The sequence below is a fragment of the Brevibacillus sp. 1238 genome (assembly GCF_029892995.1).
Classification (GTDB): Bacteria; Bacillota; Bacilli; order Brevibacillales; family Brevibacillaceae; genus Brevibacillus; species Brevibacillus parabrevis.
Genome location: NZ_JARXWC010000020.1, coordinates 1 through 55,081, shown reverse-complemented (window position 1 = coordinate 55,081; position 55,081 = coordinate 1). Strand labels below are relative to the sequence as shown.

Genomic DNA, 55,081 nt, shown 5'->3' with positions numbered 1-55,081 from the left:
CAACGATCTCAAGAGCTTCCCGCACCCTGGCATCCACCATCGCTTCCGGCAATTCAAAGTTTGAAGGCCCAAAGGCAACATCCTTCGCTACCGTTTCCTCAAACAATTGATGTTCCGGGTACTGGAAAACAAGACCGATATCCCGCCTTTGCTCATGCGGCAATCGCTGCTTCGCGGTGATTACCGTATCACCCAAGGTTATTTTCCCGGCGCTTGGCAAAAGCAAGCCGTTCAAATGCTGGATCAATGTCGACTTGCCGGAGCCTGTTTGCCCGATAATCCCTACAAAAGACCCCGATGGAATCATAAACGAGATGTCGTGCAAGGCTATACGCTCAAACGGTGTTCCTTTTCCGTAAACATGGCTTACCTGGTCAAAAGTAATCTGCATACGTGCTCCACCAGCTCCTCTTGGTGCAGTACAAACGGGAGATCAATTCCTTTGGAAGCCAGCACATGCCGAACCCGGACAGCGAATGGAACATCCAGTCCGACTTTCTTCAAACGCTCGACCTGATTAAACACCTCTTCAGGCGTTCCTTCCATCAGAACTTCTCCGGCATTCATCACGACGACCCGGTCTGAGTAGATCGCTTCATCCGGGAAATGCGTAATATTGATGATGGTAATCCCTTCGTCACGATTCAAGGTCTTCACCAGTTGCAGCACTTCCTGTCTGCCCTGGGGGTCCAGCATAGCTGTCGCTTCATCCAAAATGATGACCGATGGCCGCATTGCCATGATTCCGGCAATCGCCACGCGCTGCTTTTGTCCCCCTGACAAGCGGTGCGGCTGTGCCAGCAAGTACGCTGCCATCCCTACCGAAGCCAATGCCTCATCAATACGCTGCCGCATCTGCTCGGGATCAACCCCCATGTTTTCAAGCCCGAAGGCGACATCATCCTCCACAGTAGCTCCGACAATCTGATTGTCAGGGTTTTGGAAGACCATGCCTACATGACGGCGTATCTCCCAGACCATCTCTCCCTTGGCAGTATCCATGCCAGCGACAAGTACCCTCCCGCCTTCAGGAAGCAATAAGGCGTTCATCAGCTTCGCCATCGTAGACTTGCCGGACCCGTTATGGCCCAGTACGGACACAAAGGAACCTTTTTGAATGGTCAGATCGACATCCTTCAATACAAGAACGTGACTGCCATTCTCTCCATCGTAGGAATACGAAACATCTTGCAGTGCCAGCAGGCTCTCTTCATTCATGAGGTGTTTCCTCCCCAGCCTTCAACAGACCAGCAGGATTTCTCCAGACAGAAAGAAAAAAAGGGTTGAATCAGAGTCCAGCCTATGACCAGATCTGCCCCCACCCTTTTCACGGTCAATTACCACCGGTGCCGAGGTTGTGTCTCGCTCCCAATGTCAAACGACCAATTTCTATCCACTATTAAACGAATTCGATGTACGCCATTGGAGCAGCGTCGCCGCGGCGAGGGCCGGCTTTCAGGATACGAGTGTATCCACCGTTGCGCTCTTTGAAGCGTGGCGCGATTTCATCGAACAGTTTTTGTACAGCATCGCGACCTTCTGCGTTCGCAACTTCTTTACGAACGTAAGCAGCCACTTGACGACGAGCATGCAGATCGCCGCGTTTCGCGAGCGTGATCATTTTCTCAGCGATTGGGCGCAGTTCTTTCGCCTTCATCTCTGTAGTTTCGATACGCTCGTTGATGATCAGGTCAGTTACCAAGTCGCGGAACAACGCTTTACGAGCTGAACTACGACGACCCAATTTACGGTATGCCATTGTCTTTACCTCCCTTTTCAAGCTGGCAACACTACGTAGAAACCTCTACTGTCGGGAAGCCAGATCTGTAATCCCCCTAAAGGGACTGACTTGAGAGAACAAAAGCTTGCCTTTTGGAATTGCTACTCTAGTCGTCGCTACGCAGGGAAAGTCCCAGCTCAGCCAGCTTTTCCTGCACTTCTTCCAGAGATTTGCGACCCAAGTTGCGCACTTTCATCATGTCCTCTTCGGTCTTCTGCGTCAGCTCTTGCACGGTGTTGATACCGGCACGCTTCAAGCAGTTGTAGGAACGAACAGAAAGATCCAGCTCTTCGATAGTCATCTCCAAAACTTTTTCCTTTTTGTCTTCCTCTTTTTCAACCATGATTTCAGCATCTTTCGCCTCATCGGTCAGACCGACAAACAGGTTCAAGTGCTCCGTCATGATTTTGGCGCCGAGACTTACGGCTTCTTCCGGACTGATACTGCCGTTTGTCCAAACCTCAAGTGTCAATTTATCATAGTTGGTCATTTGCCCTACGCGGGTATTTTCCACTTGATAGTTAACGCGCTTGATCGGCGTGTAGATCGAATCAATCGGAATCACACCAATAGGCAGATCCTCGGATTTGTTTCCATCTGATTGAACATAACCACGACCACGTCCAGCTGTCATGCGGATATGCAGACGACCGCCATTGGCCAACGTTGCAATATGAAGATCAGGGTTTAAGACCTCCACATCACTGTCAGCACGGATATCTCCCGCTTTGACAACGCCTTCGCCTTCTGCATCGATCTCGATTACTTTTTCTTCATCGGAATGGATCTTCAGCGCCAAGCCTTTGATGTTCAGGATGATCTCGGTTACATCTTCAACGACGCCTTCCACTGTCGAGAACTCGTGAAGAACCCCATCGATTTGAACAGTACGAACTGCCGCGCCTGGCAAGGACGAAAGAAGAATTCGTCTCAGCGAGTTGCCAAGGGTAGTTCCGTATCCGCGCTCCAGAGGTTCTACAACAAATTTCCCATACGAGTTGTCGTCGCTTACTTCCACAACCTCGATTTTTGGTTTTTCTATTTCTATCATTAAACAAACCCTCCTTCAAAACGTCGAAATCCTTGGGTGGGCCGCATACGTGCCCACTCAGGAATTTCCCCGGCGGTTTACCGTTTGCGTGCATGACAAGCTATAAATCAGAATTTACCATTCTAGTATGGACATGTTCTGAACAATATAAACCAGTTACACGCGGCGACGTTTTGGTGGACGGCAACCGTTGTGCGGAATTGGCGTCACGTCTTTAATCATGTTCACTTCAAGACCAGTTGCTTGCAGGGAACGGATCGCTGCTTCACGACCAGCACCTGGGCCTTTTACCGATACTTCAAGGGAACGCATGCCATGTTCCATAGCAACACGTGCAGCCGCTTCAGCAGCCATTTGTGCAGCAAATGGAGTGCTTTTACGGGAGCCTTTGAAGCCGAGGGAACCAGCGCTGGACCAAGAGATCGCGTTACCGTGTGGATCTGTAATGGTTACGATCGTGTTGTTGAAAGTAGAGCGGATATGTGCTACGCCGACTTCAACATTTTTACGATCACGACGACGGGTACGAGTTGCTGTAGCCTGTTTTCTTTTCGCCATGTCAGTTTACCCTCCTTTACTTCTTCTTGTTTGCTACCGTACGACGTGGACCTTTACGTGTACGAGCATTTGTTTTAGAGCGTTGACCACGAACTGGCAGTCCACGACGGTGACGGATTCCACGGAAGCATCCGATTTCCATCAAACGTTTGATGTTCAGGGAAATCTCACGACGGAGATCGCCTTCCACCTTAACGGTTTTGTCGATGTACTCACGCAGTTTGCTAACTTCATCTTCTGTCAGATCGCGAACACGAGTGTTCACGTCTACGCCAGTGGCAGACAGAATTTTTTTAGACGTGGGGCGGCCAATACCAAAAATGTAGGTAAGAGCAACTTCAACGCGTTTTTCGCGCGGCAAGTCTACGCCTGCAATACGTGCCATGTGTCAGAAGCACCTCCTTGTTTACCCTTGTTTTTGCTTATGCTTAGGATTTTCACAAATAACCATTACGTTACCTTTACGACGGATAACCTTGCATTTCTCGCAGATCGGTTTAACCGAAGGTCTCACTTTCATGGTTCTTGCCTCCCTTTTCTAGGGGTTTTGCTTACTATTTATAGCGGTACGTAATACGTCCGCGGGTCAAGTCGTACGGCGACAGTTCAACAGTTACTTTATCCCCCGGCAGGATACGGATAAAGTGCATGCGGATTTTTCCGGACACGTGAGCAAGGACTTTGTGTCCATTCTCCAATTCTACTCGAAACATAGCATTCGGCAAAGGCTCAATTACTGTGCCTTCTACCTCAATTACATCATCTTTTGCCATGGTAAACTCTCCTTTCTTCTGCTCTTCAGTCGGACCATGAGTTTTGCGAAATGATCACACAACGAACTTATCGTCGACACGTTGGACGACAATCCCGAATCACTCGGAACTCCCGCTTTATGTTCGTGTAAAAATCTCATAGCCATCTTCCGTAATCGCGATGGTGTGTTCAAAATGAGCACATGTTTTCCGATCCAATGTTACTACCGTCCAATTGTCCTCCAATGTGCGGACATAACGTTCGCCGGCATTTACCATTGGCTCAATTGCCAACACCATGCCTGGTTTTAACCTCGGCCCCCGATCAGGAGGACCGTAGTTAGGAACCTGCGGATCTTCGTGCAAGTTTTGCCCAATCCCATGCCCCACATACTCGCGGACGAGTGTGAAGCCGGCAGCTTCTGCATGAACTTGAATCGCATGTGAGATATCAGACAATCGTCCACCAGGAACAGCTTTTTCAAGCCCCTTGAAGAGCGATTCTTCCGTTACCCGCAACAGCTTTTCATTCTCTGCTGAAATCTTGCCGACCGGATACGTCCAAGCGGAGTCTCCATGGTACCCTTGGAACTGAGCACCGATGTCGATACTGATGATGTCTCCCTCTTGCAACGCCCGTTTCCCTGGGATCCCGTGTACGAGTTCTTCATTGACTGAAGCACAGATACTACCTGGAAAGCCACCGTAGCCTTTAAATGATGGAACTGCTCCCATGCTGCGAATAAATGTCTCGGCAATTTCGTCTAGCTGCTTTGTCGTGACACCAGGCTTAATTGCCTTGGCCAGTTCTTGATGGGTGAGTGCGACGATACGACCAGCTTCGCGCATAACCTCAAGTTCTGCTTTCGACTTCAGGATAATCATTCGGCAATTACCCTCTTAGCAATGACTTAATTTCCGCAAACACTACCTGGATATCTTGTTCCCCATTGATATCTCGCAGGAGTTCCTGTGCGGAGTAGTAGTCGATGAGTGGCTGAGTCTGCGCGATGTTGACGTCAAGACGTTGTGTTACCACTTCGATCTTGTCATCTTCACGCTGATACAGCTTACCACCATCTTTGTCACACACGCCAGCCTCTTTTGGAGGATTGAACATCGTGTGATAGCTAGCTCCACATACAGGGCAGATCCAGCGACCGGTCAGACGTTCAATCAATTGCTCGCGATGAACGTTGATATTAATCACATGATCAATTTCGCGTCCCAGCTCTTTTACGGTAGCTGTCAACGCTTCCGCCTGTGGAACTGTGCGCGGAAATCCATCCAACAGGAAACCCTTTGCGCAGTCTTCCATCGAGAGGCGCTCCCGCACAATTCCGATGACTACTTCATCGGGAACAAGCAAACCTTTATCCATAAAGGATTTGGCTTGCAGTCCGAGCGGCGTTTCGTTTTTAACCGCAGCCCGGAACATGTCGCCAGTCGAAATGTGCGGGATATCAAACTCTTTTACGATACGTTCTGCCTGTGTTCCTTTACCGGCACCAGGCAGCCCCATCAGAATTATATTCACGTCCATTCCCTCCGTCCCATAAAGAAAAGCTACAGAGGCTTTTCTGTAAACATCTAAGTCATTACTTGATAAACCCTTGGTAGTGGCGTTTGATCATCTGGCTTTCGATCTGCTTCATTGTATCAAGGGCTACCCCGATCACAATCAAGAGTGAAGTGCCGCCGATGTAAATCTGCTGCGGCAAGTTAGCCAGCTTACTGAAGAAGAATGGCAAGATAGCAATTGCCATCAAGAACAAAGCGCCAGCCAATGTAAGGCGGTTTAGTGTACGAGTAATGTAAACCTCAGTGTTTTTACCGGGTCGGATACCAGGAATGTAACCGCCATTTTTTCTCATGTTCTCTGCCATTTGCACAGGATTGATCTGAACAAATGTGTAGAAATAGGTGAACCCGAGAATCAAGATAGCGTACAACGTCATTCCCAACGGTTCATTGACTTGGAAGTTGCGATAGATCCAGTTGGCGAACCCTGTACCGGATGAATCCACCCAGAACTGTGCGATTGTCGAAGGGAACAGTACGAGCGAGACCGCAAAGATTACAGGAATAACACCCGCAGAGTTGATTTTCAGTGGAATGTGTGTGGATTGACCACCGTACATTTTACGTCCAACCACTCGCTTCGCGTATTGCACTGGAATTTTACGAATCCCTTGCTGCATAAAGATAACCCCGACGATAATAGCGAGGATCACCAGCAGAATGATCACAACTTTGACGATGCTGAAGAATACGTTTTGAGAAGGGTCAGCGAATTGCGTAGTGTAAATCGTCGTGATTCCGTGTGGAATGTTCGCGACGATACCAGCAACGATCAGAATCGAAATCCCGTTACCGATACCCTTTTCCGTAATCTGTTCCCCCATCCACATCATGAATGCGGTCCCAGCCGTCAGTGTCAACGCAATGAGTGCATAGCTGCCAACGGAAGTGTCCTTGAGCAAGCCAGGCGCCATATTATTAAAACCGATCGTCATACCAACAGACTGAATCAAGCCGAGGATGATCGTAGCGTAACGGGTAACAGTAGCAATCTTGCGACGGCCAACTTCCCCTTCGCGTGCCCATTGCGTCAGCTTAGGCACTACATCCATCGACATCAGCTGCATGATAATCGAGGCCGTAATGTATGGCATGATACCCATGGCAAAAATCGAGAAGTTTTGCAGTGCTCCACCAGAGAAGGTGTTCAACAAGCCCAACAAGTGGTTTGTGTTCTGCTGAAACAGCTCGACGTTTACGTTAGGAACGGGTACAAAGCTTCCGATCCGGAAGACGACCAACATCATGAGAGTAAAAAGGATCTTACGACGTAAGTCGCCAATCTTAAAAATGTTAGTTAAGGACGCTAACATTAGATCACCTCGGTTGTTCCACCGACTTGAGCGATCTTCTCAGCAGCAGCTCCGGAGAACTTGTGAGCTTTAACGGTCAGCTTCACAGTCAGTTCACCGTTAGCAAGAACCTTAACACCGTCGCGCAGCGCGCTGATAACACCTGTTTCTTTCAACAGTTCAGGCGTTACTACAGTACCCTCTTCGAAACGGTTCAGCGCGTCCAGGCTAACAATCGCAAATTCTTTGCGGCTGATGTTAGTGAAACCACGCTTAGGCAGACGACGGTACAATGGGTTTTGACCACCCTCGAAACCTGGGCGTACACCGCCACCGGAACGAGCGTTTTGACCTTTGTGACCTTTACCAGCAGTTTTGCCAGTACCGCTACCGATACCGCGACCGATGCGCTTACGAGTGTGACGGGATCCTTCTGCAGGTTGCAGTTCATGCAATTTCATACGTTGCACCTCCTAACTGATTGAGATGTTCAATTATGCTTCTACTTCTTTCACTTCAACCAAGTGCTTCACTTTGAAAACCATTCCACGAATTGCAGCGTTGTCTTCCTTCACTACAGTGGAGTTGATTTTGCGAAGACCAAGAGCTTTTACAGTATCTTGTTGGTCTACAGTGCGACCGATCAGGCTACGTTTGAGGGTGATTTGCAATTTTGCCATGTTCATTCCCTCCTTATTAACCCAACAACTCGTCAACAGTCTTACCGCGCAATTTCGCGACATCTTCCGCTGTTTTCAGGCGACCAAGGCCTTCCAGCGTAGCGTTGACCATGTTGATAGGATTGTTGGAACCAAGAGACTTACTCAAGATATCGCCTACACCAGCCAGTTCGAGTACGGCACGAACAGGTCCGCCGGCGATAACACCTGTACCAGGGGCAGCAGGTTTGATGAGAACTTTACCAGCACCGAATTGGCACATAACTTCGTGTGGAACAGTTGTTCCTCTCATCGGTACACGGATCAATTTTTTCTTAGCGTCGTCAATCGCTTTGCGAATGGCGTCTGGAACTTCTTGAGCTTTACCCATACCAGCACCTACGTGGCCGTTACGGTCTCCCACAACAACCAGGGCGCTGAAGCTCATACGACGTCCACCTTTAACCGTTTTAGCTACGCGGTTAACAGCGACTACTTTTTCTTCGAGCTCTAATTTGCTAGGGTCGATACGCATTCCTTACCCTCCTTGTTGTTAGAATTGCAGACCAGCTTCACGAGCTGCTTCTGCCAGTGCTTTAATACGTCCATGATAGATGTAACCACCGCGGTCAAAAATCACTTCAGTCGCACCTTTTTCTTGTGCACGCTTAGCGATCAGTGTGCCAACAGCTGTAGCAGCTTCCACGTTAGCGCCATTTTTCAGGCCCAGCTCTTTATCCAAAGAAGATGCAGATGCCAGTGTTACGCCAGTTGCATCATCAATCAGTTGAGCGTAGATGTGCTTAGAAGAACGGAATACGTTCAGACGTGGGCGAATGGCAGTACCAATCACACGTTTGCGGATACGCAGGTGACGTTTTTTCCGAGCTTTGTTTTTATCAGCTTTCGTAAACATTAAGCGGCCTCCTTTCTCATGAAGCTAGAAGCTTATTTACCTTTTTTACCTTCTTTACGACGAACCACTTCATCACTGTACTTAATACCTTTACCTTTGTAAGGCTCAGGTTTACGCAGCGAACGAATTTCAGCAGCAACTTGACCTACGCGCTCTTTGTTGATGCCTTTAACCACCAGAGTGGTTTGGTTTGGTACATCGATTTCGATACCCGCTTCTGGAGTAACTTCCACTGGGTGGGAGAAACCAAGAGAAAGAGTAACGCCGTTGCCAGTTTTGGCAGCACGGTAACCTACACCGACTAGTTCCAAGGTACGAGTGAAGCCTTCGGATACGCCTTTTACCATGTTGGCAACAAGCGCACGAGTTGTACCGTGCAGGGAACGGTGAAGTTTGTTATCGCTTGGACGCTCTACTACTACTTCGTTTTCAGCGATGTTGATTTTAATATCTTCATGGAAGTTACGAACGAGTTGACCCTTAGGGCCCTTTACCGTCAGCTCAGTTCCGTTCAGAGTGAGGGTAACGCCTGCAGGTACCACGATCGGTTTTCTACCGACACGAGACATGTGGTGCACCTCCTGTGCTTTTTACATTCTGTTGATTACCAAACGTATGCAAGAACTTCTCCACCAACATGAGCTTGACGAGCTTGCTTGTCAGTCATAACGCCAGTGGATGTAGAGATGATCGCGCAACCGAGGCCACCCAAAACCTTAGGTACTTCATTGTTTTTTGCATAAACACGAAGTCCTGGTTTGGAGATACGTTTCAGACCTGTGATGACGCGCTCGTTGTTCGCACCATATTTCAGGAATACGCGGATGATTCCTTGTTTGTTGTCTTCAACAAACTCCGCATCGCGGATGAAGCCTTCTTCTTTCAGAATGCGCGCGATTTCCTTCTTGATGGTGGACGCCGGGATTTCCACTTTCTCGTGGCGAACCATGTTGGCGTTACGAATACGTGTCAACATATCTGCGATTGGATCAGTCATAACCATGAGAGAAAACCTCCTTCCCGTTTCAAATTACCAGCTTGCTTTTTTCACGCCTGGAATTTGACCTTTATAAGCAAGTTCACGGAAGCAAATACGGCAGAGTTTGAATTTGCGCAATACGGAGTGAGGACGTCCGCAACGCTCGCAACGAGTGTACGCGCGTACTGCAAACTTCGGCTGCCGCTGTTGCTTGATGATCATAGATTTCTTTGCCACATTCTTCCCTCCTTACGAGTGGGTTTATTTACGGAATGGCATACCCATTTGAGTCAGCAACTCACGAGCTTCCTCATCCGTTTTCGCGGAAGTAACAATTACGATGTCCATACCGCGAACTTTGTCGATTTTATCGTACTCGATCTCAGGGAAGATCAGTTGTTCCTTCAGACCAAGTGTGTAGTTACCGCGACCGTCAAATGCCTTGGAAGAAATTCCACGGAAGTCACGAACACGCGGGAGAGATACGTTCATCAATTTGTCGAGGAAGTGGTACATACGCTCGCCGCGCAGGGTAACCTTCGCACCGATCGGCATACCTTCACGCAATTTGAAGCCAGCGATGGACTTCTTAGCGCGAGTTACTACAGGCTTTTGACCAGCGATAATTTGCAGGTCTTCAACCGCAGTATCCAAGGATTTAGCGTTGCCTACCGCTTCGCCAACACCCATATTGATGATGATCTTTTCTACTTTCGGCACTTGCATGATGGAAGTGTAGTTGAACTTGCTCATCAAACCAGGCACGATTTCGTTAGTGTACTTTTCTTTCAATCTTGTTGCCATCTAGGATATCCTCCTTTCCAACCTGACTACTTGTCGAGTACTTCGCCAGACTTTTTCGCATACCGTACTTTCTTACCGTTATCCAAAACTTTGTAACCGATGCGAGTAGCTTTTCCGGACTTCGGATCGATCAAAGATACGTTGGAAACGTGAATCGCTGCTTCTTGAGTCACAATGCCACCTTGCGGGTTAGCTTGGGACGGACGGCTGTGTTTCTTCACGAGGTTGATACCTTCAACCAGTACGCGTTCTTTCTTCGGATAAGCAGCGAGAACGCGACCTTTTTTGCCTTTATCTTTGCCCGCAATTACGATAACAGTGTCGCCTTTTTTAACGTGCATCGCTTGGTGCACCTCCTATCGAACAAACTGCCTGAGTTTTTCCGTTCAATTAGATAACCTCTGGAGCCAGAGAGATGATCTTCATGAAATCTTTGTCGCGGAGCTCACGAGCTACTGGTCCAAAGATACGAGTACCACGTGGGGACTTATCTTCTTTGATGACTACAGCTGCATTTTCATCAAAACGAATGTAAGAACCATCTTGACGACGAACGCCACTTACAGTACGAACTACAACTGCTTTAACTACTTGACCTTTCTTGACAACGCCGCCGGGTGTAGCGGATTTTACGGAGCACACGATAACATCACCGATGTTCGCCGTTTTGCGACCGGAACCACCCAGAACCTTGATGCACATGAGTTCCTTTGCACCGGAGTTGTCAGCAACAGCCAATCTCGTCTGAGTTTGGATCATTTACTGTTCCTCCTTTCGGATTTGATATCCGAAAATCTGACTTATACGATTACTGCCTCTTCGACGATACGTACCAAACGGAAACGTTTATCTTTGGACAAAGGACGAGTTTCCATCAATTCTACGATGTCGCCCACTTTTGCCGTGTTGTTCTCGTCGTGAGCCTTGAACTTTTTGGAGTATTTCACGCGTTTGCCGTACAACGGGTGTGTCTTGTAAGTTTCAACAAGCACAACAATGGTTTTATCCATTTTGTCGGAAACAACGCGACCTACAACGGATCGACGCATATTGCGTTCTGCGGTCATCGTTCAAACCTCCTTCCTTTAATTAGCCGATTCCCAATTCTCTCTGGCGCAGGATGGTTTTCGCACGAGCAATATCCTTACGCACTTGTTTAATGCGAGATGTGGTTTCGAGTTGACCCGTAGCCAACTGGAAACGAAGGTTGAACAACTCTTCTTTCAAAGAAGCGACGTTTTGTTCGATCTCGGCAGTGGTCAAATTACGGAACTCATTAGCCTTCATGTGCGTCACCACCCACTTCTTCACGCTTCACGAATTTGCACTTGATAGGCAGCTTGTGCATAGCAAGGCGCATAGCTTCGCGAGCGACTTCTTCAGGTACGCCAGCAAGTTCAAACATGATCTTGCCTGGCTTCACTACCGCTACCCATTTCTCAGGAGAACCTTTACCGGAACCCATCCGTACTTCGAGCGGTTTTTGTGTAATTGGCTTGTCAGGGAAGATTTTAATCCATACTTTACCGCCACGTTTGATGTAACGAGTCATCGCGATACGAGCAGCCTCGATCTGACGGTTAGTTACCCAAGATGGCTCCATTGCTTGCAATCCGTATTCACCGAACGCAACAGTAGTACCGCCTTTTGCGTTACCAGCCATTTTCCCGCGGTGTTGTTTACGGTGTTTCACGCGTTTTGGCGTCAACATGATTACTTGCCTCCTTCCTCAGTAGCGACGTTCTTTCTCGCTGGAAGGACTTCTCCACGATAGATCCATACTTTTACACCGATACGACCATAAGTGGTATGTGCTTCAGCAGTACCGTAGTCGATGTCAGCACGCAGCGTATGGAGCGGAACAGTACCTTCGCTGTAACCTTCAGAACGTGCGATGTCCGCGCCGCCAAGACGACCGCTTACCAAAGTTTTGATACCTTTTGCACCAGCGCGCAGCGTACGAGTGATCGATTGCTTTTGCGCACGGCGGAAGGAAATGCGGTTTTCCAGTTGACGTGCGATGTTTTCAGCTACCAGAGTAGCATCCAGATCCGGACGTTTTACTTCGTTGATATTGATATGAACGCGTTTGCCAGTCAGATCAGTCAAGGATTTGCGCAGAGTTTCAACCTCAGCTCCACCTTTACCAATTACCATACCAGGCTTAGCGGTGTGAATCGTAACGTTCACGCGATTAGCTGCGCGTTCGATTTCGATAGTGGATACAGCAGCGTCTTTCAGACGCCCTTTTACAAACTTGCGGATTTTCAAGTCTTCGTGCAACAGAGTTGCGAAGTCCTTGTCAGCGTACCATTTGGACTCCCAGTCACGAATGACACCGATCCGAAGTCCTACCGGGCTTACCTTTTGACCCACACGTAATCCCTCCTTATTTCTCGTTTAGTACCACTGTGATGTGGCTTGTGCGTTTATGGATGCGGCTTGCGCGACCCATAGCGCGCGGACGGAAACGCTTCAACGTAGGACCTTGGTCTACGAAGATTTTGCTCACTACGAGGCTGTTAGGATCCATTTCGTAGTTGTGCTCAGCGTTTGCAATAGCCGACTTCAGGAGCTTTTCAACAACTGGAGAAGCTGCTTTTGGCGTGTGTTTCAGGATCGCCAACGCTTCACCTACTTGCTTGCCTCTGATCAAGTCAACAACCAGGCGGACTTTACGAGACGCGATGCGAATATTGCGAGCAACTGCTTTAGCTTCCATCTTTGTACCTCCTCTCTGTCAAGAGAAATTTAGCGCTTCTTGGATTTCTTGTCGTTGTCGACGTGACCCTTGAAGGTACGAGTTGGTGCGAATTCACCCAATTTATGACCAACCATGTCTTCCGATACGTATACTGGTACATGTTTGCGGCCATCGTATACTGCAAACGTGTGTCCTACGAACTCAGGGAAGATGGTGGAACGGCGAGACCAAGTTTTGATCACGCGTTTCTCGTTCTTTTCATTTTGCTCGTCAACTTTTTTCATCAAGTGGTCATCCACGAAAGGACCCTTTTTTAAGCTACGTCCCATTAGTGAACCTCCCTTCGCCAAAGGCGTTCGGTATTATATCAGCCTACCTTATTTCTTGCGGCGGCGGATGATGTATTGGTCGGACTTGTTCTTCTTCTTGCGAGTCTTGAGACCCAGGGTTGGTTTACCCCAAGGAGTAACAGGTGCTTTACGACCGATTGGAGCGCGACCTTCACCACCACCGTGCGGGTGATCGTTAGGGTTCATTACGCTACCGCGTACAGTTGGACGGATACCCAACCAGCGGGAACGTCCTGCTTTACCGATGTTCAGCAGTTCGTGATCCAGGTTACCTACTTGACCGATGGTAGCGCGGCATACGTTATGGATGCGGCGAGTTTCACCGGAAGACAGGCGAACGATTACGAACTCACCATCACGACCGAGCAGTTGAGCAGAAGCACCAGCTGCACGCACCAGTTGTCCACCTTTACCAGGTTTCAACTCGATGTTGTGGATGGTAGTACCTACCGGGATTTTCTCCAGTGGCAGCGCGTTACCGATTTTGATGTCGGCATCTGCTCCGGATACGATCTCGTCGCCCACTTTCAGGTTGTGTGGAGCGAGGATGTAACGTTTTTCACCGTCAACATAGTTGATCAGCGCGATGTTAGCGGAACGGTTTGGATCGTACTCGATAGTAGCTACGCGACCTACGATACCATCTTTGTTACGCTTGAAGTCGATAATACGGTATTTACGTTTATGACCGCCACCTTGATGACGAACGGTAATTCTACCTTGGTTGTTGCGACCAGCTTTTTTGCTGAGAGGCGCCAACAAGGATTTTTCGGGAGTCGATGTGGTGATCTCCTCGAAAGTAGAAACCGTCATTTGGCGACGACCAGGAGAAGTCGGTTTAAACTTTTTGATACCCATGTTATTACCCTCCTTTTCGGTAGTCGTCGAGGTTATACTCCCTCGTAGAAGGCCAATTCTTTGCTGTCATCAGTCAGCTTAACGATTGCTTTCTTCCACTCGGATGTGTAACCGGAGTATTTTCCGTAGCGTTTTGGTTTCGCAGGAACACGAACAGTGTTTACTGCTTCTACTTTTACGCCAAATACTTTTTCAACAGCTTGCTTGATTTCTGTTTTGTTAGCTTTGAGAGGTACTTCGAAAACGTACTTCTTCTCAGCCATCATGTCAGTGGTGCGCTCGGTAATGACAGGGCGTTTAAGGACATCATGAAGGCTCTTCATTATGCGAGCACCTCCTCTACTTTCGCAACCGCTTCTTTCGTCACGATTACTTTGTCATGCGCTACCAGATCCAGAACGTTAATGCCTGCAGCATCTACGAATTTGGCACCTGGGATGTTACGGGAAGAGAGAGCTACGTTTTGATCGTACTCGGAAGTCACGATCAGAACTTTGCGATCTGCTTTCAAGCTGTTCAGAACAGCTGTCATTTCCTTGGTTTTAGGAGCTGCGAAGTTCAGAGCTTCCAGAACCAGGAGTTCGTTGTTTTGTACTTTCGCGGACAGTGCGGATTTCAGAGCCAAACGGCGAACTTTACGGTTCAGTTTGTAACCGTATTTGCGCGGAGTTGGACCGAATACAACACCGCCACCTTTCCATTGCGGAGAGCGAATGGAACCTTGGCGTGCGCGACCTGTACCTTTTTGGCGCCATGGCTTGCGGCCACCACCACGTACTTCAGAGCGGTTCTTTACATCGTGTGTTCCTTGACGTTGGGATGCTTGTTGCATCACGATCGCATCGTACAGAACAGCGTTGTTAGGCTCAATCCCGAACACGCTATCTGCCAATTCGATTTCGCCAACTTGAGAACCAGTTTGGTTATAAAGAGCTACTTTCGGCATGTCAGTTCCTCCTTTCCTTAGTGTTTCTTGACTGCCGTCGATACGAGCACGCAGCTGTTTTTCGGGCCAGGCACGGAGCCTTTAACGAGAATCAGGTTGCGAGCAGCATCTACTTTAACTACTTCCAGGTTTTGAATGGTTACGTTGTCGCCACCCATTTGACCTGGCAGGGTTTGACCTTTGAAAACGCGGTTTGGAGCGACAGCACCCATGGAACCAGGACCGCGATGGTAACGCGAACCGTGAGCCATAGGACCGCGGGATTGGTTGTGACGTTTGATCGCACCTTGGAAACCTTTACCCTTGGTTACGCCGGATACGTCAACGATTTCTCCCTCGGCAAAAATGTCTACTTTCAACTCTTGACCAACCTCGTAATCAGCGAGGTTAATTCCGCGAATTTCGCGAACGAAGCGCTTAGGAGCAGTGTTAGCTTTTGCTGCATGGCCTTTTTCCGGCTTGTTAGCGCGCTGTTCTTTTTTGTCTTCGAAGCCGATTTGGATCGCTTCGTAGCCGTCGTTCTCCACGTCTTTCTTTTGAAGAACCACGTTAGAACCTGCTTCGATAACCGTTACAGCGATCGCTGTTCCGTTTGGACCAAAAACTTGAGTCATTCCAAGTTTTTTCCCTAAGATTCCTTTGGTCATTTGTGCCACCTCCTGTGCTTATTTCAGTAAAACGTTTTTTATGTTGTATCAAGTCCCCATCGATGCGCAGGGGTGCCATTTTAAGGGTTTGTTGCTTGGTATAACACGCTTATCAAGACAACGTCTGCGCGTGTATCGCTTTTTGGGACCTTACAGTTTGATCTCGATATCTACACCAGACGGCAGATCCAGACGCATCAAAGCATCTACTGTTTGTGGTGTAGGGTTCAAGATGTCGATCAAACGTTTGTGAGTACGCATCTCGAATTGCTCACGAGAATCTTTGTACTTATGCACCGCACGCAGGATCGTATAAACTGCTTTCTCGGTAGGAAGCGGAATTGGACCGGATACGTTTGCACCGGAACGCTTCGCTGTGTCCACGATTTTCTCCGCGGATTGATCGAGGATTTTGTGATCATACGCCTTCAAACGAATACGAATCTTTTGCTTTGCCATTTTAGTCCCTCCTTTTTCGCCCATTTATTAAACAGACATTTCTCCGTGGAAATATCCTGCACCCCGGTCATGGCAAAGGGGCCGGGTGTGTCAGCAACCTCCCACATCATCGCAAGTCCATGACCAACATTCAATATTGTACTAAAAATATTTGGGCTACGCAAGTGATTTCTTAGTTTCCCGCACATTTTTTTGTACACGCGAGCCTACTGAAAGACTCACCTTGAACATCTTACTGATTTCTGAGCAGAAAGGCAAGCGGGATTCCCTGCCAACTCGCCACTGTTCTATCTATAATAGAAAGAACACGTTATACTTAAAGGGATTCGTCATTGCAAAGGAGGTTATTTGTATGTCTGAGACCATGCGCACTCCCTATGAGATGATCGGCGGGGCTGATACTTTGTCCCGTCTGGTTGATACATTTTACGACCTGGTTGCCCGGCACCCTGACCTTGCTCCGCTCTTCCCCGAAGACTTTACGGAAGTGAAAGAGCGCCAATATATGTTTCTTACCCAGTTTCTCGGTGGGCCTACCCTCTATTCAAACCGCCACGGACATCCGATGCTGCGTGCACGCCACATTCGGTTCCCCATTGGCCCTGTACAGGCAGAAGCCTGGTTGGCTTGTATGAAAACGGCGATGGACAAAACCGGACTTGAGGGCGAGATACGCGAGCAAATTTTTGAGCGTCTGCGTTTGACCGCTTATCATATGGTGAACAAGTGGGACCAAGAAGAAAAAGCGTAGGGATCTCCCTACGCTTTTGTTATTTTAGCCATCGTTTTTGCTGAGCTGGACTTCGTCTTGACGAGGTTTCTTGATCCGAGGTACACCCCGGCCACAATCATTAACAGCGCGAGCATGTGGACCAGCTTTAATTGTTCCCCCAGGAACAGCGCTGCAAAGAACAGGCTCGCCATTGGCATTCCGTTCAAGAACAAGGCAGTTCGGCTTGCTCCCAGTTGGCGAATACCATAATTCCAGCCTACCGAACCCAAGGCTGTAGAAAGCGCCCCGGAAATGAAGATCACCAGCCATTGGAACGCAGACACTTCAAGCGACAAGTAGTAGGATGCCGGTTGCAACGTGAGAGCTGTCGCCCACAAAAACGCGATTCCGAACATTTGCGACAAGGCTGTGATCAGCAGCACAGGAACTCCCCGGACGACAAGCTTGCGAATCAATAAGCCGCCAGTGACGTACATCAGCATGGAGAAAAACATGATCGCATCTCCCCAGCCGTTCATATGGATTCCGCCATGTTGCGAAATGACGACAATCAACACTCCCGCAAACCCTACGCCAATGCCGAGTCCTTTTTGCCACGACATGTGTTCTCCGAGGAAAAGCATAGCCAGCAGAGCTGTTGCCAGTGGGTTCAATCCGAGGATCAGCGACGCATTGCCTGCTGTAGTCGTCTGCACACCTGCTGCCAATGTGATCTGGTGCAACGCAATAGAGCTGGCCCCTACTCCGGCAATCAACAGCCAATCTGTTTTTTTCAGCCGCAAACTCGTTCTGTATTTATAAATGATTGGCGCCAAGCAAATTCCTGCGACCGTCATGCGAATAGCTGCTACATACAGCGGCGGAAACGACGTGAGATACTTTACCATTACCACGTTCAAGCCCCAAAGTATGACTACGCCAGCCAGCATGAAAAATAACAGCTTTTCATTGTTTTTCATTTCTCTATCCCCCATCCGCTGATCGTATTGTAGCACACGGTCATCTATTGGCTTATTGAATCATTTTGATGGGAGCCATGCAGAAAATCGATGAGAGTAAACAGGCAAAAAGAAAAACCCGACAACATATGCTGTCGGGTTTTTGTACGTATCAGTAAATCCTACGCGTCGATAGAAGCTACAACGCCAGCGCCTACTGTACGGCCACCTTCGCGGATCGCGAAGCGAGTACCTTGTTCCATCGCTACTGGAGCGATCAGTTCAACGGTGAACTCAGTGTTGTCGCCAGGCATGATCATTTCAACGCCTTCTGGCAGTTGGATGATACCTGTAACGTCAGTTGTACGGAAGTAGAATTGTGGACGGTAGTTAGCAAAGAAAGGAGTGTGACGTCCGCCCTCTTCTTTGGACAGAACGTAAACTTCTGCTTTGAACTTGGTGTAAGGCTTAACGGAACCTGGTTTCGCCAAGCATTGTCCACGCTCGATGTCTTTACGGTCTACACCGCGCAAGAGAGCACCGATGTTGTCACCAGCTTGAGCTTGATCCAGCAATTTGCGGAACATCTCAACACCAGTTACAGTGGAAGTTTTTGTTTCTTCAGCCAGACCGATGATCTCAACTGGGTCACCAACTTTAACGATACCGCGCTCTACACGACCAGTAGCAACTGTACCACGGCCAGTGATTGTGAACACGTCCTCAACTGGCATCAGGAAAGGCTTGTCAGTTGCGCGCTCAGGAGTTGGGATGTAGCTGTCAACAGCGTCCATCAGTTCAACGATTTTCTTAGCCCAGTCACCAGTTGGGTTGTCCAAAGCTTCTTTAGCAGAACCTTTGATTACTGGAGTGTCGTCACCTGGGAACTCGTATTGAGACAGCAGGTCACGGATTTCCATTTCAACCAGTTCGAGCAACTCTTCATCGTCTACCATGTCGCATTTGTTCATGAATACTACGATGTAAGGTACGCCTACTTGTTTGGAGAGCAGGATGTGCTCGCGAGTTTGTGGCATTGGGCCATCAGCTGCGGATACAACCAGGATAGCTCCGTCCATTTGAGCAGCACCAGTAATCATGTTTTTCACATAGTCCGCGTGACCAGGGCAGTCAACGTGTGCATAGTGACGGTTGTCAGTTTCGTACTCAACGTGTGCTGTGTTGATTGTGATACCGCGCTCTTTTTCTTCTGGAGCAGCGTCAATCGCAGCATAGTTCATTGCTTTTGCTTTACCTTGTGTTGCCAATACAGTAGTGATGGCAGCAGTCAGGGTAGTTTTACCGTGGTCAACGTGACCAATAGTACCGATGTTAACGTGTGGTTTATTACGCTCAAATTTTTCTTTTGCCATGAGAGCTAAAGCCTCCTTAAATGATAAGGGTTTTATAGGTAAGAAAGGTTTACCCTACCAAGGGTTGTACCTTAAATATTGTAAACCTTTCCTGATTCAAGATAAAGCGGAACCGTAAATTATTCGCCTTTAGATTTCTTAACGATTTCTTCAGCGATAAATTTAGGTACTTCTTCGTAGTGGTCGATCACCATGGAGTAAACGCCACGGCCTTGGGTACGGGAACGAAGAACTGTGGAGTATCCGAACATCTCGGACAGTGGTACCATTGCACGGATTACTTGTGCATTTGCACGAGCTTCCATACCTTCGATACGACCGCGGCGGGAGTTCAGGTCACCCATTACGTCGCCCATGTACTCTTCAGGCATTGTAACTTCTACTTTCATGATTGGCTCGAGCAATACAGCGCCACATTTTTTCGCAGCTTCTTTCAGAGCGAGAGAACCTGCTACTTTAAATGCCATCTCGGAGGAGTCGACATCATGGTAGCTACCGTCTACGATAGTAGCTTTGATATCAACCAGCGGGAAGCCGGCGATAACACCATTTTTCATCGCTTCTTCGATACCCGCTTGTACAGCAGGGATGTATTCGCGCGGTACCACACCACCGACGATTTTGTTTTCGAATTGGAAGCCTTGACCTGGTTCGAGAGGAGCGAACTCCACCCAAACGTGACCGTATTGACCACGACCACCGGACTGGCGAACGAATTTACCTTCCACTTTCGCTTCTTTCCGGAATGTTTCACGGTAAGCTACTTGTGGTGCACCTACGTTCGACTCGACTTTAAATTCGCGTTTCAGACGGTCAACAATGATCTCCAGGTGAAGCTCACCCATACCGGAGATGATCGTTTGACCAGTCTCTTCGTCTGTGCGGGTTCTGAACGTTGGATCCTCTTCAGCCAGTTTGGACAGGCCGATACCCATCTTGTCTTGGTCTGCTTTGGATTTTGGTTCGATCGCAACAGAGATAACTGGCTCTGGGAACTCCATAGACTCAAGGATTACTGGAGCCTTTTCATCACACAGAGTATCACCAGTTGTTGTATCTTTCAAACCTACAGCTGCAGCAATGTCACCGGAGTAAACGATTTGAATCTCTTCGCGGTGGTTTGCGTGCATTTGCAGGATACGACCTACACGCTCACGTTTACCTTTTGTGGAGTTCAGAACGTAAGAACCGGAGTTCAGTACGCCGGAGTAAACGCGGAAGAAAGTCAGACGGCCAACATACGGGTCAGTCATGATCTTGAAAGCAAGAGCAGAGAACGGACCGTTGTCGTCAGCTGGACGTTCAACTTCATCTTCAGTGTCAGGCAAAGTACCTTTGATTGCAGGAATGTCTACTGGAGATGGCAGATAACGAACAACGTTGTCCAGCATAGGCTGAACACCTTTGTTACGGTAAGAAGATCCGCACATTACAGGAGTCAGTTTGCACTCAATTGTACCTTTACGCAGAGCTGCGCGGATTTCGTCGTTGGTCAGCTCTTCGCCTTCCAAGTACTTCATCATGAGCTCTTCGTCTTGTTCCGCAGCTGCTTCAACCAGTGCAAGACGCAGCTCTTCGCATTTGTCTTTCAGGTCAGCTGGGATTTCGGTAGCGTCAGAAGTTTTGCCCAGGTCATCGGTATAGATGATTGCCTTCATTTCGATCAGGTCAACCATACCTTTGAATTGGTCTTCAGCACCGATTGGATATTGAACTGCTACAGGATTTGCACCCAGACGAGATTTGATCTGTCCCAAGCACATATCGAAGTTAGCACCCAAGATATCCATTTTGTTGATGTAGCACATACGCGGTACGCCGTAGCGGTCAGCTTGGCGCCATACGGTTTCGGTTTGCGGCTCAACGCCACCTTTTGCGTCAAAAACGGTTACAGCACCGTCAAGAACGCGCAGGGAGCGCTCAACTTCTACAGTGAAGTCTACGTGGCCTGGCGTGTCGATAATGTTGATACGATGGCCATCCCATTGAGCAGTAGTAGCAGCCGAAGTGATGGTGATACCGCGCTCTTGCTCTTGTTCCATCCAGTCCATGGTTGCTGCACCTTCGTGCACCTCACCAATTTTGTGAACGCGACCGGTGTAGAACAGAATACGCTCAGTCGTTGTCGTTTTACCAGCATCGATGTGAGCCATGATACCGATATTACGCGTATTCGGCAAAGAGAACTCGCGAGCCATTCAGGTATGCTCCTTCCATACTCGAGTTTTTGAATAAACGGGTATCCAAGACGGACACCCGATTCAATTTCCTACCAGCGATAGTGAGCAAACGCTTTGTTCGCTTCAGCCATCTTGTGCGTGTCTTCACGCTTTTTAACTGCTGCACCGGTGTTGTTAGCAGCGTCCATGATCTCGTTAGCCAGGCGTTGTTCCATGGTTTTCTCTCCACGGTTACGGGAGTAGTTAACCAACCAACGCAGACCAAGAGTGGTACGGCGCTCCGGTTTTACTTCGATCGGTACTTGGTAGTTAGCACCACCTACACGGCGAGCTTTAACTTCCAGTACAGGCATTACGTTTTTCAGTGCTTCTTCAAACACTTCCATCGGGTTGCGGCTTGTGCGCTCCTGAATGATGGTGAATGCGTTGTAGAGAATATTTTGCGCTACACCGCGTTTGCCATCCAACATCAGACGGTTAATCAAGCGAGTAACCAGCTTGCTGTTGTAAATAGGATCTGGCAACACGTCACGACGGGTTACAGGACCTTTACGAGGCATCGTATTCCCTCCTTCTTTTCGGTATAAATTCACGCCACTTCAAAGGCGCTTTTCTTATTTCTTTTTCGCTGCTGCAGCTGCTTGACCTGGTTTTGGACGTTTTGTACCGTATTTGGAACGACCTTGTTTACGGTTGTTTACGCCAGCAGTGTCAAGTGCACCACGAACGATATGGTAGCGTACCCCTGGCAAGTCTTTTACACGACCGCCGCGCACCAGCACGACGCTATGCTCTTGCAGGTTGTGGCCAATACCACCGATGTAAGCTGTTACCTCGATTCCGTTTGTCAAACGCACACGAGCGTATTTACGCAACGCGGAGTTCGGTTTTTTCGGAGTCATGGTACCTACACGAGTGCAAACACCACGTTTTTGAGGAGAGCTTTGGTTGGTTTGGCTTTTCTTGAAGCTGTTGTACCCTTTTTGCAAAGCTGGGGACTTAGACTTCACAACCTTGTCCTCGCGACCTTTACGCACCAATTGGTTAATTGTAGGCATGATGTTACCTCCCTTCTTAATACCCAATCTTCAAGACCACAGATCCAGGTGAGTCATTTTTAGGCCAAATAGAAAGTTCTTGTCCATCTTTTACGCATCGCGCAACAGACAAAAACATCGTTAACCACTTTTCTTAATCGCAGCGGTAGCCGCTCCCACTTCAATTCCGCACGCTTTGCCTAGACGGCGCATGGAATCTACATGAATGACTGGAACACCCTTCTCTTTGCAAAGGAGCTCGACTTTTTGGGTCAAACGTCTATCAGCATCAACCGCGATGTACACTGCTTCAACCTGCTGGTTTTCTACAGCTTTCATCGTTTGCTTAACACCGATCGTCAACTCCTTGGCCCGCTCTACTTTTTCATAAGACATGATTCTCATATCCTCCAAAGTACAGATATCAGGCACACTTGAATATAATATCAGGTGGGTTCGCTGTTGTCAACGCCCAACTCATATTTTTTATTCAGGAAGGCGCCCGCCAAAATCTGGCGGACGCCACCCCCACAATTACTCTACAGAAACCGCTTCTTGCTCAGCTTTGAGAGCTTCGAGTTCTGCTTCGTAATCAACCTGACTTGCTACTTTTACATTGCGATAGCGAGACATACCGGTACCTGCCGGAACAAGTTTCCCGATAATCACGTTTTCTTTCAGACCGAGCAGGCGATCCACTTTTCCTTTGATCGCTGCGTCTGTGAGAACGCGCGTTGTCTCCTGGAAGGAAGCCGCCGACAGGAAGGAGTCGGTTTCCAGGGATGCTTTTGTAATCCCCAAAAGAACCGGACGACCCACTGCTGGATTTTTGCCTTCGATGAGAACTTTTGCGTTCGCTTGCTCAAACTCAGGAACTTCCACATAGGAGCCTGGCAAGAGGTCTGTATCTCCGCTGTCGATGACGCGCAGCTTGCGGAGCATCTGACGGATCATAACCTCAACGTGCTTGTCGTTAATTTCTACACCCTGCATGCGGTAAACTTTTTGTACCTCTTGCAAAATGTAGTTGGAAACGCCGCGCATGCCGCGAACTTTGAGCATTTCTTTCGGGTCGACGGAACCTTCCGTGAGCTCGTCACCAGCGCTCAGCTTGACACCAACAGATACTTTGATGCGCGAGCCGTATGGAGCAGCGTACACTTTGTTTTCCGCTTCACCGCGAACTTCGATTTCACGACGGTCTTTACCTTCACGAATGTCGACAACTTCCCCGTCGATTTCAGAAATAACGGCTTGACCTTTCGGATTGCGCGCTTCGAACAACTCTTGAATACGCGGCAAACCTTGGGTAATATCGTCTCCCGCAACCCCACCGGTATGGAAGGTACGCATGGTCAGCTGGGTACCCGGCTCACCAATGGACTGAGCGGCAATAATACCAACCGCTTCCCCAACTTCCACTTCGGCTCCTGTTGCCAGGTTGCGTCCGTAGCAAAGTTTGCAGACACCATGGCTGGTGCGGCAAGCAAGTACGTTACGGATGTAGACACTTGTGATGCCCACTTTTTCGATATACTCGGCAACCTCTTCGGAAATTTCCTCGTTGCGGCCGATGATGACTTCTTTTGTTTCCGGGTGGCGGAGTGTCTCGAAGCATGTACGTCCAACCAGACGGTCAGACAGCTTCTCGATTTCTTCACGGCCATCCTTGATCGCTGTAACACGAATACCTTTATCTGTACCGCAATCTTTTTCGCGGACGATCACGTCTTGGGCAACGTCTACGAGACGACGGGTCAAGTAACCCGAGTCCGCAGTACGCAGCGCCGTATCGGCGAGACCTTTCCGCGCACCGTGCGTGGAGATAAAGTACTCCAATACAGTCAGACCTTCACGGAAGTTGGATTTGATCGGCAACTCGATGATTCGACCGGATGGGTTCGCCATCAGACCGCGCATACCAGCGAGCTGAGTGATCTGGGATACGTTACCGCGGGCACCGGAGTTCGCCATCATGAAGATCGCATTGAACTTATCCATGGACTTCATGAGTACCTCGGTTACCTCATCCTTGGCTTTGGACCAGATGGAGATAACGCGGTCATAACGCTCATCCTCAGTAATCAGACCACGGCGGAACTGCGTCATGACAGTTGCAACCTTTTGATCCGCTTCATCGAGGATGTCTTTCTTCTTGCCAGGTACGGCAATGTCCGCTACCGCGATTGTGATACCCGCTTTAGTGGAGTACGTGAAGCCAAGCTCTTTGATTCTGTCGAGAATCATGGAAGTTTTCATCGTGCCGAAGCGACGGAAGCACTCGGAAATGATCGTTCCCAGGAAGCCTTTTTTCACTGCACCCGGATCTGGCAGGTTGCGCACAAACTCGGTTACGTTGGTACCTTTGTCAAAAATAAAGTATTCGTCAGGAACCATGTTTTGCAGGTTCGATTTGGTCGGAACGTTGATGAACGGCAAATCTGGAGGGAAGATCTCGTTGAAGATCACTTTCCCTACTGTCGTTACGATGAGCGCGTTCTGTTGGCGTTCAGTAAAGCTGGTTTTGTTCAGGCGTCTCGCTGGCAAAACGATGCGCGTATGCAAGCTGATGAAGCCTTGCTGGTAAGCAGCGATCGCATCATGAGGATCGCGATAGATCGTACCCTCGCCTTTGTCGCCTTCACGTTCCAGTGTCAGATAGTAAGAACCAAGCACCATGTCCTGGGATGGCGTTACTACTGGTTTACCGTCTTTCGGGTTCAAGATGTTTTGCGCTGCCAGCATGAGGATACGGGCTTCTGCCTGCGCCTCTGCGGACAACGGAACGTGAACCGCCATTTGGTCACCGTCGAAGTCGGCGTTGTACGCTGTACAAACGAGCGGGTGCAAACGGATCGCACGGCCTTCAACCAATACTGGTTCGAAAGCCTGGATACCCAGACGGTGCAAGGTGGGGGCACGGTTCAGAAGCACCGGATGCTCGCGAATCACGTCTTCGAGAACGTCCCATACTTCAGGCTGAACGCGCTCTACCTTGCGTTTGGCGCTCTTGATGTTATGAGCGAGTCCTTTGGAAACGAGCTCTTTCATCACGAACGGTTTGAAGAGTTCCAATGCCATTTCTTTTGGCAAACCGCACTGGTACATCTTCAGATTAGGTCCTACAACGATAACGGAACGACCGGAGTAGTCAACGCGCTTACCGAGCAAGTTTTGGCGGAAACGTCCTTGTTTACCTTTCAGCATGTGGCTGAGAGATTTCAGCGGACGGTTACCTGGTCCAGTTACCGGACGGCCGCGACGACCGTTGTCGATAAGTGCGTCTACTGCTTCCTGCAGCATCCGTTTTTCGTTTTGTACGATAATGTCAGGAGCACCCAGTTCAAGCAGGCGCTTCAGACGGTTATTCCGGTTGATTACGCGACGGTACAGGTCATTCAAGTCGGAAGTGGCAAAACGTCCACCATCGAGTTGAACCATTGGGCGAAGCTCTGGCGGGATTACCGGCAGTACGTCCAGAACCATCCAATCCGGGTGGTTTCCGGAGTTGCGGAATGCCTCAAGCACTTCCAGACGTTTGATCGCACGGTTGCGACGTTGGCCTTGTGCTGTTTTCAGGTCTTCTTTCAACGTTTCCACATCTTTGTCCAGATCGATTTCCGCGAGCAGGCGTTTGATCGCCTCAGCTCCCATCATCGCTTGGAAAGAGTGGCCGTACTTCTCACGATAGTTGCGGTACTCTTTTTCCGAGAGCAGCTGCTTTTTATCGAGTGGTGTATCACCTGGATCAGTTACTACATAAGAAGCGAAGTAAATAACTTCTTCCAGGGAACGCGGGGACATGTCGAGCACCAAGCCCATGCGGCTTGGAATCCCTTTGAAATACCAGATGTGAGAAACTGGGGCAGCCAGTTCAATATGCCCCATGCGCTCACGCCGTACTTTGGCGCGGGTCACTTCCACGCCGCAACGGTCGCACACTACACCTTTATAACGTACACGCTTGTACTTACCGCAATGGCACTCCCAGTCTTTGGTCGGTCCAAAGATGCGTTCGCAGAACAAGCCGTCTTTTTCCGGTTTCAGTGTGCGGTAGTTGATCGTCTCTGGCTTTTTCACTTCCCCGAAAGACCACGAACGGATCTTATCGGGGGAAGCCAAGCCGATCTTCATATATTCGAAGTTGTTCACGTCTATCACAGGGCGTTACCTCCCTTTGTACCGGAATCTTACTCGTCGTTCAAGCTTCCACCTTCGAGAACGAGGTTCAGTTTTTCACCGTTGCCTTCATCCTCATCTTCCATTTCACGCATTTCAATCTCCTGCTCGTCGCCGGACAGGATTTTCACGTCCATACCCAAGCTTTGCAGTTCCTTGATCAGAACCTTGAACGATTCAGGAACACCTGGCTCTGGCACGTTTTCACCTTTGACAATCGCTTCGTACGTCTTCACGCGACCCACGACGTCATCCGACTTGACGGTGAGAATTTCCTGCAAGGTGTAGGCTGCACCGTAAGCTTCCAATGCCCAAACCTCCATCTCCCCGAAACGCTGTCCGCCGAATTGAGCTTTACCACCCAATGGCTGTTGAGTAACGAGAGAGTATGGACCGGTAGAACGGGCGTGAATCTTGTCATCTACCAAGTGAGCCAGTTTCAGCATGTATACGCATCCGACCGTTACACGACGATCGAACGGTTCACCTGTACGTCCATCGTACAAGATGGTTTTACCATCACGGTCGAGGCCAGCCTCTTCCAAAGTCTCGAATACTTCTGCCTGACGGGCACCGTCGAATACAGGTGTCGCCACATGGATGCCGAGAAGCTTCGCTGCCATACCCAAGTGAGTCTCCAATACCTGACCGATGTTCATACGGGAAGGTACGCCCAACGGGTTCAGTACGATTTCAACAGGAGAGCCGTCTGGGAGGAATGGCATATCCTCTTCTGGCATGATCCGGGCAATAACCCCTTTGTTACCATGTCGTCCGGCCATCTTGTCACCCACGGAGATTTTCCGTTTTTGGGCGATGTAGACACGAACCAGTTGATTCACGCCTGGAGGCAGCTCGTCGCCGTTCTCACGCGTAAATACTTTCACGTCTACGATAATACCGGAACCACCATGCGGTACGCGCAGGGATGTATCGCGAACTTCACGGGCTTTTTCCCCGAAAATGGCGTGCAAGAGGCGTTCTTCCGCAGTCAGCTCGGTAACCCCTTTTGGCGTTACTTTACCAACGAGAATGTCGCCGTCTTGAATCTCAGCGCCGACGCGGATAATACCGCGCTCATCCAGGTTTTTCAGAGCGTCTTCCCCGACGTTTGGAATATCGCGGGTGATCTCTTCTGGGCCCAGCTTGGTGTCGCGAGCTTCGGACTCGTATTCTTCAATATGGATCGACGTATAAACGTCATCCTTCACAAGCTTCTCACTCAGGAGAATCGCATCCTCGTAGTTGTAACCTTCCCACGTCATAAACGCGACGATTACGTTACGACCCAATGCCAATTCACCTTTTTCGGTGGAAGGACCGTCACCAATGATGTCGCCTTTTTCAATCCAGTCTCCGCGGCTTACGATCGGACGCTGGTTGATGCAGGTTCCCTGGTTGGAACGGATGAACTTGTGCATTTTGTATTTGTCGATATCGCCAGCAACTTTCTTGCCGTCGATTTCTTTATAGCGGCGAATCCAGATTTCGCGAGCCGTTACACGCTCAACTTGACCCGGATGCTTGGCAACGATCGCCACACCGGAGTCTTGCGCTGCTTTGTGCTCCATACCCGTACCGACGAACGGTGCTTGTGGAATCAAAAGCGGAACGGCCTGCCGCTGCATGTTTGAACCCATCAGCGCGCGGTTCGCGTCATCGTTCTCAAGGAACGGAATGAGCGCCGTCGCAACGGATACAACTTGCTTAGGCGATACGTCCATGAAGTCTACCTTGTCGCGAGGCACGCTCAAGATCTCGCCTTTACGACGGCAGATAACCATGTCGTTCACGAAGCGTCCATCATCATCGAGAGGCTGGTTCGCCTGCGCCACGTTGAAAACATCCTCTTCATCCGCAGTCAGATAGACGATGTCCCTCAGCACAAAGCCTGTTTCCGGGTCTACCTTGCGGCGTGGCGTTTCAATGAAGCCGTAGTCGTTAATGCGCGCAAAGGACGACAGCGAGTTGATCAAACCGATGTTTGGTCCCTCTGGCGTCTCAATTGGACACATACGACCGTAGTGAGAGTGGTGAACGTCGCGCACTTCAAAGCCCGCGCGCTCACGCGTCAAACCACCAGGTCCGAGAGCGGACAGACGGCGTTTGTGCGTCAGCTCAGCCAATGGGTTTGTTTGGTCCATAAACTGAGACAGCTGGGAGCTTCCGAAGAACTCTTTCAGCGACGCAATAACAGGACGGATGTTAATCAGAGCCTGCGGCGTGATTTGGTTCTGATCCTGAATGGACATACGCTCGCGAACCACGCGCTCCATACGGGACAAACCGATACGGAACTGGTTCTGCAAAAGCTCACCCACGGAACGGAGACGACGGTTGCCCAAGTGGTCAATATCGTCAGTGGAACCAACGCCATGAAGCAGGTTCATGAAATAGTTGATCGCCGAAACGATATCCGCCGGCGTAATATGCTTGAAGGATTTATCCACATTTCCGTTTCCGATGACTTTGATGATCTTGCCATCTTCAATCGGAGAGAAAATATTAATGGATTGCAGATGAATCGTCTCTTCTTCCAAAACGCCGCCATGCGTACGAACATCAAGGAAACCAATGTTGGTTTCCAACGCAGGCACAATGCGATCCAGTACGCGGCGGTCAATCATTTGTCCCGCCTCGGCAAAAATTTCGCCGGTTTTGGTATCGACCAATGTTTCAGCCAAGCGTTGGTTGTACAGACGGTTTTTCAGATGAAGCTTTTTGTTCATCTTGTAGCGACCTACAGAAGCCAGGTCGTAACGTTTTGGATCGAAGAAACGAGAGATCAAGAGGCTCTTCGCGTTTTCGACTGTTGGCGGCTCACCCGGACGAAGGCGCTCGTAAATCTCGATCAGCGCTTTTTCCGTAGAGTCGGTGTTGTCTTTTTCCAGCGTGTTCTTGATGTACTCATCTTCACCCAGCAAGTTGAGAATCTCGATGTCGGAACCGAAGCCCAGTGCACGCAAAAGAACCGTTACCGGGATTTTTCGCGTACGGTCGATGCGGACATAAATTACGTCTTTCGCATCGGTCTCCAGCTCCAGCCACGCACCCCGGTTCGGGATTACCGTAGCTGTAAACGTCTGCTTGCCGTTTTTGTCCACTTTGGTGTTGTAATATACACTGGGGGAACGAACAAGCTGGCTGACGATTACGCGCTCAGCACCATTAATAATGAAGGTTCCCGTTTCGGTCATGAGCGGGAAATCCCCCATGAAGACTTCTTGTTCCTTCACTTCTCCCGTCTCTTTGTTCAACAAACGTACCTTCACACGCAGAGGCGCCGCATAGGTGACGTCACGTTCTTTCGACTCGTCAACATCGTACTTTGGCTCTCCCAAGCTGTAGTCGATAAACTCCAGCACGAGATTGCCAGTGAAGTCCTGGATTGGCGAAATGTCTTGGAACATCTCACGGAGCCCCTCATCAAGGAACCATTGGTAGGACTTTTGCTGAATCTCGATGAGATTTGGAAGGCCCAGCACTTCGTTAATACGTGAATACGTACGACGCTGGCGGTGTCGGCCACTTTGAATCACTTTACCTGCCAACTTATTCACCCCTCAGGTTGTGTTTTCACACATAGAAACTTGGCATTCGGCAATCTTGCAATTGCAGGCGAACACCTTAAAATAAAAATGGGTTAAAGCAGCATCAACCATTTTTAACCCAGAGAAACTCTATTTTAAAAGAATTCCCATGTTTTTACACAAACATTCCTCTTTCAGGAAAAAAGTAGAAACGCTTGACAAACAGGGAATTACTGAAAAATAGACATTTATCCCATATTGACATTTTATAATGCTACCACAATCAAATATTCACGTCAAGAAAAGTTTTCTAATGATTGTCGCTTGACTATTTGATTGCGCGAAAAATGGAGTAGCCCTTTTCCCGATCCACTTCTATCACTTCACGGTAGGTTTCTTGCAGCTTTTTCAATGCAGACGGGGCGCCTTGCTTTTTCTGAATGACTACCCACATCTCTCCACCTTCAACGAGCAGCTCATGTCCTTCAGTAAAAATGCGATGTACAATTTCTTTGCCCGCCCGAATCGGCGGATTGGTCAAAATGACGTCGTACTGCTCACCTTGCACGGCACTGTAAACATCACTGACCCGCACTTCGATATTTTTGATTCCGTTTCTTTCGGCATTCCGACGAGCCAGGTCAACCGCACGCTCGTTCACATCGATCATCGTCACTTTTCCCTGGTCAGCCAGCGTGGCAGCCGTCAAGCCAATCGGCCCGTAGCCGCACCCCACATCCAAAACCCGAGCGTGACTGCCGATCTCCATGTTTTCGATGAGCAATACACTGCCAAAATCAATCCGGTCCCGGGAAAAAACACCGGCGTCAGTGGTGAAGCGAAGCTCCCTCCCGCGAAGCACAAACGAAAATTGCTGTTCGTCATGCGCCGTTCCCGGTTGACTGGTGTAATAGTGATCTCCCACGTGTGATTCACCCTTCCTCATCGATTGAAAAAAACTCGCCGTCCTCTTACAGAAAAACCCCCTGCCGCAGGCAAGGGGAATTTCTAAAGAAAGCTAACTTACTTCACTTCTACTTGTGCGCCAGCTTCTTCGAGTTTTGCTTTGAGAGCTTCTGCTTCGTCTTTGGAAACGCCCTCTTTGAGTGTTTTTGGAGCGTTGTCTACCAGGTCTTTTGCTTCTTTCAGACCCAGACCAGTCAGCTCGCGAACAACTTTAATAACGTTGATTTTGGAAGCTCCGCCGCTTACCAGGTTTACAGTGAACTCAGTTTGCTCAGCAGCAGCTTCAGCAGCGCCACCAGCAACTACAGCTACAGGAGCAGCAGCAGTTACACCGAATTCTTCTTCAATTGCTTTTACCAAGTCGTTCAATTCGAGAACGGACATGCCTTTGATGGCTTCCAAGATTTGCTCTTTAGACATTTTGAAATCCTCCATTCAATGGATAGTTTTATTGAAACATCAGCCGATCAGACGATTAAGCGCCTTGACCTTCTTTTTGCTCGGCCACTGCTTTGACTGCCAGTGCAACGTTGCGCATTGGAGCTTGCAGGACGGAGAGAAGCATGGACAAGAGACCTTCGCGGGAAGGAAGAGTTGCCAGTGCATGAATTTGTTCAGCACCAACTACTTTGCCCTCGATCACGCCACCCTTGATTTCCAGCTTGTCGTTTTTCTTCGCGAATTCAGCAATAACTTTCGCTGGAGCGATGATATCGTCTTTGGAGAACGCCAAAGCGTTCGGGCCAGTCAGATATTGATCCAGTTCAGTCAAGCTTTCTTTTTCAGTAGCCAGACGAGTCAGGGAGTTTTTCAACACCTGGAACTCAACACCAGCTTCACGCAGTTGTTTGCGGAGCTCGGTAACTTGGGCTACAGTCAGACCGCGGTAGTCAGCCACCACTGTGGTTTGGCTCTCGCGGAGCTTGGCTGCGATTTCGTTGATCGCTTGTACTTTCTCTTCACGAATAACGGTTGGACGAATTTCTGCCATTGTTTACACCTCCCGTGCTCTAATCCTAGAAAATGAAGAATGCCCTCGCAGACATCACGAGGGCATAATGCTCTATCGTCAAAGGAAATCAATGTTTCCTCTTTCGTACATTACACGCCTCGGAGGGATATTAAGCGTTACTCTCGCAAGTACCGCACCTTCTGTCTACGGCATATTCTTTTCATCAACAGGGACTATCTTAACAACTTCCCAAAAGGAAGTCAAGTGTCATTATTTTACAGCTACGCGTACGCCAGGACCCATAGTGGAGCTCAGGGTTACATTTTTCATGTAAACGCCTTTAGCCGCAGCTGGTTTCGCACGGTTCAGTGCTTCAGTCAGAGCTGCCAGGTTCTCAGCCAGCTTATCAGCATCGAAGGATGCTTTTCCGATAGGAGCGTGGATGTTACCTGCTTTGTCTACGCGATACTCAATTTTACCTGCTTTGATTTCGTTAACCGCTTTTGTTACGTCGAAAGTAACAGTTCCGGTTTTAGGGTTTGGCATCAGGCCTTTTGGACCGAGTACACGACCCAATTTACCTACTTCACCCATCATGTCAGGAGTAGCTACTACGACGTCAAAGTCGAACCAGCCACCTTGAATTTTCGCGATCATGTCTGCATCGCCTACGAAGTCAGCGCCAGCAGCTTCTGCTTCTTTTGCTTTTTCGCCTTTAGCGAATACGAGAACGCGTTGTACTTTACCAGTACCGTGTGGCAGTACTACAGCGCCACGGATTTGTTGGTCAGCACGTTTAGGGTCTACACCCAAACGGAATGCTGCTTCAACTGTTTCGTCGAATTTAGCAGTAGCTGCTTTTTTAACCAGCTCAATGCCTTCAACTACTTCGTATACTTTGTTTTTATCAACGAGCTTTACAGCCTCTTGATATTTCTTACCTTTTTTTGCCATGATTTAAATCTCCCTTCAATGTGGTCGTAGCGGTTAATCCTCCCACAGACAGGGGGGCACAACGTCTGTGCCCCCTTGCACTCAAGACAATTAGTCTTCGATTACGATACCCATGGAACGTGCAGTACCTTCCACCATGCGCATAGCCGCTTCCACGGATGCAGCATTCAGGTCAGGACGTTTCAGTTCAGCGATTTCGCGAACTTTATCACGTTTCAGCGTAGCAACTTTTGTTTTGTTCGGTACGCCGGATCCGGACTCGATACCAGCAGCTTTCTTCAACAGAACTGCAGCTGGAGGAGTTTTTGTAATAAAAGTGAAAGAGCGGTCTTCAAACACGGTGATTTCCACCGGAATGATCATGCCAACTTCGCTTTCTGTACGTGCATTGAATTCTTTACAGAACCCCATGATGTTTACACCAGCTTGACCGAGTGCCGGACCTACTGGAGGTGCAGGATTCGCTTTACCTGCTGGGATTTGTAATTTAATTACGCGGATAACCTTCTTAGCCACGTAAGACACCTCCTTACTTCACATGTGGTTATTACGGGGGAATGCCCCCTCCCACCTTATTAAGAAAGTCTCGTAAAAGACTTTCGATCTATAGTGAGAGTGCAAGAAACCCCAGATATTGTTGTGGGATTGTTAAAACAAAATGAAATGTACCACATAGCGCGATACTTTTCAAGTTGAATCCTAATCCAATTTTTGAACTTGTGTAAAGTCTAGCTCCACCGGTGTTTCGCGACCGAAGATGTCCACCAATACGCGAACCTTCTGTCTGTCCGGGTAAATCTCGATAATCTCCCCGGTGCGATTAGAAAATGGACCATCTGTGACGCGCACCATATCGCGGAGAGCAAAATCGACTCTGATCTTGGGAATTTCGATCCCCATTTGCTTGAGAATCGTATCGGCCTCTTCAGGACGCAGCGCTGTCGGCTTAGAGCCAGCGCCCGTGGATCCGACAAAGCCGGTAACCCCAGGAGTGTTTCGCACGACATACCAAGAGTCGTCCGTCATCACCATTTCAACAAGGACGTATCCAGGAAAAACCTTTTTCGTGACGGTGCGCTTTTTGCCATCCTTAGTCTCCACTTCTTCCTCAGTGGGAACGAGAACGCGAAAGATCTTGTCTTCCATGCCCATCGACTCGACGCGCTTCTCCAGGTTCGTCTTAACCTTGTTTTCGTAACCTGAGTACGTATGAACGACATACCATGCTTTTTCCATATCCACCAGGACGTTAACCGTCCGTCCCTCCTAAGACTTGCAAAATTACTTTCCTAGAATCAAATCGATCAAGCGCGAGATTCCCAAATCAACGACGAAGAAGAATATTGCCAGAAGCACAACCGTAATGAGAACAACCAGCGTATACGTGGTCAATTCCTTGCGGTTCGGCCAACGGACTTTCTTTAGTTCGGACATTACGTCGCCAAAGAAATCACCGGTACGGCGAAAACTGGCTCCGATTCGTGCTAAAAAACCCACTTTGCCACCCCCTGACTTCGTCGCATCAACCATTACTTCGTCTCGCGATGAAGGGTTTGCTTCTTGTCACGGGAGCAATACTTTTTCAGCTCAACACGTTCAGTAGTGGTTCGCTTGTTTTTTGTGGAGATATAGTTACGCTCGCCACACTCGGTGCACGCCAACGTGATGTTTACTCGCATTTATTGCCACCTCCATCTCATTTCAAACCTGCTATTCGTTAAATGTACTCAATGACAAATAGTACGGGAAAACCGCTACTTTTTCCTGACCATTTCATTCATCAAAGTAACCATAGAACAGAGAGATAAGAGTCTATGGCTACCTAAATAAATTTATCATACCGAAATACCCATGTCAAACAAAATGACTTGACAAAAAGAAGGGCTTTTGCTTCCATATTCACCCGAAGTCTCGTTATGTACAAAGCTTTTTGGCCCCAATGACGCGAAAAAACAAAAAGAGATTCCCTGTTTTACAGATGAATCTCTCTGCCTTCCAGATAGCGTTCCAGCTTGCGCTTGACGCGTTGCAACGCATTATCGATAGATTTGACATGGCGCTTTAGCTCAACGGCAATTTGCTGATAGGATCGTCCATCCAAATAGAGCATCAGCACCTGCCGCTCCAAATCACTTAAAATTTCACTCATTTTCCCTTCGATGTCATCAAACTCTTCGCGATTGATGAACAGCTCTTCGGGATCGGTTACTTTAGTTCCAGAAATCACATCAAGCAGCGTACGGTCAGAATCCTCGTCGTAAATAGGCTTGTCCAGCGAAACGTACGAATTGAGCGGAATGTGCTTCTGCCTGGTCGCCGTTTTGATCGCCGTGATGATTTGACGGGTAATGCAAAGCTCGGCAAATGCCTTGAACGACGTGAGCTTGTCGCCTCTGAAGTCGCGAATGGACTTGTACAGACCAATCATGCCTTCTTGTACAATGTCTTCGCGGTCAGCCCCAATAAGAAAATAGGATCTCGCTTTGGCACGCACAAAGTTCTTGTATTTGTTGATCAAATACTCCAGAGCTTCGGCATCATTATCGCGAACCAGGTCGACTACTTCTTCGTCGGTCATTAGTTCATATTGGGCATGTTTTAACTCCTTGAGGTCAACGCTCACAAATGATCCCTCCGCCAACCGGTTTCTCCATAGATGACGCTATTATACATGATGCCATAAAAAAGCGTCAACCGAATCCAAGTTATTCCCTTCTCCATTTTTCGAATATTTTCGCTATTTCGTCATTCAGCACAACCCGTTTGGAGAAGCGTTCTTCATGCGTTTTTTGAACCTGTTGCTTGATTTCCTTGCCTGCGTTTTCCATGTCCAGCAATAACTCCCTCGCGGATTTGCGCAAGGCTCCCTGTCCAAAAATAACACGTTGGGATGTGTAGTCAGAAGTCGCTACATAAATTTGTCGATTTTTTTGGTTAAATTCGGAGACAAGCTGTTCAATTTTCTCGTCAGCCGTCTCCTTTTTCTTCGTAAAATAAATTTCAACCAGAAAGTCTTCCATCTGCCGACCGATACCCGGGACGTTGTACGCGTCGAACACGATAATCACTTTTGTCCCGGTGTAGCTTTGGTACTCTGCCATTTGGGAGATTAACAGATCGCGCGCCTCAGCCATCCGTTCCTGATCCTTCAAAACGCGCAGCTCTGGCCAGGCACCGATGATATTGTAGCCGTCTACGATCAACAGCTGCTTGGCTTTTCTTTTTGCCATTTTACTTCACCCGCGTCGGAAGTGGACTCCTGGAGCGATATACTTCATACATCAACAAAGCAGCAGCTACAGAAGCGTTCAGAGAGGTCACATTTCCCGCCATCGGAAGGCTGTAAAGGAAATCACAGTTTTCCCGTACGAGGCGACTCATCCCTTTTCCTTCGCTGCCGATGACGATTGCGAGCGGCATCGTGTAATCGCCCTGGCGGAAGTCCTGCTTGGCACTCGCGTCTGTTCCTGCAATCCAGACTCCCCGTTCTTTCAATTCCTCCATCGTGCGCACGAGATTGGTGACGCGCGCAACCGGCACGTAATTGATTGCTCCGGCAGAAGCTTTTGCCACTGTTGCGGTCAGGCTGACCGATCTGCGCTTCGGAATGACGACTCCATGCGCTCCCACAGCATCCGCCGTACGCATGATCGAGCCGAGGTTATGCGGGTCCTCCAGCTCGTCCAGCAGCAAAATAAACGGCTGCTCGCCTTTTTCCTCTGCCCGTTTCAAAATATCGTCCACTTCGACATAATCATAAGCAGCTACCGATGCCACAACTCCCTGGTGGTTGTCCGTCGATACGAGCTGATCCAGCTTTTTGCGGTTAGCTGTCGTCACGATGACCCCGTTCTCTTTTGCCAAAGCAAAAACGGGTGCCATCAGATTTTTGTTGGTCCCTTCCGCAACCCAGATTTTATTGATAGTGCGCCCGGACCGCAGCGCTTCAATGACGGGGTTTTTCCCCAAAATCCACTCTTCACTCATGCCTTACTCTCCTTCCACAATAGCAAACGCCTGTTGCACAATTTCTGCGATCCGCTCTTCTTTTCCGCACAAATACAAGTAGCCAATCAGCGCTTCAAAGGCCGTGGCATGCCGATAGTCGATAATGTCGGCATTTTTGGCGGTAGAACCAGACTTCGCATTCCGTCCCCGCTTCACCACATTCAACTCATCCTCCGGCAATGTCGGCATCAGCGTAAGCAGCACATTGGCCTGTGCCTTGGCTGACACGTAACGATTGGCCGCCTTGTGGAGCTGGTTAGGTTTAACCAGCCCCTTGGCGATCAGATGGTACCGCACGCAATGCGCATAGGTAGCATCGCCCAGAAAGGCGAGCACGAGTGGATTTGTCAGGTTGGGATCTCGGGTCAATTCTTCTTTTTGCATCTTGTTTCTTCGGCCCCTTATTTTCGGCGCCAGCGAACACCTTGTGGCGTGTCCTCAAGCACGATTCCTTTTGCCGCGAGCAAATCGCGAATTTCGTCAGAACGGGCAAAGTTTTTCGCTTTGCGCGCCTCTGTGCGCTCTGCGATCAATGCGTCAATCTCGCTGTCCAACAGCTCTTGCTCTTCTGCAACGATCAGCCCAAGAACCTCTGTCAACTCCACGATCAGCTCCATGTAAGCGCGCACCTCGGCCGCCCCTACATTTTGATGGCGCAAGTACAGGTTCGCTTCCTTCACCACATCGAAAATGACAGTGATCGCGTTCGCTGTATTGATGTCGTCGTCCATTTCGGCGATGAACCGATCCCGCAATTCCGAAATGATACGCGCCTGCTCCCCGGATTGTCCGTTCGGCTCTTCTTCCCTTGCCGTATCCAGACGGTGGGAGAGGTTTGTATACGCTGTTTTGATGCGATCAAGGCCGTTCGCCGCTTGTTCAAGCAATTCGTAGCTGAAATTGATCGGGTTGCGGTAGTGCCCCTGGAGCATGAAAAAGCGGATCAGCTGGCCTCCGAACTTCCCTACCAGATCGCGGGCAAGCAAAAAATTGCCGAGGGATTTGGACATTTTTTCGTTGTCGATGTTGAGCATCCCGTTGTGCAGCCAGTAGCGGGCAAACACTTTTCCGGTAAAGCATTCGGATTGGGCAATCTCATTTTCATGGTGCGGGAACACAAGATCGGTTCCACCCGCGTGGATGTCAATTTCCTCGCCCAAGAACTTCAGCGCCATAGCCGAGCATTCGATGTGCCAGCCTGGTCTGCCGTCTCCCCACGGGCTGCTCCACGTAACTTCTCCTGGCTTGGCAGCTTTCCAGAGCACGAAGTCGAGCGGATGTTCCTTTTTCTCGTTGATCTCGACGCGAGCGCCTGCCTGCAAATCGTCCAGCGGCTGGTGAGAAAGTTTTCCGTATTCCTGAAAACGTCCGGTGCGGAAGTACACGTCTCCCTCACTCTCGTACGCATAGCCTTTTTCGATCAGCCCTTCGACAAACGAAATGATTTCCGGGATCGTTTGCATCACGCGCGGCTGAATGTCAGGCGGCAGAACATTCAATGTGCCGAGGTCTTGGTTGTATCCATCTGTGTAACGGTCAGCCACTTCCTTGACGGTCGTTCCTTCCTCGTTCGCCACCCGAATCAGCTTGTCGTCCACATCCGTGATATTTTGTACAAAAGTCACTTCATAACCGCGATACTTCAAATAACGGCGAAGCGTGTCGAAAACAATAGCCGGACGAGCATTTCCGATGTGAATGTAATTGTACACGGTCGGGCCGCACACGTACATTTTCACCTTGCCCGGCTCCAAAGGAACGAACGGTTCCTTTCGGCGTGTCATTGTGTTAGTCAGCTGAATGCCCATGGTTCTTTTTATCCTCCCTCAAAAAATCCAATTCTTTGCGCAAATGATCAATTTCCTTTTGCATGAGACGAATCGTGTCTGCAACCGGGTCAGGCATGTTGACGTGGTCCAGATCGTGTTTGACGCGTTTGCCATCCTGAATGACGATGCGCGCCTTGATTCCTACTACGGTCGAATTGGGCGGCACTTCCTGCAAAACGACTGCGCCAGCCCCTATCTTTGAATTATCGCCAATTTTGAAAGACCCCAAAACTTTTGCACCCGTCGCGATAATCACATCGTTGCCGATGGTGGGATGGCGCTTGCCTTTTTCCTTGCCGGTTCCTCCGAGCGTGACACCTTGGTAGATCGTAACATTGTCGCCGATTTCGCATGTTTCCCCGATGACCACGCCCATACCGTGATCGATAAACAATCCGCGGCCAATGCGTGCGCCTGGGTGAATTTCGATCCCTGTGAAAAAGCGAGCGACCTGCGAAACAATCCGCGCGAGTGTACACCACTCGGCCTTCCAGAGCTTGTGAGCAATCCGGTGCCCCCAAATGGCGTGCAAACCTGAATAGGTCATGACAACTTCCAATGCACTGCGTGCTGCCGGGTCTCTTTCAAATACAGCCTGAATGTCATCTTTCATCTGTGCGAACATAGTTGGGTGGCACCTCCTGCCTGGATTTTCTGCTAGATCTAAGGTCGGAAAAATAAAAAACGCCCCTACCCCTTCATCAACACGAAGGGACAGAGACGGGTTATACCGCGGTTCCACTCTGCTTAGATCGCTGTGGCCTCTGGCTAAAAACGGCCAGACAAACGATCTCGCTCTACATCCCGATAACGGCGGGAACCGATGTCACCTACTGGTGTCGTCCGAAGAGTCCGACATGTTCAGCTCACTGCTCACAGGCGCATTTCCGAACAGGGCACGCTGGATGGTTCTCACCCCACCATCCTCTCTGTAAACGTGTAACCTGACGTACTTCTCCTGATCGTCGCATTCGTTTTATATCATGTGCCTTGTTACAGGCTATTTTCCGTTTTCAATCACACGCTGCGCGCGCGCCAATACTTTGTCACGTCCGAGCAGGAATAAAGTCTCAGCCAAATCGCGGCCATGCGCCTGACCTGTTGTGCCAACGCGTACAGGCATGAACAGCGCCTTTCCTTTGTGGCCTGTTTCCTTTTGCACTTCCTTCAACGCCGCTTTGATGACATCCACATTATATGCATCTTGGGCTGACAGGTGTTTCACAAAAGAAGCGAGGACTTCCGGAAGCTGCGGTTCTTTCAGCACCATTGTCGCTTCTTCATCGTACACCACTTCGTCCAGGAAGAAAAGAGCAGCCAGCGGAACGATTTGTGCACAGTAGGACATTTGCTCCTGGTACAGGGCGACAATGCTGCGTACCCATTCCCGTTTGGCGTCAGACAGCGTCTCTTCGATGAAGCCCGCTTTTTGCAGGTGCGGCACGCACATATCTGTAATCAGATCGAGCGGTTGACGCTTCAGGTAGTAGTTGTTCATCCAGTTCATCTTGGTTGCGTCGAATACAGCCGGCGACTTGCTCACGCGCTCCATGGAGAACAGCTTGACCAAATCATCGATGAGGAAAATTTCCTCTTCGCCGCCTGGCGACCAGCCCAACAGGACGAGGAAGTTCACAATCGCCTCCGGCAAGAAGCCGAGATCGCGATATTGCTCGATGAACTGCAAAATGCTCTCATCACGCTTGGACATCTTCTTGCCGTCCTGATTGAGAATCAGCGCCAAGTGAGCAAAGTCAGGAGCTTCCCAACCGAAAGCTTCGTAGATCATCAGTTGTCGAGGCGTGTTGGACAAATGCTCTTCGCCGCGAATGACGTGGCTGATTTTCATCAGGTAGTCGTCGATTACGACAGCGAAGTTATAGGTAGGGATTCCGTCAGGACGACAGATGACGAAGTCTCCCATTTCGTTCGAGTTGAATATCACCTGTCCGCGGATCAGGTCGTTTACTACGTATTCGCGGTTGTCCGGCACAAGGAAATGAATGGACGGCACGCGGCCTTCCGCTTCATACTGCGCGCGCTGTTCTTCCGTCACATGGCGATGCTTCTCCAAAATCCGCGGAGTCTCCCCGCGCGCCAGTTGCTCTTCGCGCTCTGCATCCAGCTCTTCCTTCGTCGCGTAACAGTAGTAAGCCTTGCCTTCCGCAAGCAGTTGATCGATATATTGGCGGTAAATATCCAATCTCTCGGTTTGGCGGTACGGGCCATAAGGGCCGCCCACATCCGTGCCTTCTTCCCATTCGACTCCGAGCCACTTCAAGTTTTTCATTTGCTCTTCATCGGCATTTTCTTTATTGCGCGTTTGGTCTGTATCCTCGATCCGGACAATAAACGAACCGCCGTGATGTTTGGCAAACAGATAGTTAAAAAGCGCTGTGCGCGCACCGCCGATGTGCAAATGCCCCGTAGGACTCGGCGCATAACGCGTGCGGATTTCTTTCGCCATTGATAGCACCATCCTTGTGAATGTAAAAGGCTATGATCTTTCATGAATACGTTTCTAAGGCTTTATGTTACACCTTGCCCCTTTACTTGACAAGCAAGCATACAGCCTGGGCCGCGATTCCTTCTCCTCTGCCTGTAAAACCGAGCTTTTCCGATGTTGTCGCCTTCACGTTAACCTGGGAAGCATCTTCTGCCTCCAGTACACGAGCGATGACTTCGCACATTTGCGGTATGTAAGGTGCCATTTTGGGAGCTTGCGCGATGATAGTCGCATCGACGTTGCCCAGGCGATAGCCGCGCTCTTTTGCCAGCTTCCACACATGCTCAAGCAACACGACACTGTCCGCTCCTTTGAACGCAGGATCTGTATCAGGGAAATGGCGGCCGATATCGCCTTCGCCAATCGCACCGAGAATCGCGTCACTGATCGCGTGAAGCAGCACATCGGCGTCAGAATGGCCGAGCAGCCCCTTTTCGTACGGAATGGTGATGCCGCCGATAATGCACGGACGGCCTTCTACCAGTTGATGCACGTCAAATCCTTGTCCAATACGCATGAATTACTCTCCCCTTCGCTTTCGCATAATCTCTTCACCCAGCCACAAGTCATCCGGCGTAGTGATCTTGATATTCTCATAGCTTCCCTGCATCACTGAAACCGGATGGCCGAGCCATTCGACCAGCATGGCATCATCCGTACCGAGCTTGCCCGCCTTTTTGGCTGCCTCATGCGCTTCTTGCAGCAAAGACATACGAAAAGCTTGTGGGGTTTGAACCGCCCACAAGCTTTCCCGTGCCGGGGTATCTTCCACAAAGCCTGATGCCCCCACCACTTTTATCGTATCTTTGACAGGTACAGCCATGATCGTAGCCTGATCGCGCTGCACCTGTCTGATCATGTCACTGATCTGCTGCTTGGTAACGAATGGCCTTGCCGCATCGTGAACAAGCACGTAGGTACAGGAGGTTGCCAAGGCAGCCAAACCGTTTCTGACGCTGTCCTGCCGCTCATTGCCGCCCAAGGCGACCGTTACTGGCAAGTTTTCGGCCTTGAGCAAGGCCAGCACGTCAGCGTAGTCCGGCTCGCTCACTACCAGTACGATCTGGTCGATGTCCTGATGCGAGGCGAAAAGGCGAACTGTGTGAGCCAAAATCGGTTCTCCGGCAAGCGGCAACCATAGTTTGTTCCGTTGGCCGCCCATTCTTTTCCCCGAACCGGCAGCAACGATCACGACACCCGTACTCACTTTTTCATTCTCTCCCGTCGTTTGCTTCTCGTCTCTTCTTACAGTGCTCTTTCCAAGAGCTTCGGCTTCGCGAAAATCATTCGTCCCGCAGATGTTTGCAGTACACTGGTGACCAGTACATCCACGTCGTTGCCAATGTATTCGCGTCCGCCTTCCACGACGATCATCGTGCCGTCATCGAGATACGCGACGCCCTGACCGTGCTCTTTTCCATCCTTGATGACCTGCACGTTCATTTCTTCCCCTGGCAAGACGACAGGCTTCACGGCATTCGCCAAATCGTTGATGTTCAATACAGCCACGCCTTGCAATTCACATACTTTGTTCAGGTTGAAATCGTTGGTGACGACTTTCCCGTTCATGACCTTCGCCAGCTTGATCAGCTTGCTGTCCACTTCGGATACTTCTTCAAAGTCGCCTTCCCAGATTTGAACCTTGACCTTCATTTCCTTCTGAATCTTGTTGAGAATATCCAAGCCTCGACGGCCGCGATTTCGTTTCAGTACATCAGAAGAATCGGCAATGTGTTGCAGTTCCTCCAGGACAAAGCCCGGAATGACCAGTACGCCCTCCAAAAAGCCCGTACGGCAAATATCTGCAATGCGTCCGTCAATAATGACGCTCGTGTCCAAAATTTTGTGCTCGACATTTGTTGCTGTTGCAGCCTGTTCCTTTTTCTTATCCTTGCGTCCAATCGAGAAAACCGACATAATCTCGTCCCGCTTGCGAAATCCTACCTGAAAGCCCAGATAGCCAAGCAACCCGGAAACAACCAGCGGCAACAGATCACCTATTACCGGAAACGGAATTTTACTGATGGGCAGGAATAATAAAAAGGCAACAATAAGACCACTAATCAACCCCATCGCTCCGAACATCACGTCAACAATCGGCATTTTGACGAGAGTCTCTTCTCCCCAGCGAACTACTTTCAAGACGTAGTCCAAAAGCCAATTAGCTAAAAAGAAGAACAGAATGGCACCAAGTACCGCCCCAATATATTGCGCTCCACCAACTACTCCAAAATTCAAAAGCGGGTTAAGCAGCGAAAACAGTTCGGCACCGTATTGGTAGCCCAAGCCACCGCCAACCAAGACAAAAAAGATTTTTCCTATGCGGCGTACCATGCCTTCACCTCCTTTTATTAATATAGACAGAAGCCTTTGAGTAAAACCCTGTAACTTTCCAAATAGCGAAATTGCTTCATTGTCGCTTTCCCTCACTATAGCAAAAATGATTTTACCATGTCAAATAGCCAAAAATTTTAACATAGTTGTCATTTTCCCGTCAACCTCAAACACCTGTTTCCTTCTCGGGCAAATTGACAGCGACCAGACTCCCTTCTTATAATGGCAGTAACACAATGAGCGAAAATTGTGACGATACGATCAGCCTAAAGCAGAGGTGAATTGATATGGACAAACGAAATGTAGACGACTTTCAAACGCAAGTATCAGAGCTTTTGATCCGACATCGAAGCGTACTGGACGTCATGTCCAAAGTTCAGGAGACGGCATCTCGCATCAATCGCTCCCTGACCAAAGCCATCACCGAATGCGGTTGTGTTGAAGTGGTAGCCAAAAAGCAAAGTTACGATTCCAGCAAAAACCTGGAGGAGAACAAGTCCCACCTGGACACTCACTTTAACGGCCCACTATGCGAGCATTGTCGCGATGTAGTCACAGCAGAGCTTGGCAAAAATCTTTTTTACCTGACCGCCTTGTGCAACATCACAGACATCAAGCTGGAAGACGTCCTGCAAAAAGAGGCAAACCGGCTGAATACCCTGGGCGTGTTCAATCTTTCTTAACCCCACACTCGTATTACGAATGAACCCTACGAAAAGTTGCATACAAAAACGAAAAACCCGCACATCGAAGTGCGGGTTTTTTCATTGTCTGGCTTATTCAAATGGCACAGATTCTTCTTCTTTGTTTTTCCGCTTGCGTAATTTTTTGACGAGAAAGTCAACGTTTTTTTTTATTCCGTACAGGGCGTAAAAGGCAAGCGGCAAGAAGACGATCTTCGGAAACTGTTGCGGATACTTGATCGCAACAACGACGACGATGGCGATAATAATGGGCGTAATCCAGTAAGCGGATTTTGGAATCCCGACCTTTTTGAAGTTGGGATACTTGACCTTCGATACCATGAGGAAGGCGAGGAGCAGCATGCTCACTGCAAGCAGTACCGGGTTGAAAACCTGGTGATAAAGCGCAAGAGTCGCCAGCACACCACCGGCAGCTGTGATTGGCAATCCGATGAAATATCCCGGAACCCCGGCCTGGACGTTGAATCTCGCCAGACGGAGCGCCCCACAGATCGGGAAGATGGCCGTAATGAGAATCCCCAGCAGATCGAAGTGCTGAAGGACAACAACATACATGATGAAAGCCGGAGCTATCCCAAACGTAATGACGTCAGAAAGCGAATCGAGTTCCTTTCCAAACTCACTTTGCGCATTCAACATACGAGCGACGCGTCCATCCAACCCGTCGGCCAGCATGCCGATGATCACCGTGATCGCCGCATAATCGACGTAATGATCTCCTCGAAACGCAAGAATAATTGCCAAGACTCCCAGAAACAAGTTGCTTACGGTTAGCATGTTCGGCAACGATTTCACGAACATAGACTACCTCCTGATTTCTTTTGCATGAGGAGACAGTGTATCCTGTCAAGCTGACTTTCGCTTTCAAGTCCCCTGGGCAAATGTTGAATAACAAATAATGCCTTTATCCTATTCTACTTTAAATGTGCCTGTCAATGAACACTTGTTCCTGAATCCGTTTCAGACCCTCTTTGATCGCCCTGGCCCGCACCTCTCCAATCCCCTCTACTTCGTCTAATTCCTGAATCGTTGCCATCATAATTCTGGGCAAATAATGGAAATGTGCGACGAGGTTTGTGATGATAGAAATTGGCAATCTGGGGATTTTGTACAAAATTCTGTAGCCCCTGGGCGACACCGACTCCTCCAGCATGCTGGCGCTTGCCGAAAATCCGAGAACGCGCAGGAAAGACCCCAACTCCAGCACTTCCTCCGAGCTTAGCTTTTTCATTTCGCCCAGTACAAGCTCAGGAGCGTAAGACGAATCTTTGGCGTAATCGCGAATAAGCATGTGCGCTTCTTCGCCAATATTCGACACAAGCTCCTCCAATTGCATGCTGACAAGTCTGCCTTCGACACCAAGTTCACATATGTACTTGGAAACTTCCGTCTTGATCCGAAGCACCATCTCGATCCGCTGCAGCACAGAAGCAACTTCATGCAGGGTGACCAGTTCCTCAAATTCCAGAGCGCCCAGGTTGGTCATCGTCTGATCCAGCACGGCCTTGTATTTTTCCAGGGTGGACACAGCCTGATTGGCCTTGGCTAAAATGACGCTGATTTCATTCAGCACATAGCGGAAATTCCCTTGATACAACGTGATGACATTGCGTCGTTGCGATATGGCGATGACCAGGTAGTTGGTGTGGATGGCCGTTCGTTGCGCCGTCCGATGTCGCGTCCCTGTCTCGCTGGTATGGATGGATGCCGGCGGGAACAGTTGCGTATTGGCGTACAAAATTCGCTTGGCGTCTTCACTTACTATAATCGCCCCATCCATCTTCGCCAATTCATACAAATGGGCAGGAGAAAAATCGCAATTGATGGAAAAACCGCCATCGACGATTTGCTTCATTTCCGGTCCGTAACCGACGACGATCAGGCCGCCGGTTTTTGCGCGCAAAACATTTTCCAGCCCTTCACGAAGCTGCGTTCCGGGTGCGACCAAACGAAGCACATCGCCGAACAGCGGAGTTCTTTTGGTGTTCTCCTGCATATCCCGCCCTTACCTCCTTATCACCTCGTTCAAAGCATCTGCGATATTGCTGACCCCGATCACCTGAATATCGTCAGGAGCATCCAGGCCGCGAATATTTTTCTCCGGGATGATTACGCGTTTGAAGCCGAGCTTATGCGCTTCCCGCACGCGCTGTTCGATGCGCGATACGCCACGCACCTCTCCCGTCAGACCGATTTCCCCGATCACCACGTCATGCGGATTCGTGGCGTGGTCGCGGAAGCTGCTGGCAATGCTGACCGCGATCGCCAAGTCGACAGCAGGCTCATCCAAGCGGACGCCCCCTGCGACATTGACATACGCGTCCTGATTTTGCAGCATCATCCCCATGCGCTTTTCCAAAACAGCCATGATCATCGCCACACGCTGATGGTCGACGCCTGTAGCCATTCTGCGCGGCGTAACGAAGCTGGTTGGGGCTACGAGTGCCTGAAGCTCGACCAGGACGGGACGAGTGCCCTCCATGCTCGCTACGACGGTGGAGCCTGCCACGCCAAAAGGACGTTCGGCCAGAAAAATTTCCGAAGGGTTTGCCACCTCTTCCAGACCGCGATCTTTCATCTCGAAAATGCCGATCTCGTTTGTCGAACCGAATCGATTTTTGACAGCACGCAGGATTCGGAACGTATTGTGGCGCTCGCCCTCAAAATAAAGGACCGCGTCCACCATATGCTCAAGCATGCGCGGACCTGCAATCGAACCTTCTTTGGTCACGTGGCCGACAATAAAGGTTCCGATCCCTTTGCCTTTGGCGATGCGCATCAGTTGAGCGGTAGCCTCACGCACCTGTGCGACACTTCCGGCTGCGGATTGAACCGTAGGATGGAAGACTGTCTGGATCGAGTCAATGATCAATACGTGAGGGTCTACTTGATTAATATGCTGCTCGATCAAATCCAAATCATTTTCTGCCAACACAAACATCGGGGGGGTTTGCATATGCAGGCGATCAGCGCGAAGCTTGATTTGTTTTGCCGACTCCTCGCCTGATACGTACAGCACTTTGGCCCCTTTATGAGCCAAGGCAAAAGAGGTCTGCAACAGCAATGTAGATTTCCCGATACCCGGATCGCCGCCGACCAGTATAAGGGAGCCTGGTACCAGCCCGCCGCCGAGAACACGGTTCAACTCTCCGATCGTCGTGTCCATGCGCGGTTCTTCTGCACTGGCGACCTGCGTCAAAGGAATAGCCGCCTGACGCGTACCGCCGCTGATTCCTTCATGACGAGGGGCTGCTTTCACTGTCACTTCCTCGACCAACGTGTTCCAGCTGCCGCAGCCAGGGCATTTTCCCATCCACTTAGGCGATTCATAGCCACATTCTTGACACGCGTATTTCGTTTTATACTTTGACATAATCGCACCCTCACTTGGAATTTCTTTTCTACTTTTATCATAGTTACGCATTGAAAAAAAGAATACCTCCCAGAACAGGAGGCATTCTCTGCTATTTTGTGCTTACGATTTGGTTTTTTCCAGTCGCTTGACAACCAGCTTGCCATCTTCGGCTTCGATGTTGACCGTATCGCCTTTGCTGATGTTGCCTTTGAGCAGTTCTTCCGACAAATTGTCTTCGATATGGCGCTGGATGGCGCGACGCAACGGACGCGCACCGTATGCCGGGTCGAAGCCCTCTTTTGCCAGCAGCTTTTTGGCTTCCTCGGTCAGTTGGAAGTCGATGCTCTGCTCTTTCAAACGCTTGCGCAGCTCGTCGGTCATCAAGGACACGATTTGCTCGATGTGCTCCTGCTCCAGAGAGTGGAACACGATCACTTCATCAATACGGTTCAGAAATTCAGGGCGGAAGCTCTTTTTCAGCTCATCCATGACTTTGTCCTTCATATCCTGATATTTCTTCTCGGTGTCGTTGGTAGTGAAACCGAGTGTCGTATTTTTCTTGATCATGCTTGCACCTACGTTGGAGGTCATGATCACGACGGTGTTGCGGAAGTCTACTGTGCGTCCTTTGGAATCAGTCAATCGGCCGTCGTCCAGCACCTGGAGCAAAATGTTGAATACATCCGGGTGCGCTTTTTCGATCTCATCCAGCAGGATGACCGAGTAAGGCTTGCGGCGCACTTTTTCCGTCAGCTGACCGCCCTCGTCAAAGCCTACATACCCTGGAGGAGCCCCTACGAGACGTGCTGTAGAGTGTTTTTCCATGTACTCGGACATGTCGACGCGGATCATGGCGTCTTCATCTCCAAACAGTGTCTCAGCTACAGCGCGAGCGAGTTCGGTTTTCCCTACACCTGTAGGGCCGAGGAAAATAAACGAACCGATTGGACGTTTCGGGTCCTTCAAGCCAGCGCGGGCACGGCGGATCGCTCGGGAAATCGATTTGACCGCTTCGTCCTGGCCGATAACACGGTCGTGCAAAATATCTTCCATTTTCAACAGGCGCTCTGTTTCTTCTTCCTTCAGCTTCAGCACCGGAATACCAGTCCAGCTGGCTACCACAGTGGCGATGTCCTCAGGAGTTACTTCCATGTTCAACTGGCCTTGACGCTCTTTCCAGTCTTTTTTCGTTTTGTCGAGTTCCTCGCGCAGCTTCTGCTCCTGATCACGGAGTGCAGCAGCCTCTTCAAACTCCTGCGATTGCACGGCAGCGTCTTTTTCCTTGCGCACTTCTTCCAGACGCCCTTCCAGCTCCTTGAGGTTAGGCGGGACGGTGAACGATTGCAAGCGCACTTTGGAAGCCGCCTCATCGACGAGGTCGATGGCTTTGTCAGGGAGGAAACGATCGGTAATATAACGGTCAGACAGCTTCACTGCCTGCTCGATAGCTTCGTCGGTAATTTTCACACGGTGGTGGGCTTCGTAACGGTCGCGCAAGCCGTGCAAGATGCGAATCGCGTCCTCGGCAGTCGGCTCATCCACCTGAATCGGTTGGAAGCGACGCTCCAGCGCGGCGTCTTTTTCGATGTACTTGCGGTATTCGTCCAGGGTGGTTGCCCCTACGCACTGAAGTTCACCGCGAGCCAGTGCCGGCTTGAGAATATTGGAAGCGTCGATTGCGCCTTCCGCTCCGCCAGCCCCGATCAGCGTGTGCAGCTCATCGATAAACAGGATGATGTTTCCTGCCTGGCGAATTTCGTCCATGATTTTTTTCAGGCGGTCTTCAAACTCACCGCGATATTTGGTTCCCGCCACTACTGTTCCCATATCCAGCGTCATGACGCGCTTGTCGCGGAGAGTTTCGGGAATCTCGTTGTTCACGATTTTTTGAGCCAGACCTTCTGCAATCGCCGTTTTCCCCACACCAGGCTCCCCGATCAAGACAGGGTTGTTCTTGGTGCGTCTGCTAAGTACCTGAATCACACGCTCGATTTCTTTTTGCCGGCCAATGACAGGATCAAGCCCGCCATCGCGTGCAATCGCAGTCAAGTCCCGTGCCAGACCGTCCAGAGTAGGCGTATTCGCTGCCGGATTGCCGCCGGAAGGCTGATGCGACGCCATCATTTCGGAGCTTCCCAGCAATTGCAGCACCTGCTGGCGCGCCTTGTTCAGACTGACTCCCAAGTTGTTCATGATTCTCGCAGCGATGCCTTCGCCTTCGCGGATCAGACCGAGCAAAATGTGCTCTGTTCCTACGTAAGTATGGCCGAGCTTGCGCGCTTCATCCATGGACAGTTCAATTACTTTTTTCGCACGAGGTGTATAGTTTGGGGTGTAATTACTACCGGACTGCTCTGTTCCCCGTCCGATCAACGACTCCACTTCGCTCTGGATTTTATCGAGACCAAGCCCGAGCGATTGCAATGCCTTGGCAGCAATACCCTCGCCTTCCCGAATCAGTCCCAGCAGTACATGCTCAGTCCCAATATCCTTGTGGCCGAGACGCACCGCCTCTTCCAGGGCAAGCGCCAGTACCTTTTGTGCTCGTTCTGTAAAACGTCCAAACATCATATCGTACACCTCCGTGTAACCATGTTTTTTCTCTATAGGTTAACTGCTGTGATGCCTTATGTCTGAGAAACAATCAAGCTGAGCCCGTCGTACTGAGCCTCTCTCGAATCAGCCGAGCCCTTCTCTCGTCCCGCTGGTCTGGCGTCAACTTTTGCCCTGCATGCTGCTGCAAGAAGCCAGGCTGGGTTGTTACCAACAGCTCGTTCATCACCAGTGACGATACTCCCGAGATAATGCCCAGGTCAATGCCAAGGCGCACATCGGAGAGGCGTTGAGCTGCTTCCTTGGACTCCACAGTGCGTGCATACATCAAGATGCCGTAGGAACGGAAGATGCGGTCTTCCAAAGATATGCGTGTATGCTCCAGCAAATAAGTACGGGCAACGCGTTCTTGCTCGATAATTTGTCTGGCTACGCCATACAGGTTGGAGAGAATATCGCTTTCCGACATCCCGAGCGTGACTTGGTTGGACAGCTGAAACAGGTTTCCTAGTGCTTCGCTGCCTTCCCCGTAAATTCCTCTAACGACGAGGCCAACCTGATTGATGGCCTGCAAAATTCTGCTGATTTGCTGCGTCATCACCAGTGCTGGCAGATGCAGCATGACGGAAGCCCGGATGCCTGTGCCGACGTTGGTCGGACAGCTTGTAAGGTAGCCTCTCGTCTCATCGAACGCGAAGTTTAAATTTTTCTCGAAAACATCATCTATTTTTGTTCCTATTTCCCATGCTTCGTTCAGGCGAAACCCCGGCAGCAGCACCTGGATTCGAATATGATCCTCTTCGTTTACCATGATGCTGACCGACTCGTCAGGACTCAACAGCACAGCACCTTTTCGCGATTCCTCCGCCAAATGAGGGCTAATCAGATGCTTCTCCACCAGCACCCGCTTTTCCAACGGGTTGATCTGGTCCATGTTGAGGACTTGAAGCTGCTGGAGCTTGCGCATGGCCTCCGATTCGCTCACTTCCGTCACCTTTCTGACGACTTCTTCCCCTTGCGAGTCTGTCGCCAGTAACGGAAAAGGGTGCTGGCGCAGGTTTCGGGCGATGCGCAGCCGTGTGCTGATGACGATATCGGAATCAGGACCTTCTCCTTTCATCCAATTGCTCCACGGGTTTTGCATAAACTGCTGTTGTGACATGACCAGCTTACCTCCCCTTGTTACGATTGAGCGATTTTTTGTTCCAGCGCACGTATCCGGTCACGCATCTCTGCCGCTTTTTCAAACTCTTCACTGGCGACATGGTTTTGCAACGCACGCTTTAGTTGTTCCAGCTCTTTGCGGATTTTCAACTGTCCGCCTGTGCGCTCCGGAACTTTGCCGCTATGCTGCGTATTGCCATGGATACGGCGGAACAACGGATCGAGTCGATCGCCCAGGAAGGTGTAGCAATCACTGCAACCGAAGCGGCCGCTTTTGCTGAACTGGGCATACGTGAGTCCGCAAGTTTCGCAACGGAGCGGCTTACTGGTGGCAGGCTCGCGTCCGTTTTTTTGCATGGGGTCAAATTTTAACAGTCCTGAAAGGAGATTGTTGATGCTGAAATTGTGAAATCCGGTAAAGACGTCCCCTTTTTCGGAAGCGCATTGCTCACAAATATGGTATTCGGTTTTCTCGCCGTTGACGATTTTCGTCAAGTGCAGTGTCGCCGGTCGTTTTCCGCATTCCTCACAGTTCATTACATCCTACCCCCTAACACATACATGCTTCGTTTACTTCAACAAGATAGCCGCAATCATCTGCTTTAAAATATTTGCCCGCAAACGATCTCGCAATTCAGCATCCAGAGTCAAAACATTTCGTGAGGTTGCGATTTTCATCAAGGTCGCTTCCCTGACATTGACCAGTCCTTCTTCGAACAGCCTTTCCACAATCGCGTTCCCCACACTCTGCGAAATGCTTTCTCCAATCAGTTCCTCGGTCAGCAATTCCTGCAATCGCGCCTTGCTCACAATCTGTACCTTGCGAATGCGGATGTAACCCCCGCCTCCACGCTTGCTTTCTACAATGTACCCTTTTTGTACAGTAAATCGCGTGTTGATGACGTAATTGATTTGCGACGGTACACATTGAAATAAGTCGGCAAGCTCACTACGCTGGATCTCGACCGAGCCATTAGGACTTTGTGTCAAAATGCCTTTCAAGTGCTGTTCAATGATGTCCGAGATGTTACGCAAGTCATCGCCTCCTATTCCATATGTGTCATCTACTGACTTTGACTATCTTTGACTTTAATTATAATGGGTTTATGGCGCCCTTGCAAGTGATCCATACACTTTCTAGTGTGGGCAAAATCCGGTCGCTTGAAACCATGCAAAACAGTCAGGTGGCAAGCCTTTTGTCGGGCATAAGCGACAAGCGTTGCACTCTTTTTACGAAAAATGTCGGGTGGCTAAGTATGAAAAAAACCACTCCCCTAAAGGAATGGTTTATGTCAGGCTCTATGATTTGGTGTCGATCGCTGGCAAATGATCCAGCAATTGCGGGAAATCTGTAATGATCATATCGGCTCCATCCAGCTCTCCCGGTTTGGCAAAACCAAAGTCGCAACCGACTGTAAACAAGCCGTTTGCTGTCCCGGCCTCGATATCCGAGTGACGATCCCCCACCATGTACGCGTGCGCGATATCATAGTCAGAGAGGAGCTTTGCCACCAGATCATTTTTCGAGCGCGTACGGAACCTTCCTGCGGAGTACAAATCCGTCAGCAGCGGCTTTAGCCCATACTCCTGGCATATGGCCTCGATGTACTCCTCTTGTCCGTTGCTCGCGACAAACAGAGGAATCCCCTGGGCGTGAAGCTGTTCCAGAGTTGACCTCACTCCTGGGTATAAATCGGTCACTTTTTCCTTCAGCAAGGCAATTTCATTTTCCAGCAAAAAAGTATCTGCGGCGTGGACTGCTTCTTCACTTGCTCCTGGCAACAGCTTTTGCCAAACTTGCTCGATGGTCATTCCCAGTACATTGACCAGGTCTTCCTCGCTCGGCGTCTCGCCTTGCCACAAGCCTGTTTCTCTCAATCGTTCAAACGTCCGCACAAAGGCGGGCGTCGACAACTTTTCCGTTTGCAGCAATGTGCCATCCATGTCGAAGAAAATAGCAAACGGTATACTCATAGGCAACCCCCTGTCAGTGCTTCCGAGAACATTAGTCTGTTTCAGCCTGCACCATGCTCATGTCGTCCAAAATAAATTCGGCGATGCGCTGAGCGGCATCCGGCTTTGATATTTTTTGTCCCATGCGTCGCATATAGTCAACTTTTGATGGACTGTGCAACAATTCATCGATAAAGTAAATGAGCTGCTCCGACAAATTGGCATGTACAGCACAGCCGTTGTTCAACAGGAAGTGGCTGTTCCGTTCTTCCTGTCCAGGCAACGGGTTGTAAATAATCATCGGCACCCGTTTGCTCATGACCTCGGCTGAGGTCAGTCCGCCAGATTTGGTCACGATTAAATCGGCAACCTCCAGATACTCGTGAAAATTGTTGATAAATTTAAGCGGGACTACCTCGTGACGATAGCTTCTGTTCGTCACTTTTTTGTACAGCTTCTCGTTGGTTCCGGTCAACACAAACGTTTTCAGCGGAAGGTTGATCGCTTCCAGCCCATCGAGGACCTTTTCCATCGAACCAAGGCCAAGACCTCCACCAGAGAGAATAATGCATTTTTGCTCCGGTACAAGTCCAAGCTTTTGCCTGATCTCATTGGCGTCGAGTGGAGTGCGGAATTTATGCATAATAGGAATCCCCATGGGAATGAACTTCTGGTGATCTTGTCGGTAAATATCAACCAGATAGTACAGCTGTTCATGCCCAATGAAGTAGTAATTGATATGATGATTAATCCATGACGGGTGGATCGTATAGTCCGTAATGATTGTATAGATCGGCTCGGTCCAGTCATTTCTGCCCTTCAGTACGGACAGCATACAGCTGGCAAAAGGGTGCGTCGCAATAAACGCGTCCGGCTGAACACTGTTAATCAGTTTCTTCAACTTGTTTGCCAATAACTTATTCATCAGGACGTTCATATCAAAAAAGCGGCTTTTTTCGGTATTATGGTAAATTCTCCCCCACATTTTGGGTGAAAGTCTCAACAAGTTCATGTAACTTTCCAGCAAGATCTTGTGAAATGTGGGACTGATATATTCCAGCGTATCGATGATCATAGATGTACAACCATTCTCAGCCAGGCTTTCCTGCATTGCTCTCGCTGCCTGATTGTGACCGTTACCGATGGAAGCGGAAAAGATTAGAATTTTTTTCATGCCTATTCTCCTTCATAACCTTGCCTCGCCTACTCCAACGCCTGGATCAGGTACCTTCTCATGTTAGTCTACCCCCAGACCGGTCTGCAAGAGGGAACTTGTCGGTCGATCGACCTAACTTGTCGACAAAAAATTCACTCGTTACCAATAGGCACTAAAGCTGTCGTATCCTTAAATACAAAAACCTCCTTACCCATTGTTGGGCAAAGAGGTTCGTTTCATTCCCTGAAAACTGAATACGCATGATTGCTAAGCATGTGTGGATAAGTCCTCGACCGATTAGTATTCGTCAGCTCCACGCGTTACCGCGCTTCCACATCGAA

General features: G+C 49.6%; 69 protein-coding genes and 2 other annotated features (1 of these 71 cut by a window edge). Of the genes, 2 read left to right on the top strand and 67 right to left on the bottom strand.

The annotated features are described in order from the left end of the window. From M2298_RS26950 to rpsJ, 32 genes are all read right to left on the bottom strand, one after another. Window positions 1-391 carry the 5' portion of an energy-coupling factor transporter ATPase gene (locus M2298_RS26950; protein ID WP_122966797.1) on the bottom strand. 482 nt of this gene lie to the left of the window's left edge, so 391 of the gene's 873 nt are visible here — the first part of the coding sequence; its start codon is at window positions 389-391; its stop codon lies beyond the left edge, outside the window. Next, on the bottom strand, window positions 367-1,218 hold the full coding sequence (locus M2298_RS26945; RefSeq protein WP_242773172.1) for an energy-coupling factor transporter ATPase: 852 nt from the start codon (window positions 1,216-1,218) through the stop codon (window positions 367-369). The genes M2298_RS26950 and M2298_RS26945 overlap by 25 nt, the downstream gene beginning before the upstream one ends. 181 nt (window positions 1,219-1,399) lie before the next feature. Further along, window positions 1,400-1,759, bottom strand: coding sequence for a 50S ribosomal protein L17 (rplQ, locus tag M2298_RS26940; protein ID WP_063231097.1), 360 nt, complete (start codon window positions 1,757-1,759; stop codon window positions 1,400-1,402). A gap of 127 nt (window positions 1,760-1,886) precedes the next feature. Continuing rightward, window positions 1,887-2,831 carry a DNA-directed RNA polymerase subunit alpha gene (locus M2298_RS26935; protein ID WP_005828801.1) on the bottom strand — a complete coding sequence of 315 codons (945 nt, stop codon included), beginning with the start codon at window positions 2,829-2,831 and terminating at the stop codon, window positions 1,887-1,889. Between the two features lie 156 nt (window positions 2,832-2,987). After that, window positions 2,988-3,389: a 30S ribosomal protein S11 gene (rpsK, locus tag M2298_RS26930; RefSeq protein WP_005828803.1), complete on the bottom strand. Its 402-nt coding sequence runs from the start codon at window positions 3,387-3,389 to the stop codon at window positions 2,988-2,990. Between the two features lie 16 nt (window positions 3,390-3,405). Then, complete coding sequence (gene rpsM, locus M2298_RS26925) at window positions 3,406-3,774, bottom strand: 30S ribosomal protein S13 (RefSeq protein ID WP_063231098.1); 369 nt, start codon at window positions 3,772-3,774, stop codon at window positions 3,406-3,408. A 21-nt stretch (window positions 3,775-3,795) separates the two neighbouring features. After that, a complete protein-coding gene (gene rpmJ, locus M2298_RS26920; protein WP_003333770.1) occupies window positions 3,796-3,909 on the bottom strand; it encodes a 50S ribosomal protein L36 in 114 nt (37 codons plus the stop codon). Between the two features lie 34 nt (window positions 3,910-3,943). Further along, window positions 3,944-4,162, bottom strand: a complete 219-nt coding sequence (infA, locus tag M2298_RS26915; protein WP_003333772.1) for a translation initiation factor IF-1 — start codon at window positions 4,160-4,162, stop codon at window positions 3,944-3,946. 117 nt (window positions 4,163-4,279) lie between these two features. Then, window positions 4,280-5,026 (bottom strand): type I methionyl aminopeptidase, encoded by a 747-nt coding sequence (gene map, locus M2298_RS26910; RefSeq protein ID WP_005828809.1) that lies wholly within the window; start codon window positions 5,024-5,026, stop codon window positions 4,280-4,282. Window positions 5,027-5,033: 7 nt separating this feature from the next. After that, on the bottom strand, window positions 5,034-5,678 hold the full coding sequence (locus tag M2298_RS26905) for an adenylate kinase (RefSeq protein WP_063231099.1): 645 nt from the start codon (window positions 5,676-5,678) through the stop codon (window positions 5,034-5,036). Window positions 5,679-5,739: 61 nt separating this feature from the next. After that, entirely contained in the window at window positions 5,740-7,035 is a 1,296-nt protein-coding gene (gene secY, locus M2298_RS26900; protein WP_122966799.1) for a preprotein translocase subunit SecY, read from the bottom strand. Continuing rightward, window positions 7,035-7,475 (bottom strand): 50S ribosomal protein L15, encoded by a 441-nt coding sequence (rplO, locus tag M2298_RS26895; RefSeq protein ID WP_007716272.1) that lies wholly within the window; start codon window positions 7,473-7,475, stop codon window positions 7,035-7,037. Before rplO ends, secY begins: the two co-directional genes overlap by 1 nt. A 33-nt stretch (window positions 7,476-7,508) precedes the next feature. Next, a complete protein-coding gene (gene rpmD / locus M2298_RS26890) occupies window positions 7,509-7,694 on the bottom strand; it encodes a 50S ribosomal protein L30 (RefSeq protein ID WP_007716270.1) in 186 nt (61 codons plus the stop codon). 16 nt (window positions 7,695-7,710) lie between these two features. Continuing rightward, entirely contained in the window at window positions 7,711-8,208 is a 498-nt protein-coding gene (rpsE, locus tag M2298_RS26885; protein WP_047074695.1) for a 30S ribosomal protein S5, read from the bottom strand. Window positions 8,209-8,226: 18 nt separating this feature from the next. Further along, window positions 8,227-8,589, bottom strand: a complete 363-nt coding sequence (rplR, locus tag M2298_RS26880; protein ID WP_063231101.1) for a 50S ribosomal protein L18 — start codon at window positions 8,587-8,589, stop codon at window positions 8,227-8,229. A gap of 32 nt (window positions 8,590-8,621) precedes the next feature. Then, complete coding sequence (rplF, locus tag M2298_RS26875) at window positions 8,622-9,158, bottom strand: 50S ribosomal protein L6 (RefSeq protein ID WP_063231102.1); 537 nt, start codon at window positions 9,156-9,158, stop codon at window positions 8,622-8,624. A gap of 35 nt (window positions 9,159-9,193) precedes the next feature. Further along, on the bottom strand, window positions 9,194-9,592 hold the full coding sequence (rpsH, locus tag M2298_RS26870) for a 30S ribosomal protein S8 (RefSeq protein ID WP_047074701.1): 399 nt from the start codon (window positions 9,590-9,592) through the stop codon (window positions 9,194-9,196). A gap of 27 nt (window positions 9,593-9,619) precedes the next feature. Continuing rightward, window positions 9,620-9,805 (bottom strand): type Z 30S ribosomal protein S14, encoded by a 186-nt coding sequence (locus M2298_RS26865; RefSeq protein WP_005828830.1) that lies wholly within the window; start codon window positions 9,803-9,805, stop codon window positions 9,620-9,622. Window positions 9,806-9,829: 24 nt separating this feature from the next. Beyond that, the gene (gene rplE, locus M2298_RS26860) at window positions 9,830-10,372 is read right to left on the bottom strand and encodes a 50S ribosomal protein L5 (protein ID WP_063231103.1); all 543 of its coding nucleotides are present in this window, start codon (window positions 10,370-10,372) and stop codon (window positions 9,830-9,832) included. 26 nt (window positions 10,373-10,398) lie between these two features. Next, a complete protein-coding gene (gene rplX, locus M2298_RS26855) occupies window positions 10,399-10,713 on the bottom strand; it encodes a 50S ribosomal protein L24 (RefSeq protein WP_005828833.1) in 315 nt (104 codons plus the stop codon). A gap of 49 nt (window positions 10,714-10,762) precedes the next feature. After that, window positions 10,763-11,131 carry a 50S ribosomal protein L14 gene (rplN, locus tag M2298_RS26850; RefSeq protein ID WP_005828835.1) on the bottom strand — a complete coding sequence of 123 codons (369 nt, stop codon included), beginning with the start codon at window positions 11,129-11,131 and terminating at the stop codon, window positions 10,763-10,765. Window positions 11,132-11,172: 41 nt separating this feature from the next. Further along, on the bottom strand, window positions 11,173-11,439 hold the full coding sequence (rpsQ, locus tag M2298_RS26845) for a 30S ribosomal protein S17 (RefSeq protein ID WP_005828837.1): 267 nt from the start codon (window positions 11,437-11,439) through the stop codon (window positions 11,173-11,175). 22 nt (window positions 11,440-11,461) lie between these two features. Further along, window positions 11,462-11,659, bottom strand: coding sequence for a 50S ribosomal protein L29 (gene rpmC / locus M2298_RS26840; RefSeq protein WP_005828838.1), 198 nt, complete (start codon window positions 11,657-11,659; stop codon window positions 11,462-11,464). Then, window positions 11,649-12,083 carry a 50S ribosomal protein L16 gene (gene rplP / locus M2298_RS26835; RefSeq protein ID WP_063231104.1) on the bottom strand — a complete coding sequence of 145 codons (435 nt, stop codon included), beginning with the start codon at window positions 12,081-12,083 and terminating at the stop codon, window positions 11,649-11,651. The genes rpmC and rplP overlap by 11 nt, the downstream gene beginning before the upstream one ends. A gap of 2 nt (window positions 12,084-12,085) precedes the next feature. Beyond that, the gene (gene rpsC, locus M2298_RS26830) at window positions 12,086-12,748 is read right to left on the bottom strand and encodes a 30S ribosomal protein S3 (protein WP_063231105.1); all 663 of its coding nucleotides are present in this window, start codon (window positions 12,746-12,748) and stop codon (window positions 12,086-12,088) included. A gap of 13 nt (window positions 12,749-12,761) precedes the next feature. Then, entirely contained in the window at window positions 12,762-13,094 is a 333-nt protein-coding gene (gene rplV, locus M2298_RS26825) for a 50S ribosomal protein L22 (RefSeq protein WP_063231106.1), read from the bottom strand. Window positions 13,095-13,123: 29 nt separating this feature from the next. Next, window positions 13,124-13,405, bottom strand: coding sequence for a 30S ribosomal protein S19 (rpsS, locus tag M2298_RS26820; RefSeq protein ID WP_005828846.1), 282 nt, complete (start codon window positions 13,403-13,405; stop codon window positions 13,124-13,126). A 48-nt stretch (window positions 13,406-13,453) separates the two neighbouring features. Beyond that, window positions 13,454-14,284, bottom strand: coding sequence for a 50S ribosomal protein L2 (gene rplB, locus M2298_RS26815; protein ID WP_063231107.1), 831 nt, complete (start codon window positions 14,282-14,284; stop codon window positions 13,454-13,456). Between the two features lie 32 nt (window positions 14,285-14,316). After that, entirely contained in the window at window positions 14,317-14,607 is a 291-nt protein-coding gene (rplW, locus tag M2298_RS26810; RefSeq protein WP_007716243.1) for a 50S ribosomal protein L23, read from the bottom strand. Further along, a complete protein-coding gene (gene rplD / locus M2298_RS26805) occupies window positions 14,607-15,230 on the bottom strand; it encodes a 50S ribosomal protein L4 (RefSeq protein ID WP_063231108.1) in 624 nt (207 codons plus the stop codon). Before rplD ends, rplW begins: the two co-directional genes overlap by 1 nt. Window positions 15,231-15,247: 17 nt before the next feature. After that, complete coding sequence (gene rplC, locus M2298_RS26800) at window positions 15,248-15,877, bottom strand: 50S ribosomal protein L3 (protein WP_122966800.1); 630 nt, start codon at window positions 15,875-15,877, stop codon at window positions 15,248-15,250. 150 nt (window positions 15,878-16,027) lie between these two features. Further along, window positions 16,028-16,336 (bottom strand): 30S ribosomal protein S10, encoded by a 309-nt coding sequence (gene rpsJ / locus M2298_RS26795; protein WP_005828858.1) that lies wholly within the window; start codon window positions 16,334-16,336, stop codon window positions 16,028-16,030. A 352-nt stretch (window positions 16,337-16,688) separates the two neighbouring features. Here rpsJ and M2298_RS26790 point away from each other — a divergent pair, with 352 nt between their 5' ends. Next, entirely contained in the window at window positions 16,689-17,087 is a 399-nt protein-coding gene (locus M2298_RS26790) for a globin domain-containing protein (protein ID WP_122966802.1), read from the top strand. A gap of 8 nt (window positions 17,088-17,095) precedes the next feature. Here M2298_RS26790 and M2298_RS26785 read toward each other — a convergent pair whose 3' ends face one another. The 26 genes from M2298_RS26785 to M2298_RS26660 form a co-directional block, all read right to left on the bottom strand. Further along, the gene (locus tag M2298_RS26785; RefSeq protein WP_173598086.1) at window positions 17,096-18,028 is read right to left on the bottom strand and encodes a DMT family transporter; all 933 of its coding nucleotides are present in this window, start codon (window positions 18,026-18,028) and stop codon (window positions 17,096-17,098) included. A gap of 161 nt (window positions 18,029-18,189) precedes the next feature. Beyond that, complete coding sequence (gene tuf / locus M2298_RS26780) at window positions 18,190-19,380, bottom strand: elongation factor Tu (protein WP_122966804.1); 1,191 nt, start codon at window positions 19,378-19,380, stop codon at window positions 18,190-18,192. Window positions 19,381-19,499: 119 nt separating this feature from the next. Further along, window positions 19,500-21,578 carry an elongation factor G gene (fusA, locus tag M2298_RS26775; RefSeq protein ID WP_063231113.1) on the bottom strand — a complete coding sequence of 693 codons (2,079 nt, stop codon included), beginning with the start codon at window positions 21,576-21,578 and terminating at the stop codon, window positions 19,500-19,502. 71 nt (window positions 21,579-21,649) lie between these two features. Further along, a complete protein-coding gene (rpsG, locus tag M2298_RS26770) occupies window positions 21,650-22,120 on the bottom strand; it encodes a 30S ribosomal protein S7 (RefSeq protein WP_063231114.1) in 471 nt (156 codons plus the stop codon). A gap of 54 nt (window positions 22,121-22,174) precedes the next feature. Then, window positions 22,175-22,618 carry a 30S ribosomal protein S12 gene (rpsL, locus tag M2298_RS26765; RefSeq protein WP_005828873.1) on the bottom strand — a complete coding sequence of 148 codons (444 nt, stop codon included), beginning with the start codon at window positions 22,616-22,618 and terminating at the stop codon, window positions 22,175-22,177. Window positions 22,619-22,738: 120 nt separating this feature from the next. Further along, entirely contained in the window at window positions 22,739-22,993 is a 255-nt protein-coding gene (locus M2298_RS26760; RefSeq protein ID WP_122966806.1) for a 50S ribosomal protein L7ae-like protein, read from the bottom strand. 138 nt (window positions 22,994-23,131) lie between these two features. Further along, window positions 23,132-26,758: a DNA-directed RNA polymerase subunit beta' gene (gene rpoC, locus M2298_RS26755; protein WP_063231116.1), complete on the bottom strand. Its 3,627-nt coding sequence runs from the start codon at window positions 26,756-26,758 to the stop codon at window positions 23,132-23,134. 29 nt (window positions 26,759-26,787) lie between these two features. Beyond that, window positions 26,788-30,327, bottom strand: coding sequence for a DNA-directed RNA polymerase subunit beta (rpoB, locus tag M2298_RS26750; protein ID WP_122966807.1), 3,540 nt, complete (start codon window positions 30,325-30,327; stop codon window positions 26,788-26,790). Window positions 30,328-30,634: 307 nt separating this feature from the next. Next, the gene (locus M2298_RS26745; protein WP_122966808.1) at window positions 30,635-31,231 is read right to left on the bottom strand and encodes a class I SAM-dependent methyltransferase; all 597 of its coding nucleotides are present in this window, start codon (window positions 31,229-31,231) and stop codon (window positions 30,635-30,637) included. 98 nt (window positions 31,232-31,329) lie between these two features. Then, entirely contained in the window at window positions 31,330-31,692 is a 363-nt protein-coding gene (gene rplL / locus M2298_RS26740) for a 50S ribosomal protein L7/L12 (protein ID WP_063231119.1), read from the bottom strand. Between the two features lie 55 nt (window positions 31,693-31,747). Next, window positions 31,748-32,263, bottom strand: a complete 516-nt coding sequence (gene rplJ, locus M2298_RS26735) for a 50S ribosomal protein L10 (RefSeq protein ID WP_063231120.1) — start codon at window positions 32,261-32,263, stop codon at window positions 31,748-31,750. A gap of 24 nt (window positions 32,264-32,287) precedes the next feature. Further along, window positions 32,288-32,452 (bottom strand) — a sequence feature (ribosomal protein L10 leader region). Window positions 32,453-32,494: 42 nt separating this feature from the next. Continuing rightward, a complete protein-coding gene (gene rplA, locus M2298_RS26730) occupies window positions 32,495-33,178 on the bottom strand; it encodes a 50S ribosomal protein L1 (RefSeq protein WP_122966809.1) in 684 nt (227 codons plus the stop codon). Window positions 33,179-33,268: 90 nt separating this feature from the next. Beyond that, window positions 33,269-33,694, bottom strand: coding sequence for a 50S ribosomal protein L11 (gene rplK / locus M2298_RS26725; protein ID WP_005828886.1), 426 nt, complete (start codon window positions 33,692-33,694; stop codon window positions 33,269-33,271). Between the two features lie 183 nt (window positions 33,695-33,877). After that, complete coding sequence (gene nusG / locus M2298_RS26720) at window positions 33,878-34,414, bottom strand: transcription termination/antitermination protein NusG (protein ID WP_063231122.1); 537 nt, start codon at window positions 34,412-34,414, stop codon at window positions 33,878-33,880. A gap of 45 nt (window positions 34,415-34,459) precedes the next feature. Then, entirely contained in the window at window positions 34,460-34,708 is a 249-nt protein-coding gene (gene secE / locus M2298_RS26715; protein WP_063231123.1) for a preprotein translocase subunit SecE, read from the bottom strand. After that, the gene (rpmG, locus tag M2298_RS26710; RefSeq protein WP_003392018.1) at window positions 34,708-34,857 is read right to left on the bottom strand and encodes a 50S ribosomal protein L33; all 150 of its coding nucleotides are present in this window, start codon (window positions 34,855-34,857) and stop codon (window positions 34,708-34,710) included. The genes secE and rpmG overlap by 1 nt, the downstream gene beginning before the upstream one ends. A 293-nt stretch (window positions 34,858-35,150) precedes the next feature. Beyond that, the gene (sigH, locus tag M2298_RS26705; protein WP_005828894.1) at window positions 35,151-35,801 is read right to left on the bottom strand and encodes an RNA polymerase sporulation sigma factor SigH; all 651 of its coding nucleotides are present in this window, start codon (window positions 35,799-35,801) and stop codon (window positions 35,151-35,153) included. 82 nt (window positions 35,802-35,883) lie between these two features. Then, entirely contained in the window at window positions 35,884-36,408 is a 525-nt protein-coding gene (locus M2298_RS26700; RefSeq protein ID WP_122966810.1) for an NYN domain-containing protein, read from the bottom strand. Between the two features lies 1 nt (window position 36,409). Next, complete coding sequence (gene rlmB, locus M2298_RS26695) at window positions 36,410-37,165, bottom strand: 23S rRNA (guanosine(2251)-2'-O)-methyltransferase RlmB (RefSeq protein WP_063231125.1); 756 nt, start codon at window positions 37,163-37,165, stop codon at window positions 36,410-36,412. 3 nt (window positions 37,166-37,168) lie between these two features. Then, window positions 37,169-37,570, bottom strand: coding sequence for a Mini-ribonuclease 3 (locus M2298_RS26690; RefSeq protein ID WP_063231126.1), 402 nt, complete (start codon window positions 37,568-37,570; stop codon window positions 37,169-37,171). A 17-nt stretch (window positions 37,571-37,587) separates the two neighbouring features. Further along, a complete protein-coding gene (gene cysS, locus M2298_RS26685) occupies window positions 37,588-38,994 on the bottom strand; it encodes a cysteine--tRNA ligase (protein ID WP_122966811.1) in 1,407 nt (468 codons plus the stop codon). Then, entirely contained in the window at window positions 38,975-39,640 is a 666-nt protein-coding gene (gene cysE, locus M2298_RS26680; protein WP_280649315.1) for a serine O-acetyltransferase, read from the bottom strand. Before cysE ends, cysS begins: the two co-directional genes overlap by 20 nt. Before the next feature lie 88 nt (window positions 39,641-39,728). Continuing rightward, window positions 39,729-39,990, bottom strand: a binding site (T-box leader). A 25-nt stretch (window positions 39,991-40,015) separates the two neighbouring features. Beyond that, window positions 40,016-41,482: a glutamate--tRNA ligase gene (gltX, locus tag M2298_RS26675; RefSeq protein ID WP_122966812.1), complete on the bottom strand. Its 1,467-nt coding sequence runs from the start codon at window positions 41,480-41,482 to the stop codon at window positions 40,016-40,018. Between the two features lie 82 nt (window positions 41,483-41,564). Further along, entirely contained in the window at window positions 41,565-42,038 is a 474-nt protein-coding gene (ispF, locus tag M2298_RS26670) for a 2-C-methyl-D-erythritol 2,4-cyclodiphosphate synthase (RefSeq protein WP_063231130.1), read from the bottom strand. A gap of 3 nt (window positions 42,039-42,041) precedes the next feature. Next, window positions 42,042-42,728 carry a 2-C-methyl-D-erythritol 4-phosphate cytidylyltransferase gene (gene ispD / locus M2298_RS26665; RefSeq protein WP_217023409.1) on the bottom strand — a complete coding sequence of 229 codons (687 nt, stop codon included), beginning with the start codon at window positions 42,726-42,728 and terminating at the stop codon, window positions 42,042-42,044. 38 nt (window positions 42,729-42,766) lie between these two features. Beyond that, window positions 42,767-43,855: a PIN/TRAM domain-containing protein gene (locus M2298_RS26660; protein ID WP_122966814.1), complete on the bottom strand. Its 1,089-nt coding sequence runs from the start codon at window positions 43,853-43,855 to the stop codon at window positions 42,767-42,769. A gap of 287 nt (window positions 43,856-44,142) precedes the next feature. Here M2298_RS26660 and M2298_RS26655 point away from each other — a divergent pair, with 287 nt between their 5' ends. Further along, window positions 44,143-44,538, top strand: a complete 396-nt coding sequence (locus M2298_RS26655) for a nucleoside triphosphate pyrophosphohydrolase family protein (protein WP_063231133.1) — start codon at window positions 44,143-44,145, stop codon at window positions 44,536-44,538. 93 nt (window positions 44,539-44,631) lie between these two features. On the opposite strand, the gene pssA is transcribed toward M2298_RS26655, so the two are convergent. From pssA to M2298_RS26610, 9 genes are all read right to left on the bottom strand, one after another. After that, on the bottom strand, window positions 44,632-45,360 hold the full coding sequence (gene pssA / locus M2298_RS26650) for a CDP-diacylglycerol--serine O-phosphatidyltransferase (RefSeq protein WP_063231134.1): 729 nt from the start codon (window positions 45,358-45,360) through the stop codon (window positions 44,632-44,634). 118 nt (window positions 45,361-45,478) lie between these two features. After that, on the bottom strand, window positions 45,479-46,555 hold the full coding sequence (disA, locus tag M2298_RS26645) for a DNA integrity scanning diadenylate cyclase DisA (protein ID WP_122966815.1): 1,077 nt from the start codon (window positions 46,553-46,555) through the stop codon (window positions 45,479-45,481). Window positions 46,556-46,564: 9 nt separating this feature from the next. Next, window positions 46,565-47,932 (bottom strand): DNA repair protein RadA, encoded by a 1,368-nt coding sequence (radA, locus tag M2298_RS26640; RefSeq protein WP_063231136.1) that lies wholly within the window; start codon window positions 47,930-47,932, stop codon window positions 46,565-46,567. Between the two features lie 102 nt (window positions 47,933-48,034). Continuing rightward, window positions 48,035-50,485, bottom strand: coding sequence for an ATP-dependent Clp protease ATP-binding subunit (locus tag M2298_RS26635; protein WP_122966816.1), 2,451 nt, complete (start codon window positions 50,483-50,485; stop codon window positions 48,035-48,037). Window positions 50,486-50,558: 73 nt separating this feature from the next. Continuing rightward, window positions 50,559-51,629 carry a protein-arginine kinase McsB gene (mcsB, locus tag M2298_RS26630; protein ID WP_280649314.1) on the bottom strand — a complete coding sequence of 357 codons (1,071 nt, stop codon included), beginning with the start codon at window positions 51,627-51,629 and terminating at the stop codon, window positions 50,559-50,561. A 20-nt stretch (window positions 51,630-51,649) separates the two neighbouring features. Further along, a complete protein-coding gene (gene mcsA / locus M2298_RS26625; protein WP_063231139.1) occupies window positions 51,650-52,168 on the bottom strand; it encodes a protein-arginine kinase activator protein McsA in 519 nt (172 codons plus the stop codon). Between the two features lie 33 nt (window positions 52,169-52,201). Beyond that, a complete protein-coding gene (locus M2298_RS26620; protein WP_063231140.1) occupies window positions 52,202-52,666 on the bottom strand; it encodes a CtsR family transcriptional regulator in 465 nt (154 codons plus the stop codon). 264 nt (window positions 52,667-52,930) lie between these two features. Further along, window positions 52,931-53,605, bottom strand: a complete 675-nt coding sequence (locus tag M2298_RS26615; protein ID WP_173598084.1) for an HAD-IA family hydrolase — start codon at window positions 53,603-53,605, stop codon at window positions 52,931-52,933. Window positions 53,606-53,636: 31 nt separating this feature from the next. After that, window positions 53,637-54,758 carry an MGDG synthase family glycosyltransferase gene (locus tag M2298_RS26610; protein ID WP_063231142.1) on the bottom strand — a complete coding sequence of 374 codons (1,122 nt, stop codon included), beginning with the start codon at window positions 54,756-54,758 and terminating at the stop codon, window positions 53,637-53,639. Window positions 54,759-55,081 lie beyond the last annotated feature (323 nt).

Bases quoted from the DNA above. Each gene is read 5' to 3' on its own strand.
- M2298_RS26945 (WP_242773172.1), bottom strand. From the start codon at position 1,218: ATGAATGAAGAGAGCCTGCTGGCACTGCAAGATGTTTCGTATTCCTAC.
- rplQ (WP_063231097.1), bottom strand. From the start codon at position 1,759: ATGGCATACCGTAAATTGGGTCGTCGTAGTTCAGCTCGTAAAGCGTTG.
- M2298_RS26935 (WP_005828801.1), bottom strand. From the start codon at position 2,831: ATGATAGAAATAGAAAAACCAAAAATCGAGGTTGTGGAAGTAAGCGAC.
- rpsK (WP_005828803.1), bottom strand. From the start codon at position 3,389: ATGGCGAAAAGAAAACAGGCTACAGCAACTCGTACCCGTCGTCGTGAT.
- rpsM (WP_063231098.1), bottom strand. From the start codon at position 3,774: ATGGCACGTATTGCAGGCGTAGACTTGCCGCGCGAAAAACGCGTTGAA.
- rpmJ (WP_003333770.1), bottom strand. From the start codon at position 3,909: ATGAAAGTGAGACCTTCGGTTAAACCGATCTGCGAGAAATGCAAGGTT.
- infA (WP_003333772.1), bottom strand. From the start codon at position 4,162: ATGGCAAAAGATGATGTAATTGAGGTAGAAGGCACAGTAATTGAGCCT.
- map (WP_005828809.1), bottom strand. From the start codon at position 5,026: ATGATTATCCTGAAGTCGAAAGCAGAACTTGAGGTTATGCGCGAAGCT.
- secY (WP_122966799.1), bottom strand. From the start codon at position 7,035: ATGTTAGCGTCCTTAACTAACATTTTTAAGATTGGCGACTTACGTCGT.
- rplO (WP_007716272.1), bottom strand. From the start codon at position 7,475: ATGAAATTGCATGAACTGCAACCTGCAGAAGGATCCCGTCACACTCGT.
- rpmD (WP_007716270.1), bottom strand. From the start codon at position 7,694: ATGGCAAAATTGCAAATCACCCTCAAACGTAGCCTGATCGGTCGCACT.
- rpsE (WP_047074695.1), bottom strand. From the start codon at position 8,208: ATGCGTATCGACCCTAGCAAATTAGAGCTCGAAGAAAAAGTAGTCGCT.
- rplR (WP_063231101.1), bottom strand. From the start codon at position 8,589: ATGTTTACGAAAGCTGATAAAAACAAAGCTCGGAAAAAACGTCACCTG.
- rplF (WP_063231102.1), bottom strand. From the start codon at position 9,158: ATGTCTCGTGTCGGTAGAAAACCGATCGTGGTACCTGCAGGCGTTACC.
- rpsH (WP_047074701.1), bottom strand. From the start codon at position 9,592: ATGGTTATGACTGATCCAATCGCAGATATGTTGACACGTATTCGTAAC.
- rplE (WP_063231103.1), bottom strand. From the start codon at position 10,372: ATGGCAACAAGATTGAAAGAAAAGTACACTAACGAAATCGTGCCTGGT.
- rplX (WP_005828833.1), bottom strand. From the start codon at position 10,713: ATGCACGTTAAAAAAGGCGACACTGTTATCGTAATTGCGGGCAAAGAT.
- rplN (WP_005828835.1), bottom strand. From the start codon at position 11,131: ATGATCCAAACTCAGACGAGATTGGCTGTTGCTGACAACTCCGGTGCA.
- rpsQ (WP_005828837.1), bottom strand. From the start codon at position 11,439: ATGACCGCAGAACGCAATATGCGTCGATCCGTTGTAGGTCGCGTTGTT.
- rpmC (WP_005828838.1), bottom strand. From the start codon at position 11,659: ATGAAGGCTAATGAGTTCCGTAATTTGACCACTGCCGAGATCGAACAA.
- rplP (WP_063231104.1), bottom strand. From the start codon at position 12,083: ATGTTGACGCCAAAACGCGTGAAACACCGTAAACAACACCGCGGGAAA.
- rplV (WP_063231106.1), bottom strand. From the start codon at position 13,094: ATGGAAGCTAAAGCAGTTGCTCGCAATATTCGCATCGCGTCTCGTAAA.
- rpsS (WP_005828846.1), bottom strand. From the start codon at position 13,405: ATGGGACGTAGCTTAAAAAAGGGTCCTTTCGTGGATGACCACTTGATG.
- rplB (WP_063231107.1), bottom strand. From the start codon at position 14,284: ATGGGTATCAAAAAGTTTAAACCGACTTCTCCTGGTCGTCGCCAAATG.
- rplW (WP_007716243.1), bottom strand. From the start codon at position 14,607: ATGAAGAGCCTTCATGATGTCCTTAAACGCCCTGTCATTACCGAGCGC.
- rplD (WP_063231108.1), bottom strand. From the start codon at position 15,230: ATGCCGAAAGTAGCTCTTTATAACCAAACTGGTTCTCAAGTTGGCGAA.
- rplC (WP_122966800.1), bottom strand. From the start codon at position 15,877: ATGACCAAAGGAATCTTAGGGAAAAAACTTGGAATGACTCAAGTTTTT.
- rpsJ (WP_005828858.1), bottom strand. From the start codon at position 16,336: ATGGCAAAGCAAAAGATTCGTATTCGTTTGAAGGCGTATGATCACAAA.
- M2298_RS26790 (WP_122966802.1), top strand. From the start codon at position 16,689: ATGTCTGAGACCATGCGCACTCCCTATGAGATGATCGGCGGGGCTGAT.
- M2298_RS26785 (WP_173598086.1), bottom strand. From the start codon at position 18,028: ATGAAAAACAATGAAAAGCTGTTATTTTTCATGCTGGCTGGCGTAGTC.
- tuf (WP_122966804.1), bottom strand. From the start codon at position 19,380: ATGGCAAAAGAAAAATTTGAGCGTAATAAACCACACGTTAACATCGGT.
- fusA (WP_063231113.1), bottom strand. From the start codon at position 21,578: ATGGCTCGCGAGTTCTCTTTGCCGAATACGCGTAATATCGGTATCATG.
- rpsG (WP_063231114.1), bottom strand. From the start codon at position 22,120: ATGCCTCGTAAAGGTCCTGTAACCCGTCGTGACGTGTTGCCAGATCCT.
- rpsL (WP_005828873.1), bottom strand. From the start codon at position 22,618: ATGCCTACAATTAACCAATTGGTGCGTAAAGGTCGCGAGGACAAGGTT.
- M2298_RS26760 (WP_122966806.1), bottom strand. From the start codon at position 22,993: ATGTCTTATGAAAAAGTAGAGCGGGCCAAGGAGTTGACGATCGGTGTT.
- rplL (WP_063231119.1), bottom strand. From the start codon at position 31,692: ATGTCTAAAGAGCAAATCTTGGAAGCCATCAAAGGCATGTCCGTTCTC.
- rplJ (WP_063231120.1), bottom strand. From the start codon at position 32,263: ATGGCAGAAATTCGTCCAACCGTTATTCGTGAAGAGAAAGTACAAGCG.
- rplA (WP_122966809.1), bottom strand. From the start codon at position 33,178: ATGGCAAAAAAAGGTAAGAAATATCAAGAGGCTGTAAAGCTCGTTGAT.
- nusG (WP_063231122.1), bottom strand. From the start codon at position 34,414: ATGGAAAAAGCATGGTATGTCGTTCATACGTACTCAGGTTACGAAAAC.
- secE (WP_063231123.1), bottom strand. From the start codon at position 34,708: ATGGTTGATGCGACGAAGTCAGGGGGTGGCAAAGTGGGTTTTTTAGCA.
- rpmG (WP_003392018.1), bottom strand. From the start codon at position 34,857: ATGCGAGTAAACATCACGTTGGCGTGCACCGAGTGTGGCGAGCGTAAC.
- M2298_RS26700 (WP_122966810.1), bottom strand. From the start codon at position 36,408: ATGGCAAAAAGAAAAGCCAAGCAGCTGTTGATCGTAGACGGCTACAAT.
- rlmB (WP_063231125.1), bottom strand. From the start codon at position 37,165: ATGAGTGAAGAGTGGATTTTGGGGAAAAACCCCGTCATTGAAGCGCTG.
- M2298_RS26690 (WP_063231126.1), bottom strand. From the start codon at position 37,570: ATGCAAAAAGAAGAATTGACCCGAGATCCCAACCTGACAAATCCACTC.
- cysS (WP_122966811.1), bottom strand. From the start codon at position 38,994: ATGGGCATTCAGCTGACTAACACAATGACACGCCGAAAGGAACCGTTC.
- cysE (WP_280649315.1), bottom strand. From the start codon at position 39,640: ATGTTCGCACAGATGAAAGATGACATTCAGGCTGTATTTGAAAGAGAC.
- gltX (WP_122966812.1), bottom strand. From the start codon at position 41,482: ATGGCGAAAGAAATCCGCACGCGTTATGCGCCGAGTCCTACGGGGCAT.
- ispF (WP_063231130.1), bottom strand. From the start codon at position 42,038: ATGCGTATTGGACAAGGATTTGACGTGCATCAACTGGTAGAAGGCCGT.
- M2298_RS26660 (WP_122966814.1), bottom strand. From the start codon at position 43,855: ATGGTACGCCGCATAGGAAAAATCTTTTTTGTCTTGGTTGGCGGTGGC.
- M2298_RS26655 (WP_063231133.1), top strand. From the start codon at position 44,143: ATGGACAAACGAAATGTAGACGACTTTCAAACGCAAGTATCAGAGCTT.
- pssA (WP_063231134.1), bottom strand. From the start codon at position 45,360: ATGTTCGTGAAATCGTTGCCGAACATGCTAACCGTAAGCAACTTGTTT.
- disA (WP_122966815.1), bottom strand. From the start codon at position 46,555: ATGCAGGAGAACACCAAAAGAACTCCGCTGTTCGGCGATGTGCTTCGT.
- radA (WP_063231136.1), bottom strand. From the start codon at position 47,932: ATGTCAAAGTATAAAACGAAATACGCGTGTCAAGAATGTGGCTATGAA.
- M2298_RS26635 (WP_122966816.1), bottom strand. From the start codon at position 50,485: ATGATGTTTGGACGTTTTACAGAACGAGCACAAAAGGTACTGGCGCTT.
- mcsB (WP_280649314.1), bottom strand. From the start codon at position 51,629: ATGTCACAACAGCAGTTTATGCAAAACCCGTGGAGCAATTGGATGAAA.
- mcsA (WP_063231139.1), bottom strand. From the start codon at position 52,168: ATGAACTGTGAGGAATGCGGAAAACGACCGGCGACACTGCACTTGACG.
- M2298_RS26615 (WP_173598084.1), bottom strand. From the start codon at position 53,605: ATGAGTATACCGTTTGCTATTTTCTTCGACATGGATGGCACATTGCTG.
- M2298_RS26610 (WP_063231142.1), bottom strand. From the start codon at position 54,758: ATGAAAAAAATTCTAATCTTTTCCGCTTCCATCGGTAACGGTCACAAT.